42 protein-coding genes and 5 tRNA genes (1 of these 47 running past the window's edge) are annotated in these 57,671 nt (G+C 46.0%); 40 read left to right on the top strand and 7 right to left on the bottom strand.

The features are described 5' to 3' along the window. The 6 genes from lon to QUF61_RS08680 form a co-directional block, all read left to right on the top strand. Positions 1-1,033: the end of an endopeptidase La gene (lon, locus tag QUF61_RS08705; RefSeq protein ID WP_289681346.1), read on the top strand. The gene continues 1,454 nt to the left of window position 1, outside the view; the window shows 1,033 of its 2,487 coding nt (coding positions 1,455-2,487); the start codon falls outside the window, past its left edge; it ends in the stop codon at positions 1,031-1,033. Between the two features lie 210 nt (positions 1,034-1,243). Continuing rightward, positions 1,244-1,516 (top strand): HU family DNA-binding protein, encoded by a 273-nt coding sequence (locus tag QUF61_RS08700; RefSeq protein WP_103920832.1) that lies wholly within the window; start codon positions 1,244-1,246, stop codon positions 1,514-1,516. An 85-nt stretch (positions 1,517-1,601) separates the two neighbouring features. Next, positions 1,602-1,677: transfer RNA gene (locus tag QUF61_RS08695), tRNA-Val, on the top strand. Between the two features lie 14 nt (positions 1,678-1,691). Continuing rightward, positions 1,692-1,768: transfer RNA gene (locus QUF61_RS08690), tRNA-Asp, on the top strand. A 120-nt stretch (positions 1,769-1,888) separates the two neighbouring features. Continuing rightward, on the top strand, positions 1,889-3,784 hold the full coding sequence (locus QUF61_RS08685; RefSeq protein WP_289681345.1) for a SurA N-terminal domain-containing protein: 1,896 nt from the start codon (positions 1,889-1,891) through the stop codon (positions 3,782-3,784). 19 nt (positions 3,785-3,803) lie between these two features. Then, positions 3,804-4,124, top strand: a complete 321-nt coding sequence (locus QUF61_RS08680; protein ID WP_103920830.1) for a YbaB/EbfC family nucleoid-associated protein — start codon at positions 3,804-3,806, stop codon at positions 4,122-4,124. A gap of 60 nt (positions 4,125-4,184) precedes the next feature. Here QUF61_RS08680 and QUF61_RS08675 read toward each other — a convergent pair whose 3' ends face one another. From QUF61_RS08675 to QUF61_RS08665, 3 genes are all read right to left on the bottom strand, one after another. Then, positions 4,185-5,174 (bottom strand): glycosyltransferase family 2 protein, encoded by a 990-nt coding sequence (locus tag QUF61_RS08675; RefSeq protein ID WP_103920829.1) that lies wholly within the window; start codon positions 5,172-5,174, stop codon positions 4,185-4,187. Beyond that, the gene (locus tag QUF61_RS08670; RefSeq protein ID WP_289681344.1) at positions 5,167-7,053 is read right to left on the bottom strand and encodes a glycosyltransferase; all 1,887 of its coding nucleotides are present in this window, start codon (positions 7,051-7,053) and stop codon (positions 5,167-5,169) included. Before QUF61_RS08670 ends, QUF61_RS08675 begins: the two co-directional genes overlap by 8 nt. 172 nt (positions 7,054-7,225) lie before the next feature. After that, the gene (locus tag QUF61_RS08665) at positions 7,226-8,461 is read right to left on the bottom strand and encodes a lipopolysaccharide biosynthesis protein (protein WP_289681343.1); all 1,236 of its coding nucleotides are present in this window, start codon (positions 8,459-8,461) and stop codon (positions 7,226-7,228) included. Positions 8,462-8,575: 114 nt separating this feature from the next. Here QUF61_RS08665 and QUF61_RS08660 point away from each other — a divergent pair, with 114 nt between their 5' ends. The 10 genes from QUF61_RS08660 (at position 8,576) to QUF61_RS08615 (ending at position 19,844) form a co-directional block, all read left to right on the top strand. Then, positions 8,576-9,424 (top strand): PhnD/SsuA/transferrin family substrate-binding protein, encoded by an 849-nt coding sequence (locus tag QUF61_RS08660; RefSeq protein ID WP_289681342.1) that lies wholly within the window; start codon positions 8,576-8,578, stop codon positions 9,422-9,424. Next, positions 9,408-11,690 (top strand): ATP-binding protein, encoded by a 2,283-nt coding sequence (locus tag QUF61_RS08655; RefSeq protein WP_103920825.1) that lies wholly within the window; start codon positions 9,408-9,410, stop codon positions 11,688-11,690. Before QUF61_RS08660 ends, QUF61_RS08655 begins: the two co-directional genes overlap by 17 nt. Next, the gene (locus QUF61_RS08650; protein WP_286019419.1) at positions 11,687-13,030 is read left to right on the top strand and encodes a WecB/TagA/CpsF family glycosyltransferase; all 1,344 of its coding nucleotides are present in this window, start codon (positions 11,687-11,689) and stop codon (positions 13,028-13,030) included. Before QUF61_RS08655 ends, QUF61_RS08650 begins: the two co-directional genes overlap by 4 nt. Then, positions 13,002-13,739, top strand: coding sequence for a sugar transferase (locus QUF61_RS08645; RefSeq protein WP_103920823.1), 738 nt, complete (start codon positions 13,002-13,004; stop codon positions 13,737-13,739). Before QUF61_RS08650 ends, QUF61_RS08645 begins: the two co-directional genes overlap by 29 nt. After that, on the top strand, positions 13,739-15,166 hold the full coding sequence (locus QUF61_RS08640; protein ID WP_289681341.1) for a sugar phosphate nucleotidyltransferase: 1,428 nt from the start codon (positions 13,739-13,741) through the stop codon (positions 15,164-15,166). Before QUF61_RS08645 ends, QUF61_RS08640 begins: the two co-directional genes overlap by 1 nt. After that, a complete protein-coding gene (locus QUF61_RS08635; protein ID WP_289681340.1) occupies positions 15,163-16,362 on the top strand; it encodes a PP2C family protein-serine/threonine phosphatase in 1,200 nt (399 codons plus the stop codon). Before QUF61_RS08640 ends, QUF61_RS08635 begins: the two co-directional genes overlap by 4 nt. Before the next feature lie 84 nt (positions 16,363-16,446). After that, entirely contained in the window at positions 16,447-16,887 is a 441-nt protein-coding gene (locus QUF61_RS08630; protein WP_103920820.1) for an ATP-binding protein, read from the top strand. Further along, positions 16,884-17,231: an STAS domain-containing protein gene (locus QUF61_RS08625; protein WP_286019418.1), complete on the top strand. Its 348-nt coding sequence runs from the start codon at positions 16,884-16,886 to the stop codon at positions 17,229-17,231. Before QUF61_RS08630 ends, QUF61_RS08625 begins: the two co-directional genes overlap by 4 nt. Before the next feature lie 5 nt (positions 17,232-17,236). Next, positions 17,237-18,409, top strand: coding sequence for a polysaccharide biosynthesis/export family protein (locus QUF61_RS08620; RefSeq protein WP_289681339.1), 1,173 nt, complete (start codon positions 17,237-17,239; stop codon positions 18,407-18,409). 28 nt (positions 18,410-18,437) lie between these two features. Further along, the gene (locus QUF61_RS08615) at positions 18,438-19,844 is read left to right on the top strand and encodes a GumC family protein (protein ID WP_103920817.1); all 1,407 of its coding nucleotides are present in this window, start codon (positions 18,438-18,440) and stop codon (positions 19,842-19,844) included. A 76-nt stretch (positions 19,845-19,920) separates the two neighbouring features. On the opposite strand, the gene QUF61_RS08610 is transcribed toward QUF61_RS08615, so the two are convergent. Further along, positions 19,921-20,259 carry a hypothetical protein gene (locus QUF61_RS08610; RefSeq protein ID WP_289681338.1) on the bottom strand — a complete coding sequence of 113 codons (339 nt, stop codon included), beginning with the start codon at positions 20,257-20,259 and terminating at the stop codon, positions 19,921-19,923. Positions 20,260-20,691: 432 nt separating this feature from the next. Between QUF61_RS08610 and QUF61_RS08605 the strand changes: the two genes are divergently transcribed. From QUF61_RS08605 to QUF61_RS18205, 7 genes are all read left to right on the top strand, one after another. Further along, positions 20,692-23,154 carry a heavy metal translocating P-type ATPase gene (locus QUF61_RS08605; protein WP_289681337.1) on the top strand — a complete coding sequence of 821 codons (2,463 nt, stop codon included), beginning with the start codon at positions 20,692-20,694 and terminating at the stop codon, positions 23,152-23,154. A gap of 86 nt (positions 23,155-23,240) precedes the next feature. After that, positions 23,241-23,316, top strand: a tRNA-Gly gene (locus QUF61_RS08600). Between the two features lie 39 nt (positions 23,317-23,355). Beyond that, a tRNA-Cys gene (locus QUF61_RS08595) sits at positions 23,356-23,426 on the top strand. 41 nt (positions 23,427-23,467) lie between these two features. Beyond that, positions 23,468-23,554 (top strand) — tRNA-Leu (locus QUF61_RS08590). Between the two features lie 297 nt (positions 23,555-23,851). Then, positions 23,852-24,553: a hypothetical protein gene (locus QUF61_RS08585; protein WP_289681336.1), complete on the top strand. Its 702-nt coding sequence runs from the start codon at positions 23,852-23,854 to the stop codon at positions 24,551-24,553. A gap of 444 nt (positions 24,554-24,997) precedes the next feature. Then, positions 24,998-25,435: a DUF7669 domain-containing protein gene (locus tag QUF61_RS08580; protein ID WP_289681335.1), complete on the top strand. Its 438-nt coding sequence runs from the start codon at positions 24,998-25,000 to the stop codon at positions 25,433-25,435. Positions 25,436-25,438: 3 nt separating this feature from the next. Beyond that, the gene (locus QUF61_RS18205) at positions 25,439-25,735 is read left to right on the top strand and encodes an endonuclease NucS domain-containing protein (RefSeq protein ID WP_407080055.1); all 297 of its coding nucleotides are present in this window, start codon (positions 25,439-25,441) and stop codon (positions 25,733-25,735) included. A 134-nt stretch (positions 25,736-25,869) separates the two neighbouring features. Here QUF61_RS18205 and QUF61_RS08575 read toward each other — a convergent pair whose 3' ends face one another. Beyond that, positions 25,870-26,934, bottom strand: coding sequence for a CNNM domain-containing protein (locus QUF61_RS08575; protein WP_289681334.1), 1,065 nt, complete (start codon positions 26,932-26,934; stop codon positions 25,870-25,872). Positions 26,935-27,678: 744 nt separating this feature from the next. Between QUF61_RS08575 and QUF61_RS08570 the strand changes: the two genes are divergently transcribed. From QUF61_RS08570 to QUF61_RS08505, 14 genes are all read left to right on the top strand, one after another. After that, positions 27,679-31,341, top strand: coding sequence for a PAS domain S-box protein (locus QUF61_RS08570; RefSeq protein ID WP_103920813.1), 3,663 nt, complete (start codon positions 27,679-27,681; stop codon positions 31,339-31,341). A gap of 83 nt (positions 31,342-31,424) precedes the next feature. Further along, positions 31,425-32,591 (top strand): leucine-rich repeat domain-containing protein, encoded by a 1,167-nt coding sequence (locus QUF61_RS08565; RefSeq protein ID WP_103920811.1) that lies wholly within the window; start codon positions 31,425-31,427, stop codon positions 32,589-32,591. Between the two features lie 12 nt (positions 32,592-32,603). Beyond that, positions 32,604-33,674, top strand: coding sequence for a phospholipase A (locus tag QUF61_RS08560; protein ID WP_289681333.1), 1,071 nt, complete (start codon positions 32,604-32,606; stop codon positions 33,672-33,674). Between the two features lie 5 nt (positions 33,675-33,679). After that, the gene (locus tag QUF61_RS08555; RefSeq protein ID WP_289681332.1) at positions 33,680-34,381 is read left to right on the top strand and encodes a hypothetical protein; all 702 of its coding nucleotides are present in this window, start codon (positions 33,680-33,682) and stop codon (positions 34,379-34,381) included. Beyond that, a complete protein-coding gene (locus tag QUF61_RS08550; RefSeq protein WP_289681331.1) occupies positions 34,366-35,367 on the top strand; it encodes a type 1 periplasmic-binding domain-containing protein in 1,002 nt (333 codons plus the stop codon). Before QUF61_RS08555 ends, QUF61_RS08550 begins: the two co-directional genes overlap by 16 nt. Positions 35,368-35,557: 190 nt before the next feature. Beyond that, positions 35,558-40,096, top strand: a complete 4,539-nt coding sequence (locus QUF61_RS08545; protein ID WP_289681330.1) for an nSTAND1 domain-containing NTPase — start codon at positions 35,558-35,560, stop codon at positions 40,094-40,096. 10 nt (positions 40,097-40,106) lie between these two features. Further along, on the top strand, positions 40,107-41,132 hold the full coding sequence (locus QUF61_RS08540; RefSeq protein ID WP_289681329.1) for a GDP-D-glucose phosphorylase 1 family protein: 1,026 nt from the start codon (positions 40,107-40,109) through the stop codon (positions 41,130-41,132). A gap of 267 nt (positions 41,133-41,399) precedes the next feature. Beyond that, positions 41,400-43,661 (top strand): diguanylate cyclase domain-containing protein, encoded by a 2,262-nt coding sequence (locus QUF61_RS08535; RefSeq protein WP_289681328.1) that lies wholly within the window; start codon positions 41,400-41,402, stop codon positions 43,659-43,661. A gap of 23 nt (positions 43,662-43,684) precedes the next feature. After that, positions 43,685-44,629 (top strand): AAA family ATPase, encoded by a 945-nt coding sequence (locus tag QUF61_RS08530; RefSeq protein ID WP_103920805.1) that lies wholly within the window; start codon positions 43,685-43,687, stop codon positions 44,627-44,629. Positions 44,630-44,643: 14 nt separating this feature from the next. Next, positions 44,644-45,057 carry an alternative ribosome rescue aminoacyl-tRNA hydrolase ArfB gene (gene arfB, locus QUF61_RS08525; RefSeq protein ID WP_289681327.1) on the top strand — a complete coding sequence of 138 codons (414 nt, stop codon included), beginning with the start codon at positions 44,644-44,646 and terminating at the stop codon, positions 45,055-45,057. A gap of 150 nt (positions 45,058-45,207) precedes the next feature. Beyond that, entirely contained in the window at positions 45,208-45,945 is a 738-nt protein-coding gene (locus tag QUF61_RS08520) for a hypothetical protein (protein ID WP_289681326.1), read from the top strand. 11 nt (positions 45,946-45,956) lie between these two features. Then, complete coding sequence (locus QUF61_RS08515; RefSeq protein WP_289681325.1) at positions 45,957-46,313, top strand: hypothetical protein; 357 nt, start codon at positions 45,957-45,959, stop codon at positions 46,311-46,313. A gap of 194 nt (positions 46,314-46,507) precedes the next feature. Beyond that, entirely contained in the window at positions 46,508-46,693 is a 186-nt protein-coding gene (locus tag QUF61_RS08510; protein ID WP_289681324.1) for a wHTH domain-containing protein, read from the top strand. A gap of 45 nt (positions 46,694-46,738) precedes the next feature. Continuing rightward, positions 46,739-47,239, top strand: coding sequence for a hypothetical protein (locus QUF61_RS08505; RefSeq protein ID WP_289681323.1), 501 nt, complete (start codon positions 46,739-46,741; stop codon positions 47,237-47,239). Between the two features lie 233 nt (positions 47,240-47,472). Here QUF61_RS08505 and QUF61_RS08500 read toward each other — a convergent pair whose 3' ends face one another. Beyond that, positions 47,473-48,609 carry a hypothetical protein gene (locus QUF61_RS08500; RefSeq protein ID WP_289681322.1) on the bottom strand — a complete coding sequence of 379 codons (1,137 nt, stop codon included), beginning with the start codon at positions 48,607-48,609 and terminating at the stop codon, positions 47,473-47,475. An 88-nt stretch (positions 48,610-48,697) separates the two neighbouring features. Next, positions 48,698-49,276 carry a cytochrome c gene (locus tag QUF61_RS08495; RefSeq protein WP_103920798.1) on the bottom strand — a complete coding sequence of 193 codons (579 nt, stop codon included), beginning with the start codon at positions 49,274-49,276 and terminating at the stop codon, positions 48,698-48,700. Positions 49,277-49,645: 369 nt separating this feature from the next. On the opposite strand from QUF61_RS08495, the gene QUF61_RS08490 reads away from it, so the two are divergent. The 3 genes from QUF61_RS08490 (at position 49,646) to QUF61_RS08480 (ending at position 57,546) form a co-directional block, all read left to right on the top strand. After that, positions 49,646-50,314 carry a PspA/IM30 family protein gene (locus QUF61_RS08490; protein ID WP_289681321.1) on the top strand — a complete coding sequence of 223 codons (669 nt, stop codon included), beginning with the start codon at positions 49,646-49,648 and terminating at the stop codon, positions 50,312-50,314. Positions 50,315-50,976: 662 nt separating this feature from the next. Further along, on the top strand, positions 50,977-57,051 hold the full coding sequence (locus QUF61_RS08485) for a hypothetical protein (RefSeq protein ID WP_289681320.1): 6,075 nt from the start codon (positions 50,977-50,979) through the stop codon (positions 57,049-57,051). Between the two features lie 12 nt (positions 57,052-57,063). Beyond that, on the top strand, positions 57,064-57,546 hold the full coding sequence (locus QUF61_RS08480; RefSeq protein WP_103920795.1) for a P-loop NTPase fold protein: 483 nt from the start codon (positions 57,064-57,066) through the stop codon (positions 57,544-57,546). The last annotated feature ends 125 nt before the right edge of the window (positions 57,547-57,671 follow it).

Genomic DNA, 57,671 nt, shown 5'->3' with positions numbered 1-57,671 from the left:
TGAACCATTAATGGATCGTATGGAAATTATTCGTCTATCAGGTTATACCGAAGATGAAAAGCTGAATATTGCCAGCCGTTATCTGATTCCCAAACAATTAAAAGCCAATGGTTTAAAGACTGCCGAGTTAACCATAGGCGAAAGCGCAGTACGTGATATCGTTCGCTATTACACGCGTGAAGCAGGGGTTCGTAGCCTGGAGCGGGAAATCTCCAAAATCTGCCGCAAAGTGGTCAAAGAGATTTTATTTAAAGACGCGGCGGCTAAAAAAGCCAAAGCAACTAAAGCCGATAAAGCGGAAAAACATAAAAAACTACTGATTTCTTCACGTAATATTGAGAAGTTTTTAGGCGTTAAGCGTTTTCATTATGGTATTGCAGAAGAGAAAGACAGAGTCGGGCAGGTGACAGGGCTGGCCTGGACACAGGTTGGCGGTGATTTACTCACTATTGAAGCCAGCAATATGTCAGGTAAAGGTAAACTGACTTACACCGGTCAACTCGGTGATGTGATGCAGGAATCGATTCAGGCGGCAATGACCGTAGTGCGCGCGCGCGCAGAAGCGCTGGGCATTGATCCCGATTTTTATCAGAAACAGGATATACATATTCATGTGCCGGAAGGTGCAACACCCAAAGATGGCCCTAGCGCGGGTGTCAGCATGTGTACGGCACTGACTTCGGTGTTGACGAATATCCCTGTACGCGCAGATGTGGCAATGACCGGTGAAATTACTTTACGTGGCGAGGTATTGCCTATTGGCGGCCTGAAAGAAAAACTGCTGGCGGCCTTAAGAGGCGGCATACGCACCGTTTTAATCCCTGATGAAAATACTAAGGACTTATCGGAAATACCTGATAACATTAAGAAAAACCTGACCATTAAACCAGTAAAATGGATTGAGCAGGTATTGGAACATGCCTTGCAAAAGATGCCGGTTCCCAAGGATATTATCGCAGAACCCCCGGAAACACTGACAGACTCAGATAAAAAAACTGACAGAAAAAGTACTCAAAACGTACAAACCCATTGAGATATTGTCTTGAATCTGTAATGATACGCAAAGCGCTGGGAAATAAGTGCTCAAAGGGTTGCCATACGTGGCTTTGGCAGACTTTTAGTTGATTTTTTCAGCTGTTTTGATAAGGAACGGAAATGTTATAAGGCCAGAAACGCGACTTGTTCAGTTTCTGTTTTATTTCATTTCCATTCCTAAAAGCATATTAATTTAACTGGGGGTAAGATGAATAAATCAGAATTAGTACAGGCGGTTGCAGCATCTGCAGAAATTTCCAAGGTTGATGCCGGAAAAGCAGTAGATGCCGTACTGGAAGCAGTGACTAACGCATTGGTGAAAGATGATCCGGTGACACTGATTGGCTTTGGTACGTTTTCTGTGCGTGATCGCGCAGCGCGTACCGGACGTAATCCACGTACCGGTAAACCAATTGAAATTAAAGCAACCAAAGTACCGGCATTCAAGCCAGGTAAGGCATTAAAAGACGCTGTAAACTAATTAATTTTTTTCAGCGTGAAAACGCTGAAAAAAATTAGTTGCATTTTATAAAACAGCCAGTATAATGGCGACTCTTTACCACGGGGGGTGTTTAGCTCAGTTGGTAGAGCGTCGCCCTTACAAGGCGAATGTCGGGGGTTCAAGTCCCTCAACACCCACCAATAATTAGATTTCTGGAGCGGTAGTTCAGTTGGTTAGAATACCGGCCTGTCACGCCGGGGGTCGCGGGTTCGAGTCCCGTCCGCTCCGCCAGTATATAGGGAATGCATAGTTTTTATGCATTCCCTTTTTTTTGCGCAAACTTCTGGATACGGTATACTGTATCCGATTTAAAAACCGGTTTTAAATAAAGAATAATTGTAAGGATTGGGTATGCTACAAAATATTCGTGACAAGTCTCAAGGCTGGCTGGCTTGGGTTATTGTGATTTTCATTTCGATTCCTTTTGCACTGTGGGGTATACAAAGCTATCTAGGTGGCGGTGGCAGTGTTACCGTTGCCGAAGTTAATGGTGTCGAACTCGACAAAAATACTTATGAAAATGCAGTGCAGCAGCAGGTATACCGTTTTCAATCCATGATGCAAGGCAAGTTTGATATTACCAGCTTATTACCTAATCTGCGCCAGGAAACACTGGAGCAAATGATTAATGAGGCTGTGTTAACGCAAACGGTGGAAGCACAGGGATTTCGCATTGGCAATGCCTTATTACAGGCACAGATTCAAACTAATCCACAATTTCAGGATAATGGGCGTTTTTCAACGGATATGTATCATGCCAAAGTGCGCTCGCAACAAATGAGTACGCCTGAATATGAAAGCCGTATGCGTCAGCAAATGATGTTAAACCAGTTACGCGAAGGTATTTTAAGCGCAACCGCCTTAACTGAAACGGAACAGCAAACATTACAGACACTGAAGAACCAACAACGTCTGGTCAGTTATCTGCGTGTCCCCGAGTCTGTTGCCACAGCAACAGCCGTCAGTGATGAAGAAATTAAAGCCTATTATGATGCAAATTCAGCAGATTATGCGACACCAGAAAAGGTCAGTATTGATTATGTTTTGCTAAGTCGGGAAAAACTGGCAGAAACCATTAAAGAAGTTAAAGACGACGATTTGCAAGTTCGTTATGAAAGTCAGATAGATACTTATACCACCAAACCCGAGTGGCAGGCCCGTCATATTCTGATTAACATTGAAGATGGTGATGAGGCAGCAGCTTTGAAAAAAGCGGAATCCCTTATTGAGCGTTTGAACAAGGAAGAAGACTTCGCGGCACTGGCGGAAGAATTTTCAGCCGATACCGGTTCTGCAAAAAAAGGCGGCGACCTGGGGTGGTTTGAACCGGGCCAAATGGTTAAATCATTTGAAGATACGGTAAAAACCTTAAAATCAGGTGAAATCAGCAGTCCGGTTAAAAGTCAGTTTGGCTATCACATTATTAAGCTGCTTGATGCCAAACCGGAAACGACCAAACCTTTTGCCGAAGTCAAAGAAGAACTGCTTAAATCCCATAAAAAAGAAGAAGCGGATAGCTTGTTTTACGGCGTCAGTGAAGATATGGCTAATCTGGCTTTTGAACAACCCGATTCTTTAGCATCTATTGCCGAGTTGCAAGGCATTGCGCAACATAGCACAGAGCTGTTTGCTAAAAATGAACAGGGTGAAGGTATTTTAAGTACGGAAAGCATCCGCAAGGCTGCTTTTAGTGGGCAGGTCTTACAAGAAGGTCGCAACAGTGAGGTATTAGTCCTGGAAAATGGTGATCAACTGGTATTGCGTATCAAAGATCATGAAATTTCTCAGATACAAGCTTTGGAGCAAGTGAAAGCGCAAATCACAAAGCAGCTCAAACAAGAAAAAATCAAGCAAGCGACCGAGACTGTTGGCAAGGAAGTATTAACCGCTTTATCCAGTGGCGCGCAACAAGCCCTGTTGGCACAACATCAACTTAACTGGTCAGCCCCACAATGGGTCAATGCTGATGATTTAGCCCTGCCTTCTGCGGTACTTAAGGCAGCATTCAAGATGGGTACGCCAGCAGCACCAAATGCTTTATATCAGGGAATTGCCTTATCGGATACAGAATATGCCGTTATCGCCTTGTTGGAGCTGAAATCAGAGGCTGATGAGGAAACAACGCCAAAATTAAAACAGGATTTAGAACAACAGCAACGTGGCTTGGGTAGCACTGAATATCAGATGTTATTATCGGGTTTACGCCAAAACGCAGATATTAAAATCTATCAGCAAAACCTGAAATAAACGCATTGGAGAAAAACATATGAAAGGTGGTTTATCCGGTTTAATGAAGCAGGCTCAAGAAATTCAGTCAAACCTGCAACAAGCCCAGGAAGAATTACAAAATCTTGAAGTGATCGGTGAGTCAGGCGGCGGCATGGTTAAGGTCACCATGACCGGACGCCACGATGTGCGTCATGTAGAACTCGATCCAACCACGTTAACTGACAAAGAAATGCTGGAAGACTTGATCGCCGCAGCAATGAATGACGCGGTGCGTAAGGTTGAACAAAACAGCAAAGATAAAATGTCGGGTCTGACTGGTGGCTTAAACCTGCCTGACGGGTTTAAGATGCCTTTTTAAGATAGCGCCATTATTACTGGCGCTTATACCCTGCAAGCTGATGCTTGCAGGGGTGATACTTTATTTCAGTTTCCTGGACAAATTTACCCCCCATTGTTCCAGTGTTTGATAAAACTTCAGGGGGAGCAGGCGCAGCAGCCAGGCGGCAGCCAGTGTGCTCAGGGTGCGCCCCGGTTCCTGCCACAGCAATGCTTTGTAACAGGCCAGACTCTGCGACATTAGGCGTGTGGCGGTTTTGGCATTGCGCATCCGCACTGCGCGCCGCGCCAGATAACGCAATTGATAAGCGCGTGCGGGGGCTTCCCAGTCTTGTAAAAATGTTGGGGCGTAATCACGCATTTTATCTACCATGCGCTGCCATTGCTGATATTGTTTGTCCAGGTTGGCGGACAGACCGCCTGCATTCACGCGATAACGAATTAAAACCTGATTAATACCGGCAAATTGCCATTTTGTTAATAAGGCCATGCGCATCCAGCATTCAATATCTTCCGATTGGCGAAAACTTTCATCAAAATAAGCCATTTCATCATTACCGGGCTGGTATTGAAACGCAATAGCAGCAAATACGGCTTGGCGTATCATTGGCACCGAACCATTGCCGACAGGGTTACGGCAAAAGACTTCCTGCGGCGTAATATCCTGTAATTTGGGAGACATATACAACCCCAGACTGCGATCCTGTTCGTCAATAAATGCTGAAATGGCATAACTGATACCGACTTCGGGATTGTTGTCCAGATGTGCCACCTGCTTTGCCAGCTTTTCCGGCAGCCAGAGATCATCCGCATCCAGCAGGGCGATATATTCGCCTTGAGCCTGACGAATTCCGGTATTACGCGCCCCCGCCAGTCCCCGATTTTGTTGTTCTATAATACGGATGCGCGGATCATCAAACTGTTTGCAAATCGCCAAACTGTTATCCGTTGCGCCGTCAATCACCAACAATAATTCAAAATCAGTGAACGTTTGTTGTAACACGGATTGAATCGCCGAGGCCACATAGGATTCGACATTATAAATGGGCATGACCACAGAAACTTTAGGCATGAGTATTGATCTCCTGTTGCAGATAGTGTCGCCAACGTTTGACATAATTATCCCAGGCCGTTTGTGCCTGTATCCGGCCTTCGCTCCCCCAACTGCTTAAAGGCTGTTGTGGCAGCTTGAGCAGGGCTTGGTAAAGTGCTTCCGCATCATCAGCATTTACTACCAGACCGCAACCCTGCGCCTGTTCGGGCAGGCCATCCACATTACTAACCAGCACCGGTTTAGCGGCGGCTTTGGCTTCCAGGCAAACCAGGCCGAAGGGTTCAAAGCGGGAGGGTATTAGCACCACGTCACAACATGCCAGGAATTTTGGTACATCGCTGATAATCCCGCAATAAGTGACCTGTTCCAGCTTGTCGGCTTTGGCTTTTAGCTGGGTTTCCTGTTCTCCTGCCCCGGCTAATAATAAATGAAATTGCGAGGGCGGCAGGCGGGGCATGACTTCCAGCAGCAAATCAAAGCCTTTTTGCCAGTGAAAACGCCCATAAGCTGCCAATATCAACGGTTCTTGCGGGTTTTTTAGCGGGACTTGCAAAAACTCATGCAAATGCCGGGATTGGGGAATGGTATGTAGTTTATTAGGACTAAATAAAACTTGCTGTATCAGCCACCTGGCTTGTCCCTGAGAAATTGCAATCACCCGATGTACCAGATAATAATGTGCACGTAACATGGTACGAAAACGCCATACACAAGGCACAGTGCGTTCAAATGCCTGGGTATAATGATGTTCCTGGATAATAATCCTGGCGCGGGGGTTGCGCAGGCGTAAGACCACCAGGCCGGGTAAATTACGCCAGTTGCAAGCATAGTGCAGCATAATCAGTTGGGCTTGATAATGCTGCCGCCACCAGGATTGGGGATTGATACAAACAAATTCAAATTTAAAATCTTCAGCCAGGCTTGATTGCACCAGACTGTCCACCACTGATTTAATCCCGCCCATATCAGTGTCATTCAGTAAATGCAGCACCCGGGCTTTGGTGACGGGTCTGGATACGGGTAGATAGGAACGCAACCACCACTTCAGGCGTCTTAACGGCGTTTTGCGAGTACGGCGATCTGCCAGCAAAGAGCGTGCAATCCCTGGTCGTCCGGCGCGTACATTTAATTGCGCCAAATGCACCAGATGCCCTGCAATATAACGCGCTACCGAGTTTCTAAGTGCTCTGGGAACCACTCCGGCATTTAATTGTTGTTGTAAATCCCGGCTGTAAGGCAGTTCCTGTTGCGGAATCTGCTTAAGGCTGACGCGGTTGCTGGCACTTAATTGGTAATGCACGCAAGGCGTGGGATCAATAGCAATGGGATAACGCAGACCTATCCACGCCCACAGGGCTTGATCCTCGCCTTGCTGCTGCTGTTCCGGAAAGCCTCCAGATTGCTTTAATATCTGGCGTGGAATACAGACGCCAGAGGCCATTAAGGGTAAGTCTCCACGCCCGGCTACAGCAAAATAATCATGAATAAGGGTGGGTTTATCACCCAGTCCATAAATCCGTGCCGGGGTGAGTTGCGCGCCCTGTTGAAAAACATAAGCCGTTGCCCAGGCACCTGCCTGCGGGTAGGCTTGAATCAGGTTTTTGATACGCGCTAAAAAATCTTTTTCCCATCTATCATCAGCATCAATAAATGCGACATAAGCATAAGCAGCAGCTTGAATACCCCGATTTCTAGCAGCAGATACACCTGCGTTTGGCTGTTGAATCAGGCGCAGGCGCGGGTCTTGAATCGTCACCAGTTGTTCAATGCTGTTATCGGTAGAGCCGTCATCAATCACCAGTAATTCAAAATCAGGCTCTGTTTGTTCCAGCACGCTGCACACGCTGTCCCGAACCTCGGCGGCTTTATTGTATAAGGGCATGATAATAGAAAACATAACATGATTCCTGTTAAGGTAACTCGCAAGAAATACCCCCCGTAGCGCACAGGATTTTTATCCGTTTTCAAGGCGTGAAAACCGGCGCATAGTGGGCTATGTAACGGTTTTTACAACGCAGAAAACGGGTAAAAAGACCAGCGAAATGGGGGTATTATTCGCTGCGAGTTATCTAATGCAAATAATGACGCACCACCCAGACTGTATAAGCGGGTAATGCAATCAGGTGAATTAATAAAATACCCAGTGCCACGCCATTAATACCCCAGGGCAGGCTGATAAAAACAATTGCCAGAAACAGCAAAGAAAAAAAGCTGCTCCAATAAAAATCAATATGCGGTTTATTCAGCACCCGCATGACTTCTGCCGCACCTTCACCAAAGGGTCTGGGAATTGCCGATAAACACAGCAATAATAATACCGGCACGGCGACCTGCCATTTTTCCCCAAACACAATTGGCACATACCAGGGCGCTAATAAGCTCTGTAGCAGAATTAGAGGCACCATCACCCAGGCAATTATTTTTAAGGCATGAAGAAATTTTTTCCGTAATAAACCACGATCTTCAGCGCCTTCACACAAATGGGGAAACAGCGCGGTATTAAACGCACTGCTTAAAGATAAACTGATACCTAAACCAGCATTACGGGCAAAAGAATAAATACCCAGCGCTTCAATGCCGAGAAAACGCCCGATAATTAAATTATCCAGATTCAGGCGCAGGGTTTTCAGCAGTTCCACGCCTAATACATGTTTACCAAAATGTAAAATCTCACGCCAATGGGCAAAACCGCTGTGGGGATCAAAACGCCAGTATTGATTCATGCGGGTGCCGATAACCCAGATCGGCGCAACCAGCAGTTTCGGCAGCACCACTGCCCAAGCTCCCAGGCCTAGCACCGCCAGTAAGGCGGTTAATAAATTATCCACCGTCACCTGCACCCCGGCAACCAGAGCCGTGACTTTCAGACGGTTCTGACGCTGGATTAAAAATGCCTGCACCAGCGCCGAGGGCATAAATAAATAAACCACTGCCAGCAACATCACCATGGGGATTAAATCAGCTTGCTGATAAAACCAGGACAGGGGAAAAGCCAGCAGGCATTGCAATACAAACAAACTGCCGCAAACCATCCAGTTCAAACGATAAGCCGTATTACACACCGCTTCCAGTTCTGCTTCGGGAGCCTGGATGATTTTAGCCCCAATGCCATTTTGGTTAAATACCTTAACCAGTTCATTCACCGTGATAGCCAATGCTGCAATCCCGAATTCTTCCAGCGACAGAAAACGCGCCAGAATAATTGCGGTCAGCAGTCGTGACACACGCGCCATTAATTCGGACACGCCGATCCAACTGCTGTTGCGAATAAAACGATTGGCAAAAAAATGATGGAATATAGCCATACTGCCCTCAGTATAAAATCTAATGAACAGAAACGATACGGTCAAGCAAGTATGCTACCATCCCTCATAACAGTTTTCTGTTTCTATTGATTTATTATAAAAAGGCGTTGAATCATGTTTTATAAAAAACTCATTATTTTTTGCAGCCCGCTGTTGTTATTGTCTACATTTTCAGCGCAAGCAGATATTCAACTCAAATTTGGCGTATATACATCCGATCAACCCCTGACGATGGTTAAAAAGTTTCGCCCCTTATTAAGTGCGCTGGAAACCGGCTTAAGTCAGAAACTTTCCCAAATGGTCAAAATCAAAATGGTGGTTGCCAAAGATTATGATACCGGCATCAATGACCTGGTTTCCGGTAAAGTTGATTTTTCCCGTTTTGGCCCCGCTTCCTATATTAAAGCCAAACAGCTTGAACCTGGTATTAAGCTGCTGGCAATGGAAAGCAAAAAAGGGAAAAAGGTTTTTAAGGGGGTGATTTGCGTTGCCAGACACAGCGATATTCAAACACTGGCGCAATTAAAAGGCAAGCGTTTCGCTTTTGGTAATAAAAACTCAACCATAGGCCGTTATCTTGCGCAGAATCACCTGCTTGCCGCTGGTGTTCACGCAGCAGATTTCACTGATTATGCTTATCTGGGGCGACATGACAAGGTAGGTGCAGCGGTTGCCGCCGGGCAGTTTGATGGTGGTGCGTTAAAGGCGGGGACTTATAAGACCTTATTAAAAAAAGGTAAGGCATTGCGTATTATTGGTGAGTTTGAGAATGTCACCAAACCCTGGTTGGCAAGCAAACAACTTTCGCTGACAATGGTAGCGGCACTTACTGAAGTATTGTTGGAAATGAAGGATGTGCAGGCGCTGAAAGCTTTAAAAAAAGATGGCTTTTTAGTTGCCAGTGATGCGGATTATGCGCCTATTCGCCAGGCGATAGAGCAAAATCATGAATTTTTTCAGTAATAAAGCCCGGATTTTTTCATCCTGGCCCTTATGGCGTCAGGTGAGTTTATTATTTGTAGTTGTCACCTTAATTGTGATATTTATTGCCAGTTTTCTGGTACGTTATTTTGTTACTGATTATTTGATTGAAGACATTGAAAAACAAACTGAAAAAATATCCTTCTTATTAACTGCCGCGTCATTAAACGCCATCATTACCCAGGATATCCCCCTGCTGGAAACAGCCATGGAACAATCCAGCCAAAGTGACCCCGCTATTCTGCGCATTAAATACCGTAATCAGCAAGGCTTGCTTATCGCGCAATGGCAACCCCCGCATGATGCCGAAGATATTTCCAAACGGGAGTTTACCCGCCCAATCATTGTTGAAAAAGAACATTTTGGTTATTTATACATGGCCTGGGATATGCGTCCCATTGAACAAAAAGTACGTTTTATGGTGGGACGGGTACAGTTGTTTTCTGTACTGTTGGCAGTGGCATTAAGTACCATGATTATTTTGCTGATGCGCTGGCTGGTGGTGAGTCCAATCAATAAAATCAATCGCCGTGTCTTAAAAATTGCCAATAATGACTATACCCATCCATTATATCTGCCCAAACGCAGTGCAACTGAATTGGTGGCTCTGGCAGATTCAGTCAATCAATTTGCCCAGGTTTTACGTATACAGGCGCAGCGTCAACAGGAACTGCGTCTCGCCAAGGAGCAGGCCGAAACTGCAAATCGGGCCAAATCGCGTTTTCTGGCAACCATGAGTCATGAAATCCGCACGCCGATTAGTGCTTTACTGGGTACGCTGGAATTATTGACACAGACAACTTTGGATAATGAGCAACAGCATTTTTTACAGATTGCGGAGGATTCCAGCCGAAATTTATTAAGTATACTTAATGATATTCTTGATTTTTCCAAACTGGAATCTAGCAAGTTTGTACTAGAACAGATTGATTTCGACTTACCGGTATTAATTAATGCCGTATTAAATGTCCTGACAGCGGATGCCCGCAGCAAAAAAATTAATTTAATCGGTTCTATTGATACGGATGTGCCACTACGCATCAATAGTGATCCTAAACGCTTGCGGCAAATCCTGTTAAACCTGATGGGGAATGCGGTAAAGTTCACCCATCAGGGCGCGGTGACATTACATATCGGCAGCAGCCATCTGCCACCACAAACACCAGCATTAAGTATCCAGGTACAAGATACCGGCATTGGTATAGAGCCTGAAGCACAGGTACATATTTTTGAAAAATTTACCCAGGCTGATCCTTCCAATACCCGTAAATATGGTGGTACCGGTCTGGGTCTGGCAATTGTGCGCAGCCTGGTTAAAAAAATGGGCGGTGATATTAAGCTGCAAAGCACACCGGGAGAAGGCAGTACTTTTTCCTTTACCTTAGCCTACCAGCCAGCAGCACCGTTAGAGGAACCAAAACCCCAGGTCAATAATACCCGTATAACAACGCCACACTATCTGCATCAAGGTAATGCACAATTATTATTAGTCGAAGACAGCACCGCCAACCGTACTGTAATCGGTGCTATTTTAAGAAAACATGGCTATCAGGTGGACGAAGCGATTAATGGTCTGGAGGGGTTTAAAAAAGTTCAAAGTAATGCTTATGATTTGATTATTATGGATGTTGCCATGCCGGAAATGGATGGTTTTGAGGCCACGCAAAAAATTAAAACCTTGCCTGCTGACAAGGCATCAATTCCAATTATTGCCCTCACGGCCAATGCACTGCAAAGTGAACGGCAAGTTTGTCTGGATAAGGGCATGAGTGATTATTTAAGCAAACCGGTCAGCCGGAATGATTTACTGCTGATGTTACAACGCTGGCTGCCTCAGCAGGCGGAACCGGTGTTAATAAAATCATCTCCAACACCCGTTCAAACCAATAAAAAAACAACGTCTACCCCTTTTGCCCCTATTGATTTGGATGCCCTGGAAAAAATCGGGGATGATATAGGAAAGGACATGGTGGCCCAGATGGTTATGGTTTTTATCCAGGAATGTGAAGATCATGCGCAGGCATTATCTGCATTTTTTCAGAAAAATGAACTTGAGCCGATGAGAATCGAAGCCCATGCCATGAAAAGTGGCAGTAAATTATTTGGGGCGCTTTATTTGCATGAGAAATCAGCAGCACTGGAATATGCCTGTCAACAGGATGAAAAGGTTGAAACCTGTTTATCCCTGGTGTTGGCTGAAATTGAACCGACTGTTCAAGCCATGCGTCAAATACTGGATGATTTGTGAGAAATATTATGCAGCCATTACCTGGCCCTTTGGGCACTTCAAGAACATGGCGGCAGCGCCTGCGTTTGCCGTTATGGCGCTTGTGGTTTTATTTGCGTCCCTTATTCAGCAACCGCTGGCTGGATTTACTGCTTAGCCTTATGCTGTTAATTGTGCTGTCACCCTTATTGCTGTTCCTGTTTATCAGCGCTTATTGGCGCACTGGCAAACTATTTGAATTTCAGCTTTGCATGGGGCGTTTTCAACACCCCTTTAAGCGTTTATATTTTGCCGGTCATTTACCGGGCAAAAATCTGGCACGTTTATTTAATATTCTACGGGGTGATATGGCATTAGTGGGGCCGCGTCCACTCAGCATTGAAGAAGCCGCCAGCTTAACTTTTGAGGAACAATTTCGTTTCAGCGTGCGCCCCGGCTTGTTTTCAGTATATGGCTTGCGCACTAAAACAGGTATCGCTTATGAGCAGGAATCCACCCTGGATAAGGAACAAATTTATAGCGAAACCCTGCAAGGCAATCTGGGTTTAATGCTGCGTCATGGTTTAAGTTTTTTTCTGCGCAGTCACACGCCATTGCCCATGCCGCCCATATTAAACTTTTTTGGTATCCATATAATCAATACCGATATGGAAGAAGCCATTGCCTGGTTTGGAAAAGACCCCGAACAGCAACGTTTACTGGCTTTTGTTAATCCTGATTGCCTGAATATCAGCCACCAGGATGAAGCATACCGCCAGATTTTACAGCAGGCGGATCGGGTTTTGCCTGACGGTATCGGTATTCACATTGGTTGCCGAATGCTGGGCGTGTCATTACGTGCTAATGTCAATGGCACGGATTTATTCCCGCGCTTATGTCAGGCCAGTATCCCACGTCAGCAGTCATTATTTTTATTGGGTGGAAAACCGGGCGTTGCCGAAAAAGTGGCGCAAAATATGCGAAAGCAATTGCCAGATTTAAGGATTGCCGGTTATCAAGATGGTTATTTTAAGGCAGAAGCAAGCGGGCAAATTATTCAACAGATTAATGATTCGGGCGCAGATATTTTATTAGTGGCATTTGGTGTGCCCAAACAGGAAAAATGGTTACACCAGCATCGTCATCAACTACAAGCGAAAGTCTTGATGGGGGTTGGCGGTCTATTTGATTTTTATGCCGGTTGCATTCCTCGCGCACCACAATGGCTGCGGGAAATTGGCATGGAATGGAGTTGGCGCTTGTTACAGGAGCCGGGGCGCATGTGGCGACGTTATTTAATCGGTAACCCCTTATTTTTATATCGTGTCTGGCATCAAAAATGGGAACAACAACATGAGCCTCCAACAGACTCACAGTCATAAAATTCGAGAACAACTCATTCAGCGTTACAGCCAGGTTTATCAACTCGGCATACGTCAGCGCCTGCATTTTCATTTGCGGCGTTTATTATGGTTTGCCGTGGTGCAGGGCTTGTTCGTCTTTAAACGTTTATTCGATATAGCAGCGGCGGCAGTCGCATTATTATTATTATCACCTGTGTTATTGGCAACCATGACAGCGATTCGGCTGGAATCACCCGGCCCGGTATTTTTTCGCCAGACCCGGGTGGGGCGCTGGGGAAAATTATTCACCATGTGGAAATTTCGCTCCATGTATATAGACGCAGAAGCGCGTAAAGCCAAACTAATGGCAGATAATGAAATGCAGGGCGGGGTTTTATTTAAAATGAAATCCGATCCGCGTATTACCCGCACGGGACGTTTTATCCGCAAAGCCTCCATTGATGAATTACCCCAATTATGGAATGTCTTGTGCGGTGATATGTCACTGGTGGGGCCGCGACCGCCATTACCCGGCGAAGTGGATCAATATTCCCTGGCAGATCGCCGCCGTCTGGAGGTGATACCCGGTATTACCTGTATCTGGCAGGTATCGGGACGTTCTGATATTCCGTTTGAACAACAAGTCGAGCTGGATGTTGCTTATATTGAATCTCAATCATTCACTCAGGACATTAAAATCCTGTTAAAAACCATTCCTGCGGTATTACTGGGGCGAGGTGCGTATTAATGCAAGCTATTCTGATTGCCGATGGTTTGGGAGAAAGCTTAAAGCCACTGACTGAGCAGCAGCCTTTGGCCTTATTGCCCGTTGTGTCTAAGCCTTTGATTATTCATGCGCTGGAAGTGATAGCCAGAGCGGGCTTAAAAGACGTGCTGGTGGTTATCGGCAGCGAGCCGGAAGCCTTTAAACAGCAGTTGGGTGATGGTCAGCGCTGGGGCTTGAATCTGACTTATGCCTTAAGCCAGGGTGAAGAAAAGCTGGATACTTTAATACCGCGTTTGGCTCTGCTGGATACGGAAGCTTATGTGGTATTACGTGGTGATGTTTTGCAAAGCCCCGTATTAAAACAATTTTTACAGCAGGTTTCAGAAACGCTTTTATATGGCAGTATTGACGGGCAGGTGGCTTTTTGTTTTTGTCCACAACAAAGCATCAGCGCAGATGCGCTGGCCTGTTTGGGTAAAACTACACCACATGATGCCGCCTGTTATACGCTTAATGATGCCAGTTACAATACTATCAGTAATTTTCGCCACTACCATCAAGCCAATCTTGATGCAGCCAGCGGGCGTTTTATCGGGATTGATTTAGCAGGGCGGAAACTGGCTCTGGGTTTGACGGCAGGCCGCCGTACTCAGCTTGCCGTAAAAAGCCTGAAACAAGGTCAGGCATTTATTGGCGCAGAGTGCAAGCTTCACCCCAGCGTAGAACTGCTGGAAGATGTGGTGGTGAGTGATCATGTGATTGTGGAGCGTCAGGCAATTTTGCGCCACAGCGTGATTTTACCCAATACCTATATTGGCGAACTGGTTGAAGTCAATCAGGCGATAGTGCAGGGGAATCAATTAATTCGCGTTGATAGCGGCACTGTCACCCATATCACGGACAGTTTTTTACTGGCTGATCTGGATAATGCGGTGCTTAACACCCGTTTGGCAGATTGGCTGCATCGTATTTTGGGTGCATTATTACTAGTCTTGTCATTGCCCTTATGGCTGGCAGCATCTCTGCTTGCTGCATTAAAACAAGACCCGCGCCAGCCACGCTGTTATCAGGGTAATCGGCTGGCGGTTAATGAGTTGGGCATACAACAACGCCAACACTTTTTAACCTGGGAATGGAATCTGAATGCGCCGGTTTTGCGCCATTTGCCTAAATTATGGGCAGTTGTGCGCGGTGATTTACGCCTGGTTGGAGTATCGCCGCTAAGCCCGGAACAAGTCGGGCAACAAAACGAAGCCTGGGAAAAGGTGCGCGATCAAGCGCCGGTAGGATTGCTTGGCCCCACCCAACTGGACTTACCTCAAAATGCACCCTGGGAAGAAAAATTATTAAGTGATGCATTTTATACCAAACGGCGCAGTACCCGCAAAGATTTGGCATACTTATGGCAGGGATTCAAATGCTTATTCCATAGCAGCAGTTGGCGATGAAAATTTTAATAGCAGAAGACTCGGACAGTACTCGCTTATTTCTTAAAGTCTTATTAAAACAATATGGCTATGAGGTTATCAGCGCCCGTGACGGGCTACAGGCGTGGCAATTATTACAACAACACCCTGACCTGGCATTAGTCTTAACCGATTGGCTGATGCCCAATATGGATGGTTTGGCACTATGTAAAAAAATTCGGGCAGAAAATACACCCCACTATATTTATATTGTTGTTTTAACCCAGAAAGATCAAAAATCGGCATTAATTGAAGGCATGGAAGCCGGTGCTGATGATTTTTTATTAAAACCCGTGGATAAAAACGAATTGCGAGTGCGTTTGCAAGCGGGACAACGCGTGATCGATTTAGAACGCCGCCTGGCGGAGCGTAACCAAAATTTACTTGATGCCCAGTCTCAGATTCATCGCAGCTTAAAAGCTGCCGCACAAACCCAGCGCAGATTATTACCCGCCCCCAAGCAAATTCAAGACTATCAATTTGACTGGCGTTTTTATCCCTCGGAATTTGTCGCCGGGGATATGCTGAATTTTTTTTCCTTAACGCCGCGTCATATCGCTTTTTATCAACTGGATGTTTCCGGTCATGGCGTGCGCTCTGCCTTATTGTCTTTTGCCTTATATCATCGCATCATCAATCATCAGGAAAGCCCCGGGCTGTTGCTGGAATATCGGGAAGAGCAATGGCAGCCGCGTCCACCTGCCGATGTGGTCGATGATTTAAATCAGTTATTTCAATCCAAAGATAATAATGAAGATTTATACTTTACCCTGCTGTACGGGGTGATTGATACCCAGCAAAATGCGATTGCCTTTACCCAGGCGGGTCATCCCAAGCCGCTGCATGTGACTAGACAAGGCGAGGTTCAAAGCTGCGGTCAACACGGCTTTCCCGTGGGTATGCTGCCAGAATTTCATTACAATACACAGCATTTATCCCTGTTACCCGGAGAGCGCCTGATTATTTATTCAGATGGTGTCACGGAATGCTTAAATGAGGCGGGGGAAGAATTTGGCACGCTGCATTTAAGCGATTACTTAAAAAGCAGCCGTAAGCTGGATTTATCCCGTTTATTAGATGGTTTGGGAGCGCAGTTACGCAGTTGGCGGGGCAGCAATAATTTTGATGATGATGTAACCTTATTAGTGCTGGAAAACAGCGCTTTAATTAAAACCTAAGAAGTTGTTGGTAAACCATCATGAGAGTAAGGCGCAGTATACCCATCTTTATTACCCAACAGCCCAACCAGGTTGGCTCAGCTTATGCAGAAAATTGATTTAAGTATTCATGCTACAGCGGAAAATATTATTCCCCTGGCCACTTGTGTCGCTGGCTTGGCGACACTAACACCATTACCGCCGCAAGCTGTACAGGCAGTACATTTAGCCACGGTGGAAAGCCTCAATAATATTATTGTCCACGCTTATGTGGATAATGAACAAACAGAGCACACAATCCAGGTGCAGGTTGTGTTACAACAACATCGGCTTGAAATTCATTTTTATGATCAAGGCTGCTGTGTAGCTGATGAGATATGGCAAGCTCCAGCCATGAATATCACGCTTGAAAACTTAGATGAAGGCGGGCGGGGTATCACTATCATTCAACAATGTATTGATGAGATTGCTTATCAGCGGAAAGGAAAATACAACCATTTATGTTTTTATAAATATTATCCAGAGGACAACACAGGAACTGAATGATGAAATTTCACTATGAACAACATGGCAATATTGATCTGGTCGCCTTATCAGGGCAACTGGTCATGGCGAATGCCAGCGAAATACGCGAAGCCTTAAAACCCATCATTGAAGCGGGTCAAGGCAAATTAATCTTAAATCTGGCAGACGTTAATTTTATGGATTCCAGTGGCTTATCGGTATTGATTTCCGCCCTCAAAGCGATACGGGAAAAACAAGGTGAAGTGGTTTTAACTCAAATTACCGGCTCGGTACAGGCTTTAATTGAATTAACTCAGTTACATCAGGTATTCAAGCTGTTTGCTGATGATCCGGCGGCGCTTGCTTATTTTCAAAATCTACCTTAATCAGGATGAACAACATCTGTTATAAACAGAAAAAAAGCAAAAAACCGATAGCTGTCCTGGTTTTTCTTTTATGTCTGACAGGCTGCACACATTCCCCAACTATTCTGCCAGCAACCGACAGCCAGACAAAATCACTGGATTATTGTCCGCCACTGGCGCAGACCGCACCGCCTGCACCGCAGCAACTGCCCCGTTTCACCCTGTCCAGCGGCGACCGGATACGGGTAGATGTGCATGAAGGCACTGATTTCAGTGGTATTTTTGAAATTGATATGGATGGGCAATTACATATTCCCCATCTTCAGCCCCTGGCTACCCAGGGGTTGACGCTGAGCCAGTTACAACAAAAGCTGAGCCAGGCCCTGCTTGACGCGCAACTACTGCGCCCGGATTTGATTCAAATCAGCATCACGCCATTAAACTGGGCCGGGGTGCAGGTACAGGTCAGTGGCGCGGTGTTTCATCCTGGGCCGGTTACCATTAATGCCAAAGACCCGGAATTTCAAGCCCAGCGACCACTACAAAAAACGGGGCAACACGCCACCGGGCGTTTTCTAACCCAGGCCCTGGCTAATGCCGGTGGTGTACGTCCCGATGCGGATATACAACGTATTCGCCTGACCCGTGGCAATCAATCCTGGTGCATTAATCTGCAATATTTATATACCCATCAAACCAGCACTGACATTCCGCTGATTGCTGGAGATCATTTGGAAGTACCCAGCCAGCAATGCCTGCAAAATGAGTTATTAAAGACTTCAGCAATCACCCCGCCCGGCTTTCGGGTATTTATTTCCAATCTCAGTATACCCGCTGACGCCAATGCCAAAGCCGCGATAGGCAGCGACAGCAGCAGCCTGCCCTATGGCAGCCGCTTATTACAGGGGGTATTAGCCGGTAACTGCGTGGGTGGCACGCAAAGTACCAATGCCCGCCGCCAGATACTGCATTTAACCCATCACTTAAAAACCCGGCAGCCGCAGGTGCAGGAATACGCTTTGGGCCAATTATTGCAACAAGCTGATAACTTACAACACAATCCGTACTTAATGCCTAATGACGGGATTGCCTGTTATGACTCTGGAGTGACAAATATTCGTGATATTGCCCGCAGCTTCAGCGATATACTCACCCCGCTGACCTTATTGCGTCTGTTGCAAACCGGCTCTGGCAACTGATTCATAGCTCTTTTGAACTTCAAGTACAATGGAAACCCTTGAATATGCCAGACAGCATCGTCCCTTATGGCAGCGTTTATTATTATGGCGGGTTAACCGCCCACAACGCTGGCTGCGCTATCTCCTGCTGTTATTACTCTGCCTGGGTCTGATTTGGGCTGCCAGTCTGAGTTATATCCTGTTAACCCCGCGCAGCTACACCAGTGCCTGGACTTTAATTCTGCCCGGTACGGGAGCGGGGGCCAACGTCAACCTGAGTGGCGTGGGGCAAATCGCCAGCAGCAGCAGTTCAGCTTATGGCAGTCATGATCTCAGCCCTAAGGTGAACTATCAGCATATCGCGCTCAGCCCCCGTGTCCTGGGAAGCACTGCTGAATCACTCAAACTGACAATGGCTGAATTAGGCAAGCCTAAAATCAAACTCATTCCCCAAACCAGCCTGCTGCTGTTTAAGATCAGCGCGTCCACACCTGAATTTGCACAACAAAAAGCTCAAGCCTTTCACAGCGCATTTCAACAACAACTCGAACAACTGCGCAAGGAAGAACTGCACCTGCGCGACCATGCTGTAAAACAAATGTTGGCACAATTTAATCAACGCCTCAATCTCAGCCGTCAGGCTTTAGCCGATTTCCAAAGCCGTCATTACCTGATTTCAGAACAACAAAGTAGCGACTTAGCGCGTACATTACTCGACCTGCAAAAACAACAAGCAGATATTCAAATTCGTCAGGCTGCCGCAGAAGCGCGACTACACACCCTGATGAAACAACTGCATCTTAACCCCAGCCAGGTTGCCGATGCTTTATTACTGCGTAATGATCCCTTGTATACCCGTTACCAACAGCAATACGCCAAGGCTCAGGTTGAATACCGTCAGGCACAGGCAAAATGGGGGGCGCAGCACCCGCAATTAAAAAGTGCTCAAAAAGTTGCCCAGGCAAGTTGGCAGGGTTTATTACAACAAGCACGGCAACTGATTGGCAAGGTGAATAAAAAACAACTCACTGCTCTGGCATTACAGGAAAACAGCGTGCGCGCCCAGCTTTATCAACAAATGATAGAAACCGATGTTGACAGCAAAGCCCTGGCAGCGCAAAATCAGTATTTAACTCAGCAAATTAAAGATTTCCGCCAGCAACTCAGCGATACCGCCAGGCAGACCGCCGAACTCACGCGCCTCAAACGCGCCCACCAAATTGACAGCGCCGCATTCAGCTCGGCTTTAGCGAGAATTGATGCCGGAAAATCCGACACCCACGCCAGCTATCCCCTGATACAAATCCTTGACCCGCCTAATCTACCGGATCGCCCCAGCGCGCCCAAGAAAAAATTTGCCCTGCTCGGTGCCATTGTCGGTAGCTTATTTGTATTGATCGGCATGTTCTTATTATGGGTAAGAACGCCCGTTATTCACTTTCTTATTGATCAATAATAAAATCTGAGAGATATGTGTTCATATATTACCCATGAGACTGTCCGAAAACTCAGTTTTTCAAGAAACTGGTTTTTTAACTCATTGATAAGTAATGAGTTGATTTTGGTAATATCACTGGTTTTGCTATTTTCAGACAGCCTCCTAACACATGCCACCTATAGCCAGTACTACAGCATATTTTGGATAAAAATTGTAAACTAAAAATTAAGCAACCTGTTATAGCAACGGCAATAAGTAACAGCCCCAAAAAATAAACAATTGCCATAATCAAAAAAAGATAGGAAATAAATTTTTTTATATTATTATAACTTTTTGTATTTGTAAGAAATTTATTCATAATTACACCATAAATACTAAGCAAACAAGTATAATCCACAGCTTGTTTTAATGGAGGTACTGCTTGAAGCAGCATTATCTATTCATTTAAAGTAAATAAAAAATATAAAGAGTAAGAATAACTCATTTTTATTAGTCCAATTTATTGTAGATATTATTGTAAATAATTCACACACAACTAAATCCCTGTAATAAATAAGGTAGTACCCATAATATGATCTTGTCAATTTTTTATTTTTTTATTACAAAAAATTATATTTTATTGCATATTTGCTTACTTACTTGTACCCGTTCACTTCCCCTGGGGCGGGTGGCTTTCAGCCGCCCGTACCGACTGCAAGTCGGCGCTCCCAGGGAGAGACTGAATGCCTATAGATAATCTGGGTACACAAGATACTGAAAATTACTTTCACCTCATGGCGGGTTATTGATAACATGTGCTGGATTTGCATATTTTTTAAAAACCCACATTAAACATCACTCAGTTTATCCACTAAATTAAATCCCCATGTCTGAACAAACGTCTTGTTATCACTGCGGACTGCCAGTGCCCGAACATATTCATCTTGCCGTGCATATTGATGGCGAAGATCGCGCCATGTGTTGCGTAGGCTGTCAGGCGGTTGCCGAAGCCATTGTCAACAGCGGTCTGGATGATTTTTATCGCTTTCGCACCGATAACGCACCCACCGGACAGGAAGTGGTGCCTGAGTTTTTGCGTCAAACCCAGCATTATGACAACCCCGATATTCAGCGGCGTTTTGTGCGGCAACTGGAAGACGAGCATCGCCGGGAAGCCGCTTTAATTCTTGAAGGTATCACCTGCGCGGCCTGCGTCTGGCTCAATGAGCGGCATTTGCGCAGCTTGCCGGGAGTGGTGGAAGTGCGGGTGAACTACTCCACCCACCGCGCCCGCGTGGTATGGGATGAAAGAGAAATTCAACTCAGCCAGATATTACAGGCCATCAGCGCCATCGGTTATCTGGCGCATCCTTACGATCCCACACAGGCGCAGGCAATATTGGAAAAAGAACGCAAGCAACAATTGCGCCGCCTGGGATTTGCCGGTCTATTCGGGATGCAGGTGATGATGGTCTCCGTGGCTTTATATGCGGGTGATTTTTATGGCATGGAAAGCAGTTTCCGGCAGTTATTTCACTGGCTAAACCTGTTATTGACACTACCGGTGATGGGCTATTCCGCCGTACCTTTTTTTCGCTCCGCATGGCGCGACTTGTCTCATCGTCAGGCTGGTATGGATGTGCCGGTATCACTGGGCATCAGTCTGGCTTTCCTTGGCAGTCTTTGGACCACGGTTTCCGGTAGCGGTGGACATGTCTATTACGACTCGGTAGTGATGTTTGTGTTTTTCCTGCTGCTGGCGCGTTATTTTGAACTCATGGCACGGCAACGCAGCAGTCAGGCCGCAGAATCACTGGTACAAATGGTACCCGCCATTGCCACGCGGGTGCTGGATAATGGCAAGGAAGAAGCCGTACCAGTGGCGGAATTACAGCCCGGTGATAGAGTGCGGATTGTACCGGGCGACAACATCCCCACCGATGGCGAAGTGATTACGGGGCAATCCAGCGTGGATGAAGCGCTGCTCACCGGTGAAAGCCTGCCGCGTCCGCGTGGCGTGGGGGATAAATTAAGCGCCGGCACCATCAACATAGAAAGCCCACTGCTGATGCAGGTTACGGAAGTTGGGCAGGATACCTTGTTATCCCAGATTTTACGCCTGCTGGAGCGCGCCCAGAGCGAAAAACCTTATATCACCCAACTGGCAGATCGAGCCGCAGCGTATTTTGTACTCGCGGTGCTGGTATTGGCTGCGGTGGTGGCTTTGTACTGGTGGCAGATTTCACCTGAACTATGGCTGGCAATCACCCTGTCAGTATTGGTCGTTACCTGCCCCTGCGCGCTGTCGCTGGCAACGCCAACGGCAATTACTGCCGCTACTGGTACACTCAGCGGCTACGGCTTGCTAACCACGCGCGGACACGCCCTGGAAACCCTGGCGCGGGCCACGCATTTTGTATTTGATAAGACCGGTACCTTAACGGATGGCGCGCTGCACTTACAAAAAGTACATACGCCAGGCAAACGCAATGAAGCTGAATGCTTACAGATTGCTGCAGCACTGGAACAGCATTCCGAGCATCCGCTGGGTAAAGCCTTAATTGCAGCCGCCACCGATTTTGAACAGCGCGTTAATTTACAGGCGCAAGCGGTGGTCAACCAACCCGGCGCAGGTTTATCCGGCACGATTAATGGAGAAACCTGGTTTATCGGCACATCACGTTTTATTCAGGCGCAAACCACGATTCAAATCAGCGAGCAACAGCGGGAACAGCTCGAAATAGATGGTTACGCACTGGTCTGGCTGGCAAACCAACAAGCGATACAAGCCGTTTTTGCTTTAGGCGACAGTATTCGTCCCGGCAGCCCGGATTTAATTCAGGACTTGCAACAACAAGGTATCGAAGTACTATTATTAACTGGCGATCATCAACACAGTGCGCAGCGCGTTGCGCAGGCTGTGGGTATTAACAAGGTGGTTTATGATCTGTCTCCCGCAGGTAAACTGGAAGAAGTCAAAGCCTTGCAGGCACAGGGCGCAGTGGTGGCAATGGTGGGTGATGGCGTCAATGATGCGCCAGTGCTGGCACAGGCACAAATCTCCATCGCCATGGGCAGCGGCACTCAGGTTGCGCGCGCCACAGCCGATATGATTTTACTCAGTGAACAATTACCGCAACTGATACGTGGTGTTAAAACCGCGCAAAAAACCCTGCGTATTATCCGCCAAAACCTGAGCTGGGCAGTGGCTTATAACCTGCTGGCACTGCCCGCAGCGGCAATGGGATATATTCTGCCGTGGATGGCAGCCATCGGCATGTCTGCCAGTTCTTTGCTGGTGGTGGCAAATGCGCTACGGCTGGTTGATAAGCCGAAAAAAACGGAATAATAAAAAAATTAAAAAAATTGTTGACAGTTTTTTAAAACCTCTTATAATACGCACTCTCTTAAAGACAACACGTTCTTAAAGACAACGCGGGAATAGCTCAGCTGGTAGAGCACAACCTTGCCAAGGTTGGGGTCGCGAGTTCGAATCTCGTTTCCCGCTCCAATTTTTCATTGTCATTTTTCTTAAAAGCAAAATCATCAGGGCTGAGTGGCAGAGTGGTTATGCAGCGGCCTGCAAAGCCGTGGACGCCGGTTCGATTCCGACCTCAGCCTTACCCTTTTAATTGCTTTTTGATTCAGCTATACAACACCCTGCCCGGGTGGCGAAATTGGTAGACGCAAGGGACTTAAAATCCCTCGGTGGTAACACCGTGCCGGTTCAAGTCCGGCCCCGGGCACCAACAACTTTGAGCAATTTAGAGTTGATGTATTTTTGTTGATTGTAGCAAAATTGTAGCAAATATCTGTTCCATCTCACTTCCCTTTTCCGCCCCATCAGACCTTTTTGGCGTGGAACATCTAAATCTTTATTCTTTATCAGGAAAATGGTAACGTTCCCTTTAATTAGGTTACTATCCATCAAATATACAGGCCAGTTAAGAATTGAAGTTATGAACAATTACCTATCCCGTTTTCTATTAATGTTTAGCATAGTGTTATGGTCATCTAACGTAACCGCAAAAATATACGAATGCGTTATGAACGGCTTAACCGTGTATCAATTAACCCCATGTCAAACTGATATTCGAGAAAAAAGCAATGCCGCAGCATTGACACGCGATTTTGCAATTTTTGATGGCTGGGTATTCGGTGACACGATAAACGCTGTTAAACGCTTGGCGCGAAATAGGCAGTTGCCGATGTCTCCGGGTACGTCATCATACCTTTCCAGTTATAACGAAAAAATCTTAAATACAAAACCCAAAGAACGCAGATACAGTTATAAAACCAAATTGTTTGGCAAGTTCACCACCGTCGCACTTTTTTTTACTAAATTGTCGAAGCAGCTCTATAAGATTGAGGCAACACTCAACGTCATGAAGCTAAAGCCGGAAGAACGAAAGTATTTTTATGAGTCGTTATATTCCCAATTAACGGATAAATACGGAAAAGCAACAAATGTCAGAAAGAGCCAAAATAATAATGGAAGTGTTTTGGGATCAATTTCTGATTTATTAACCAGGAACATTACAGAAACCTTGATAGGATCTAACTTGGTTTGGGCAATAAGTGCCAATAGCCAGGTATCGTTAAATTATAAAAAAAACTACCAGGTCATGTCATCGTATAAGCTGGTATATACAAATAAGGCTTTTGCACGTCGCCATGACGCAGAAACCAGTCGGGCAATACGGAATAGAACTGATCGCGCAATATCACAAGATCGCAATCGGTTCTAATCTAACTTTGCTGGTTGGGGTATATGCAAGCCCAAATTTGGACAAATTTGGAACCCTCCATGTTTTGAACCAATCAAAAACATGGATGTCTGTAAATTTTCCCAGAACAATATCAAGATCAGCTAGATGGAAAGATTTTGAAATGGGAAGGGCCGACCGACCACTTTGCAGAAGAACGAATGATAAATGCTAATAAATCAACCGATCAAATTCATGTATTTCATCGTATCAGGCATCATACTGACTTTAGATATTTAGGGCTGGTACATGTAGAAAGTTATGAATTGTTCTCAAATAAACCAAGTCGTTTCATATTAAATGCTAAATAGTTCTAACATATCCATACACGCCGAGCAAGAAAGCATCACGCCTTTTGCAAAAATCTGCAAAAGGCACACCACTTTCTTTCCGGGTGATGGCAATATTATATTTTAGAGGAATATCATGGCAATTTATGAAAAATCAACTCGTCTGCTCATGAAAGATATGGTGGATGATTTTGCCATGAAAAAAGGAGACAGAATTACAAAGAATCAAGCAATTGCATGGTTCAATGATAAATACCCAAAAATAAAGCAAGGTACAATAACAGCTCATTTAGTCAGAATGTCAACAAATGCAAAGAGCCGCTTTCACTACAGTGCCAAACCTATAGAAGATGATTTGTTCTATCAAATAGATGGAAGTACTTATAGATTATATGACGCACAAAATGACCCTTATCCTTTAGTAAAAGTTGAGGTTATATCAGAAGATAATAGTAAAAATGAATCTGATGTCAAAGAGGATAACGCTGAGTTTGCTTATGAAAAAGATCTACAAAACTTCCTCTCAAAGAATCTAGCCCTCATTGAGCCAGGGTTAAGATTGTTTGAAGAATAAGGTATCACAGGAATTGAATATCCCGTAGGTGGTAGATATATTGATATCTTAGCATTAGACAAAAATAACAATTATGTAGTAATAGAATTAAAAGTATCTCGTGGATATGATCGTGTAATTGGTCAATTATTGAGGTATGTTTCTTGGATTAAAAAACACCAAGCGGAAGAAGGGCAAGATGTTCGGGGTATTATCATCGCTCGTGAAATATCTGAAGATCTTTCACTTGCTTGTGATGGGCTGAATAATGTAGAACTTTTTGAGTATCAATTGTCTATTACATTGAATAAAGTTGAATAAAAATATAACAATCAAAATTCACACGAAAAATTTGGAGACAAAAAATTTGGAGACCCCCATATTTTGAACCAATCAAAAACATGGATGTCTGTAAATTTATTTTTCTGTAAATTTCATTTTATTCTATTTCATCCTCACTCCTTAGTATCTTGCCCATGCATTTTGATCCCCATTGCAAGCGCCCGTTTATGCCATAAACGGCGGGCAAGTTTGCGCATATCAGGCACCTGATCGGCTTCGTCAACAATCTCTACGCCCAACAATGTTTCCAGTAAATCTTCTAAGGTAATAATGCCTGAAAGTCCACCAAAACGATCCATTGCCAACATAATCTGAGCGCGTTTATCGAGAAATTCATCAAATGCTTTGGAAAGTGGATATTGATAATCAAGCACTGCAATATCACGCCGATAAGTTGGTAAGGGCGTATCGCCATTACCCCGGGCGCGCGCCAGGAGCAAATCGTCTTTGAGAACAAAACCAATCACCTGGTCGGGGTGTTCATCGTAAATCGGGATACGTGAAAAACGCATATCACTGTAATTGTCAAAATAATCAGCGACGGTCAAGGTAGAAGCTACAGAAAATACTACAGGTCTTGGCGTCATGACATCGCTGACCCGGGTTTCATGCAGTAAAAATAAATTACGGATAATGCGCGACTCATGCTCCTCCAGTTTCCCCTCCTGTTTGCCAATTTCTACCATAGCGGCAAATTCACTGCGGCTGAAACCATTGAGTGCCTCATCCCTGGAAAGTAAGCGGGTGATCTTTTTCGATAGCATCACAAAGGGGTAGAGCATAAAAATCAGAGCCACGAGGAAACGTGCTGTTATTGGAGCCAATTGACGCCAATAATGCGCCCCCAGGCTCTTGGGAATAATTTCTGAAAAAATGAGGATAAGCAAGGTGAGAATGGCTGAGATGATTCCGACATAGGTATTACCAAAAATCTTAGCCGCTTGTGCGCCAGCGCCAGCGGCACCGATGGTGTGGGCAATCGTGTTGAGGGTTAAAATGGCGGCTAGGGGCTTATTAATATCTGCTTTGAGTTTATGTAATAAAATACCTGCCGGATTGTCCTCTTGTTCCAGGATGGCGATGTAAGGGCCGCTCACGCTGAGGATTACCGCTTCAGCGATAGAGCAGATAAAAGAGAAAAGCAGGGCGATGAGGACATAGACGATAAGTAGTGTCATGGAGCACATTATATCGTGCTTTAAGCGTTTGTAGACATAGATGCAGCAATTCTCAATTTAAGACTGTTTTATTACAATGCACCTGCTTGAACGAAATTTGGAGACCCCCATGTTTTGAACCAATCAAAAGCATGGATGTCTGTAAATTTTTATCCATAATTTCCCTAATTCCCCTTCATTCCACTATAACTATTCTCTGAAAAATACTACTCCCAGCAAATTAACCTTCAATGTAATCAGCGGGGCAATCCGTATGCTTATCCTTAGGAGCGAGAATTTTATAACTTCAGAAACTGGGCTGGTCTTCACTCAAACCCTTATTTAGGAGTGAGAATTTTATAACTTCAGAAACTTGGCTGGTCTTTTTCTCCATTTTCTGCGTTGTGCCTGTTTGGACTTAGGCAGTTACATAGCTTGCTATGCGCCGGTTTTCACACCTTGAAAATGAATAAAAATCCTGCGCCCAGTTCCTGCACTTATTTCATCCTCACTCCTTAGTTAATTTTTCTTGTGTTTTACCACCTTAGTCTGAAAAAAAATTTCATATAAAATTATCAGCTTATTTGCCTTAATGAAAATTATGGCATCGAGATTGCTGTCTAATTAAACAGCGTTCTTAACGCTGCATTGAGATTAACTATAATATGCAGTTGTGATATGAGACGCTAAAACATCCTGTATCATACTCAGGTTAGTGGTAGGATATTATTTTATTAGCTTGTTCAAGAACGCGTTGTGGTTTCTATGTCCAATACCCCGCATCATTCTCGTTTTTTTTGGCGAACCTCTGCCATGTTTGCCATTCTGGATTTTCATATCCGTTTTAAGGAAGTTAATTCAGCGTGGGAAAAAAGTCTAGGCTTATCTACCGGCATGTTGCTGGCAAAATCGCTGATTGATTTTGTACATCCCGATGATCGCCCATCAACGCAATACTATCTGGAGCAGTTGCGCGAAGGTTCTGTTTCCACCAGTTTTTCCAATCGCTTTCGTCACCAGAATGGTGAGTATCGCCATTTATTATGGGAGATTACTTCCGCCGCCTCTCAGGAAGATGCTTTTTATGTGGTGGCAATGGATATCAGTGGACGTGAGCGCCCCAGCATTGCTGAGGAAATGATTAATGTACTGGATGAGGGCGTGGTGCTGCAATATGCCAACGGTACGATTGGTGCCTGTAATCCCAGCGCTGAACGTATTTTGGGCCTGTCTTCTGAGCAGATGATCGGCTGGACACTGGTGGATCCCGACTGGAATATTATTCGTGAGGATGGTAAACCTTTCCCCAGTGAAACCCATCCTGCCATTTGTACGCTGCGCACTGGACAGCCCTCTACCGGCACGGTGTTAGGGGTGGAAAAACCCGATGGGCATTTATTATGGTTGAACGTGAACGCACACCCTCTGTGGCGCGATGAAATGACACCTTATGCGGTGGTTATTTCCTTTTCGGACATCACCACTTATAAGCAAACCGAAATGGCTTTGCGCAATGATGCCAGCAGCACTAACCCGCAAACGGTTACAGAAGATCTCAGCCAGATTGAGTTTTGGGATTGGGATCTGGAAGCTAATTCACTGAGTCTGCCACCGCAGTGGAAGCGGATGCTGGGTTATGATGAAGAAGCTTTAATGAATGTGATTGATACCTGGTATCAACGGATTCATCCAGTGGATTACAAGCGGGTGGTGGCTGATATTGAAAACCATCTGGAAGGCATGACGGATCAGTTTGAAAACACCCATCGTCTACAACATAAGGATGGCAGTTACCGCTGGACACGCTGCCGGGGTCGGGCATTGCGTGATACTGCCGGTAAGCCGGTGCATATTATCGGTATGCATGTGGATATTACCAGCGTGCAGCAAGCCGAAGATCAATATCAACTCAGTGAAACCCGTTATCAGCAGTTAATGGAGACGACGGTTGATGCGGTATTTTTGGCTGATGATGAAACCGATAAGATTATTGATGCCAATCGCGCTGCCATGCAGATGTATGGTTATAATCTCCAGGAATTTTTGCATCTGCATCGTCATGACTTGTCGGCACAGGTGGAAAAAACCACACGTAAACGCCCGGGCCGCCATACCCGCCGTCGCCACCATAAGCGTCAGGATGAAACGGTGTTTCCGGTTGAAGTGACCACCAGTCCTTTTGTATTGCAGGGCAAAAATATGCTGTTGCTGGTCGTGCGTGAAACCACGGAGCGCCAACAGTTAGAAACCTCTTTATGGGAAAGCCAGTCCAAATACCGTCAATTATTTGAAGCCTCTTCCAGTGCCACCATTGTCTTTGATGCGAACACCCAACAGGTGTTTGATGTCAATAATATCGCGGTGACCATGTATGGTTACACCAAAGAGGAATGGCTGCATCTGTCAACCAATGACTTATCTGCGGAACCCTCTAAATCACGCACAGCGCTATATACCGGTACCCGGCATCAGGTTATCAGTCTGCGCTGGCATAAAAAACGCGATGGCACGGTATTTCCAGTGGAAATTTCCGTGGGCAGCAGCTATTTGTTCCAGGGGCGATCTTTGGTGTGCGCCACCTTACGCGATATTACCGAGCGCCGCGCCCAGGAAGAAGCCCTGCGCAGTGAGCGCGATTTTGTGAAAACCCTGGTAGAGGGTTCACCCACCTTTTTCCTGGCAATTGAGCCTGATGGCAACATCCGCATGTTAAATCGTGCATTGCAAAAGGTGTTGGGTTATGAAACCGACAGTTTATTAGGACAGAATTTTTTAGAGGCGCTGGTGCCGGAAGATGAACGCCAGCATATGAACCTGGAACTGGATTTATTAAGCACTTCCATGCGCCCGGCATTGGTGGAAAGCCAGATTTACACTAAAGACAATGAGATACGTCTGGTGGAATGGCACAGTCGCGCTGTGGTCAAGGCTGACGGCAGCCTGGATTATTTATTTGGCGTGGGCATAGATATCACTGAACGTGAAAAAAACCAAGCCGATCTGACGCTATTCAAGTCGATCATTGATGCCTCCGAAGAATCCGTTGCTATTGCCAGAGAGAACGGCGATCTGGTGTACATTAATCCGGCTTATACTGAATTATTTGGTTGCACTTTGGAGCAACCCTTGCAAAATGAACATTGTTTCCCGCCAGAGTCCAAAGAAATCATTAACCGGGAAATCAGACCCCAGTTGCAACAAGGTCAGGGTTGGAGTGGAGAATTAAACGCCCTTGATGTCCATAAAAAACGTTTCCATATCTGGCAGCGCACCGATGCCGTGCGCGATAAAAAAGGCCACATTCTTTATCAGTTCAGCTTGATGCACGACATCAGTGAGCGTAAAAAAATATGGGAAAATATGCGTGCGCAGTGGGAGGAGTATCAACAGATACTCGATACCGTACCAATGATGATCTGGCATCGTAATCCTGAAAATCATTTATTGCTGGCTAATAAACCGGCAGTGGATGTGTTTGGCAAGGAGGATGATTACAAAGCGTTTTATTCTGATAATCAAGGGGTTTTACTTAGTGGTGAAAGCAAATACGAAACCCTGGATTTACGTGTTGATGCCATGGGTGGAAAACGGCGCTTGCAGGTGGGGCGTATTCCTTATCGCAATATCAGTGGCAAAATTACCGGTCTGGTGGTGTTTGCAATGGATATTACTGATTGTGCACCACATAGTTTTGCTGACAGCTACCATCTGGCCAATACACCGGTGCGCAAACTGATTGAACATTTGCCCCTGTTACTCAACGCAGTTAATGATAAGGGACAGATTATTGCCTGGAATGCGGCCTCAGAACAAATCAGTGGTTATACGGCACGGGAGATTTTAAGCAACCCTGCCATTATTCAACGGCTGTATCCTGAGCCTGCGAAGTTTGAAAGCCTGACCAGTGGCTCGCGGGAACACCAATGGCAGGCAAAATTACACTGTAAAGACGGCACGCAACGCCGTATTCAGTGGCGCAATATAGGGCTGCATTATCCGATTCCGGGCTGGACGCATTGGCAATTAGGGCAGGTTGTGGAGACGGGTGATTTATCGCAGAACGAAAGCATGTTACATAATGAAATGCAAATGACCCGGGATATTTTTAACGTGACCCGCATCGCCATGTCTGTCACCGATGATCGTGGACGTTTTGTGCAATTAAACTATGCGTATGCAGACTTATATGGGTATCATGTTGAGGATTTAGTGGGTAAACCTTTTACCATGGTGCTACCGGAAACGCGCCATGATGAAGTTATCAGGGAATACTTCAGTTTATTAATCAGCAGTGATCAGCCGCGTTTTATCACGACCGATGAACAACATCGTGATGGTTCCACGTTCCATCTAGCTTCTATCAGTCACCGGGTATTAATGGAAAACAGCAAACGTTTCCTGGTCACTTTTAGTATTCCGGTTGAGTAAGCAGGAGGCTGCCCAAGAAAATATAAGGTTTAAACTATAAACAATCGGGGTACGTAACATCAGTAACTAATGAAGGAAACTGCGTGAGCGATCTGGCAAAAAACCTGGAAAATCGTCGTTTATATCAACTGGTGACGGAAGCGGCGAAAACGGGCAGCAATGTCCTCGATCTCAGTAATAAACAATTGCACAGTCTGCCTGCTGAACTGGGGCAGTTGCGTAACCTGAAATGGTTGGAACTGAGCTATAACAAACTCACCGGTTTGCCGCCTAAAGTATTTTGGTTGCATAAACTGGCAGGATTGAGTGTCAGTCATAATCAACTGGTGATGTTAACCGGTGATTTGTCAAGGCTGGAGTCTTTACAGCGTTTGGATTTGGGCTTTAATCAGTTGCGCACATTGCCCGCAGAACTGGTTACCCTAACCTCATTGCAACGCCTGCATCTTGAGGCTAATCGCCTGCGTCAATTACCACGCAACCTTGGACGACTGGTTTCCCTGCAATTGCTGGACTTATCCAGCAATATGTTTTTAGAGTTGCCCAATGACGTGAATGAGCTAAGCGCCTTATTACAACTCAATCTCAGCACTAACCAGCTTAAAAAATGTGACTTGCATGGTTTGCCTGTGCTTGAACGCTTAAATCTCAGTCGCAATCCGCTGGACAGCGTTGTCTTATCTCACATGCCACACCTTGAGCGTTTAAATCTCAGTGGTGCGCAACTGAAAAAACTGCAACTCAGCGCACTGCCTAAACTCAAACGCCTGAGTTTGATCAGCAACCATCTCAAACAATGCCCGGAAAGCTTATATCAGTTGCGTAACTTGCGTTGGCTGGATTTAAGTCATAATCAACTGTCCCGAATTCCAACAGATTTTACCCAATTCCAACAATTACAAACCCTGAATCTTAGCCATAATCAACTTGAAAGCATACTTGATGAGTGCGCCGCACTAAGTGATCTTGAAGTTTTAGATCTCAGTTATAATCAACTGAAAACTGTACCGGAATTTATTTTTCATCTACCCCGCTTGCAACGCCTGGATCTCAGCGGGAATCAGATTAAACAATGGCCGGAGCAACATGAAGGCTGTTTGCAATTACAACGCCTGGAGCTTAGTGGTAATCCGCTCAATACATTGCCTGAACACTTGTTCAAGTTACCCGACTTAATCCGCTTGAATTTGCACGATGTTCCCGTTAAGTTTCTGCAATTGGGTAAGCAACGCATATTAATAAGAAAATAAGGATGCTTTATAATGTATAAAAGACCCGCAACAAGCTTGATCACTGCTTTATGTTGTTTATATCTGGTTTATGCTCCCCCTACACAAGCGGAGGAGTCGCAACAGGTGCTAAACACTTGTATTTTAGATGCCATGACCACGGCCAGTGATAATACAACCATCGGTTTTCTAAAAAAACAATGTCAGAAACATCTGGCAAAACTGGGGGCTGCATCCAATTTATCAAGCACAGCAATAAGCAAACAAGCACAGGCCAGCAGCAAACAAACAGATACCAGCACATCACCCGTTGTAAAGCGCATTATTGCGGAAAAAAATTCTGAAGATGCCTCTTTTATCATCACCCCGTATAAACCCAATTATTTATTGCTGGGTGCTTATAATTTTGCAGAAGTTCATCACGCGCCTTTTCGAGAAATGTATAACGACGATAGTATTGAACTGGATAAAATTGAAGCAAAATTTCAGCTCAGCTTTAAATTTCCTGTTGTTAAAAACCTGTTTGGCAATAATGGTGATCTGTATGCTGCTTATACCAATCGCTCTTTCTGGCAAGTCTATAACAAAACCTTATCGTCCCCGTTTCGGGAAACCAATCATGAGCCGGAAGCCTGGTTACGCTTTTATACCGGCTGGAAAATATTTGGGTTGAACAATGCCTTTAATGATATAGGCATTAATCATCAGTCTAATGGTCGGGGTGGCAACCTATCCCGCAGTTGGAACCGTATTTATCTGCGCTCGGTATTTGCAAAAGGCAATCTGGGTTTTGCCATACAACCCTGGTATCGTTTGCCGGAAACAGAAGAAAAAGACGACAATCCCGATATTCATCAATACATGGGGCATTTTGAATTGACCAGTGTGTACAAATGGCAGCAACATCAGTTCAGTTTAATGTTGCGGAATAACCTACGTTCCAAAAATAATCATGGTGCAACACAACTGGACTGGAGTTTTCCGGTATATGGACGTTTGCGCGGTTATGTACAATGGTTTAACGGTTATGGGGAAAGCCTGATTGACTATAATCGCCGGGTAAATAGCATTGGTCTGGGTATTAAACTGACGGACTGGTTATAACGCATTTGAACCATCGATTAGTTTATTTTCTGCTGGGTTTTTGCATGATGCTGGGTTGGAGCAACAGCCCAGCGTTTTCCTTATATGTATTTTACCCTTCCGATATTCGTCCTAAAAATCTGGAAATACATCTCTCCCGGCATTGCCAAAATATGCAAATAACGGCATTTTCCAAGGTTCGGGACTTTAAGCGTTCGCTCAAAAAAAAACCACCTGACAGCATTTTGACGTTACCAGCGCTGATTAAACAAATCAGCGGTTATTCACTCACTATTCAAGGGAGTCACAAAGGTGCGACCGATGAAGCTTATCTACTGGTCTCACGCCCTCCCCCTGTCGATAAAGGTGCGCTGCCCAGTTTGGAAGTGGGGGTCGTGGATCTGCTTGGGCGTCGCCCCATGCAGATGCTGATTAATCGTTTGCTTGGGGTCAAGGTCAGGATTAAACGTGTTACCAAGGTGGAAGATATTCTGCCATTACTGACTTTTCGTTATGTGAAGGCCGTTTTTATCTCACAAAAGGATTATCAGTTTCTTAAGCGTCGCTCCCAGCAGCCGCTGGTTTCCATCCCTACCCGCGTGCGCCTGAGGCTTCCTGGTGTGGCCTTGCGTGATAAAAAGCTGCATAAGGAAGTTAGTGAGTGCTTCAGAAAACTAGATTCAGGCAGCAATGCATTACTGGGAGTTGATAAATGGCTCCTTCACTGACCTTACGTACTGGCAATCACATTAAAATCACAGGACTGCTAGTGTTGATGTTCTGTAGCCTGCTCTTATGGCTGAACGGCTCGCTGGCTGTCGCTCAGGAAACGGTACTGATTCTGCGGGCAGAAGGAGAAAATTTTGAGCGCACATTACAGGGTTTGCGAGATGATTTGGGTGAAGAGCTTAATTTTATCGATACGGTGGTATCCAGGCAAACAACGGCGGAAACTATTGCCGCCCACATCAGCACAAATCGTCCTGAGGCAATCGTACTGTTAGGTAATCGGGCGCTGGGACTCTATAAAACTTACCAACAGGCCAGACCCGAACAACATTTTCCACCAACCCTGGTACTGTCCGCTTTATACATTGACAGGTTTCTCTCCAAGGTGATGAACATCACCGGAATACGTTATGAAATTCCCGCAGTCACCAGTCTGGTGCAATTACGCAGTTTAACCGGACAACCAACGCAGAGAATCGGTGTTTTGTACCGTGAATGGATGGCTGCCTTATACCAAAATAACCATAAACTTGCAACCGAAGAAGGATTTCAACTCATTGGTGTACAACTACCTAATCAAGTCACTTTTCAACAACTTAATTATCACCTGCGGCGTTTACTCAAAAATGATATTGATGCCCTGTGGGTGGTCAATGACAATACGCTGCTGAGCCAGCGTTTTCTGCAAAATGCCTGGCTGCCCGCCTTAAAACGCTTTAATAAACCGGTTATTGTGGGGTTTGACAAGCTCAGCCGCTCCGAGATTGGCTTTGGCACCTATTCGGTCAGCCCCGATCATTACGATCTGGGTCTGCAAGGCGCTGACATGCTGATGGACATTAAAGCCGCTGGCTGGCAAATCAAAAATAAGCTTATTGCCGAACCCTTATCAACCCATAAATGCTTAAATCTGAATTTAACGCAGCAAAAAGAGATTCCAATTTTGCTTGAACATTTAGATAAACTGGATCGGGTAATTGATTAATGGGCATGACATAGCGCAAAATTTAGCATGGTTTTGTTGCTTATTCGTGGTATTTTGTTAGTTAATCTGAAGCCGACGAAGGATTTTTTAGAAAATCAGTCAAATTCAGTACACACCATTAATAACTTAGCACTGAATGAAGCTTACGCCGAACTCAGGTTAATTATATTGCCACAAGCCTTATTCTGCCATGTCTGTACTTACAATTTTTGTTTCTTCCCCTGGTGATGTCAATGAAGAGCGCGTGATTACTGCAAGGGTTATCAAACGCTTATCCGAATACTTCGCTGACAGGGTAAAACTTGAACCCCTGTTCTGGGAACATGAGCCTATGCTCATGACCGAAACATTTCAAACCCAAATCAAGCCCCCTTCTGAAACCGATATTTTTCTGGGCATTTTGTGGGCACGAATTGGTACACGTTTACCCGCTAACATCACCCGTCCCGATGGCAGTCGCTACGAGTCCGGCACTGAATATGAATTTGAAGATGCCTGGGCGGGGTTTGAGCAGTATGGAAAACCGGAAATCCTGATTTACCGTAAAATGGCAGCAGCGCATATTAATCCTGATATGCCGGATTACCAGGCACGACTGGCACAAAAACAAGCACTGGACGTATTTAACCGCAAATGGTTTCAGGATGAAGAAGGCTCATTTGTCGCCGCCTTTAATCCTTTTAATAACCTGGCGGAATTTGAAGAGCGCCTGGAAGATCATCTACGCAAATTAATTGAGCGACGTTATCCTTCCACCGACACCGATACCCATCTGCACGCCATCACCTGGCGTCAAGGCTCACCTTTTCGTGGCCTGGACTATTTTACCGAACAACATACATCGGTATTTTTTGGTCGTACCCGCATGGTCAGTGAAATCCTCGAAATGCTGCGCAATAATGCCTTGCATAAACAGGCATTTTTGCTGATTTCAGGCATGAGTGGCAGCGGTAAATCCTCTCTGCTGCGCTCCGGGGTTTTGCCAATGCTGACCCAGCCCGGGGTGATTGAAGGGGTTGCCGCCTGGAAACAGATTTTACTCAATCTTGCAGAAATTCAGCATGAACCGTTGCTGGCTTTAGCCGCCGCGATTGAACAAAACCTGGAGCTGTCCTGCGCCCGCGCCCATTCCCAACCCTATGCCAAGCGCACAACACCACCTTTACTGGTATTACTCAACAATATACTCCGGGCAGAACAACTGGACACACATCTGGCACAAGAACTGGAACAGTGTATGTGTGAGCGCCTGAATCAAATTGCGTACAGCATGGGTGCGCAGGCAGGCCAGGTGCGCGTCATCATCAGTTTGGATCAATTAGATGCCTTATTTTCCCTGCCACAACTCAAACCCGAAGCCTTACACAGTTTTTTTCAGGCCCTGGCCTGGTTAAGCCAAACCGGATTGGTCTGGGTGCTGGCAACCTTGCGTTCGGATTTTTATCCACGTATTGCCGAATACCCCATCCTGGCAAAGCTGGTGGCGGGTAATGGACAATATTTACTGACCGTGCCCACCGTAGGCGAACTCAGCCAGATGATTCGCTTACCGGCTTATGCTGCTGGCTTGCAATTTGAATCCAACGAAGAAACAGGGACGCGGCTGGATGAGGAATTGCTGCAAAGCATGGTGAAAAACCCCGAAAACCTGGCTTTGCTGGAATTCACGCTGGATGCTTTATATGAACAGCGCAGTGCAACGGGTTATCTGACTTTTGCCGCTTATGAATTACTGGGGGGGCTGGAAGGTGCGCTGGCACAACGTGCGGAAATGGTTTACCACAATGTCAGCGTTGAAGCACAAATGGCAATGCCAACCTTGATGCGTACCTTGATCAGTCTGGACAATGATAATAATATGCCGATTACCGGGCGACGTTTTTTATATCAGGAATCGGATGCCGAGCAACCACGCTATTCAGCCATGCAGGAATTGCTGGAAGCCTTTATCAAAGCCCGTCTGGTGGTCACTGATCGCGCCGAAGACGGAATTTCTATTGCCAGGATTACTCACGATTCGCTACTCCAGCACTGGCCACGCCTGCAAAACTGGGTCACGGAAAATTATCATCTGTTACAAATGCGAGTGCGCATCAAAACCGCAGCACGTTTATGGATAGAAGAAAAGCATAACCCTGAATTATTGCTGCCAGAAGGTAAGCCTTTAAGCCAGGGGGAAGAACTGCTCAGACAATGGCCGGAAAGCATTGATCCCTTTATTCATGAGTATATTGAATGCTCTTTGCGCGCAGTCACTGAGCATCACCGGGCATTAGAGCAGCAGACAGTGGCGAAGCTGAGGCTAAGTCGCCGTCTGGCTGAAGCCTTTGCCATGCTGGCAATTCTCGCTGTACTCAGCGGTTTATATGCTTATCAACAAAGCCATAAAGCCGAACAACATGCTTTGCTGGCTCAGCAACAGGCGGTGCTGGCGGAGCAGGATAAAAACCACGCCCTGCGTACCCAATCCATGTTTTTAAGCGCGCTGGCGCAACAGGAAGCCAAGGACGGACAAATTGCAACAGCCTTGTCCCTGAGTTTGGAAGCTTTGCCACGCTTAATTGGTGATTCAGATAAACAACGGCCTTATGCCGTGGCGGCTGAAATCAGTTTGCGTAAATCCGTCAGCGATTTACGCGAACGCCATATTTTACGCGGACATAATGCCGGTATCTGGAATCTGGATTTCAGCGCGGATGGCAAATGGTTAGCCAGTGCAGGCGATGATAACCAGGTGCGCTTGTGGAATACCGGCAATGGGCAACTGAAAACCGTGTTCAACGGTCATCAAAATCAGGTCTGGGATGTAGTATTCAGCCCGGATCAGGAGCGCCTGCTCACCGCTTCGTTAGACAGCACTGCGCGTTTATGGAACGTGCATAGCGGTGCTTTATTGGTGAATTTAGCTGGACACAGCGGCGAATTATATCATGCCAATTTCAGTCCCGATGGTAACCGCATTGCCAGTGCTGCGCAGGATGGCACCATCCATATCTGGGACGGCCAAAGCGGCATGTTAGATAAGGTTTTACGCGGTCATCAGGGCGCGGTATTTAATGCTGTATTCAGCCCGGTTGCCGGTATTGATCTGCTGGCCAGCGCCTCCAGAGACGGTACAGTACGGATATGGGATTTGACAACAGGAAAAACGCGCTTAATTCTGAGCGAACATGAAGAGCAGGTCAACCAAGTCTTGTTTTCACCACAAGGCGAACATTTACTGAGCATTTCTGATGATGGTGTGGCTTTGCTGTGGGATGTCAACACGGGCGAGCGCCTGCAACGCATGGATAAACACCAGGCGGCGATTAATGCTGCCCGCTTCAGTCCTGATGGACGCTGGGTTGCCACCGCCAGCCAGGATAAAACCGCAATCTTGTGGAATGATAAAGGCGAAGCCAAGCATCGCTTACGCGCACATCAAGGTGCAGTCACCAGTCTGGCTTTCAGTCCTGATAGTATGCAATTAGCAACCGCTTCCCGCGATGGTAAACTGCGCTTATGGAAAACGCGTTCAGGTCGCTTACAGGCAACATTGGTGGGACATGAATCAGCTATTCATAAGGTTGAGTTCAGCCCCGATGGGCAACTATTGGCAAGTGCTTCCAAAGATCAAACCCTGCGTTTATGGCAAACCCGGCCCACTACCATCACCGCGCAGCTCAGTGCCAATACGGATTTACAACAACTGCACTTCAGCCCTGACAGTCAATATGCACTGGGTATTTTTGCAAATACCCTGAAAGTATGGAATACGCACATGGGGCATTTGATCAAACGTATCCAAACCCCCACAACCACGCTGACCGCCAGCTTCTCACCGAATGCCGAGCGTTTGCTCAGTGGTCATCAGGATCATCATGCACGTTTGTGGCATGTCAAAACCGGACAATTTGAAGTCTTAAGAGGGCATCATGACGAAGTACATTTCACCGCCTTCAGTCCCGATGGAAAAACCCTGTTAACGGCTTCACTGGACAATGAAATACGTTTATGGAACCGCTATGGCCGTCTGAAAATGATTCTTGGTGGACATAGCAATGCGCCCATACAGGCAGCAAGTTTCAGCCCTGACAGTCAGTTATTTGCCAGCACTGCAAGAAATCAGGGGATCGATATCTGGAGCAGTCAGGGTTTGTTCTTACGCAAACTGGCGATTGCTGGTTTTATTAAACAACTATTGTTTTCCCCTTCTGGAGAAACCTTGCTCAGCGTGGGTAAAAATGTCAAAGGACAGGGCATAGCAAGCCTGTGGTCAGTGACGGATGGTCATTTACTACAAACATTGGAAGGCCATGAAGGTGAGGTTTATAAAGCGGCATTTAGCACCGATGGCAACACCATTGCCACGGCTTCCTGGGATGGTTCGATTCGTTTATGGGAGAGTGCAAGCGGATCACTACAACAACAGTTTGATGGACATCGCGGCTGGGTCACCGATATTCGTTTTTGCGCTCAGGATAAACGTCTGCTCAGCTTATCCCGGGATGGCAGCGTGCGTTTATGGAGTCGCAAAAGTGGCGAGGAACTCGGCTGGGTAAACCGGAATATGCACCACAGCGGACTTGCCCGCTTCAGTGATAACTGTGAATATTTAATGACTGATTATCACCAGCATGTCTATTTATGGAAAGTGCTGCCAGAACTGAAGCAAGTTATATTTCATGCGCGCAATATTCTGCCCGAGCCACTGACACCCGCGCAACGCAAGCGATTTTTTATCGAGTAAGGAATGCTCAATGTCTCCCTTTTTATCCTTGGATAATTTCCATACCACTTTCAGCAACGGCCTGCACAGGCTGCTGGAACACGGTTTAGGTGCATATATCCTGGTATTAGCTAACGCCAGCTTCAGGCGTGAAAATTTTCTAGCCTTGTATCCGGCACTGGAACGTGGTTTTGAGACCCAGTGCCAAGCCTTGGCAACCACCTCACACACACATTTGCCCGCTGATGATGTTGCCGTGTTCGAGCAATTACAAACACTGGGCTTGGCGCAAGTGGAAACGGTTAAGTTTCGCCATCCGGGGCCGTGGGAAATACAATACAATCCTCTGCGCGCCATGCGCCCGCCACGAAATGCCCATGCCGTGGTGAAACAATTATTTCAGCCATTTGATAACCATGCGTTTCATTTTAATAAACCGTTTTTACGCAAGGAAAGCATTTGGGACGGAATATTAAACGGGCATCAGCTGGATGTTTTATATAATAAGTTCCCTTTTGTTGATTTACATGGTTTACTGATACCTGAACGGAAAAAACAATGGCCACAATATTTAAATGCAGAAATGCATCGCTATATCTGGCAGTTGTGTACTGAGTTGCCATTGCCGGGTCTGGGTTTTGGCTACAATGCCCTGGGCGCTTATTCCTCAGTGAATCATTTACATTTCCAGTCTTTTCTGCGTGAGCAGGCCTTGCCGGTGGAATCACAGCAGTGGTTGCATAACGGTGGCAACAAACCTTATCCCAGTGAATGCCAGGTGTTTGACAAGCTTGAATCAGCCTATCGCTACATCAACACTTTGCATGAGGCAAACTGCTGTTACAACTTGCTATATCGCCCCGGTCGTCTCTATTGCCTGCCCCGCCGCTTCCAGGGCAGTTACCAGCATGCGCCCTGGACTGGTGGCTTTGCCTGGTATGAGATGTGTGGCGGCATGACAGTGTTTGCACAGCAGCAGTTTGAGGATTTGACAGAAGCAGACATTATCAGTGAGTTTCACAAATTAAACCTGAATTCAATTTACGTGTACAATTAACCTAAGGAGTGAGGATAAAATAAATACAGAAACTGGGCGCAGGATTTTTATTCATTTTCAAAGTGTGAAAACAGGCGCATAGCAAGCTATGTAACTGTTTTCGGAACGCAGAAAATGGAGAAAAAGACCAGCCAGGTTGCTGAAGTTATAAAATTCTCGCTCCTAAGTTCAACATAAAAATGATGCTTCTCGTCACAAGAATTGCATGGTTTTAGATTTTTAGTCTTTAAGGGTATTTTTGGCAAACCAAAAAACAGGTAATCATTTATGGCTAAAGCCCTGTATTTTATTTTTTTATTCAGCCTTTTTTTCTCAGCCTCTTTAGGTGCACAAGTATCTGCTTCTTCTGCCGAGCAAAAGCATTTAACTTTTGGCGTACTGGAGTCGCCACCTCTGGTGCAACGTACGCCAGAAGATTTTCTGCAAGGTTTTTATATCGACCTATTACGGGAATATGCCAAGCTGCATAATCACAGTATTGATTTTGCCGTGACACGTTCCACATCCATGTTAGAGAAACTGGAAACAGGACAGTTTGATTTATTAATTGGCTTTAATCCCGAACAATATCCCCAGACACAATGGGTTTTTTCTAAAGAAAGCCTGGTCACACATTGGGCGGAAGTGTTCACCCATATTTCACGCTCAGGAAAAATTTATTCACTGCCTGATCTGGACAAGCGGAGCATTGGTCTGGTACAACAAACAAACGCTTCAACAAACTTAAAAAATTTATGTAACAGCTTCCAGATACGCTGTAATATCAAACAGTATCCCTCAAATGAGGCATTGCTCAAAGCCTTGGAGCAAGGTATTGTTGCCGCCATTGTGCTGGATACACTGGAAGCCCAGACTTATCAAAATCAACAGATATTACATAGCACGGGTATTGTTTTTGCGCCTCGCAACAAATATTTAATGGGACTGAAAGGTCGTTCAGAAGCCTTACTGCAAAACCTGGATATACAATTAGCCGCGTGGAAAACTCAAGCGGATTCCCATTATGAAACAGCCCGGCAAACCTGGTTGCAAACACCTCAAGCAGCACCGGTTTCACCCTTATCAGCCACGCCACTCAGCGCCATTAAGCAACCACTACTAACCGACAGGGTACGCTGGGGTTTGATGATTGCCGGTTTTTTTATTCTGCTTGGCACGTTATTACTATGGCGAAATTCCAAACAGGGGATGCGGATGCTGCGCTTAGAGCGCGATGTATTACAGCGTAATGAATCGCGTTTTCGTAACTTATTGGAAAATATCCCCTATGGTTTACAGGATATTGACTTAAATGGTCAGATTCTGTTTGCCAACAGCAGTTATTATAAGCAAATTACTATTTTTGAAGCGATCAAAGAAGCTGAAGAACAAAGGCGGGTGCAACAATACCTGAAAGTCTTAAGCATTGAACAACCAGAGCATCCTGATCCCATTTATACCACTTTGAAATGCCGAAGAAAATCTGGTTGTGCCGTGCGTATGGAATGGAGTTATAAATATGATGAGCAAGATCAGCTCACTGGTTTTTTTGTATTGGTTACTGATGTCACAGGCGTGGGAGAAACCAAAAAGCGTATCCGGGATTATCATATACAACTGAAAAAAGTGGCTGATGAGCGCAAAGCCGATCTCATGGATGCGTATAATGATTTATTGATTACGGCGGCAGTGTTTGAAAATACCTCGGAAGCAATCATGGTCATTGACCTGGAAGCCTGTCTTACCTCCATCAATCCTGCATTTGAAAGCATGACCGGATTTAATAAAGAACAGACTCTGGGCCAGCCGCTGAGTATGATGGCATCTAAAAAACATGATGCCAGTATTTATCCGCGTTTATGGGAAAAACTGCTGAATCAGCAATGCTGGCAAGGAGAAGTCTGGAACCAGCGTGCGAACGGTTCGATTTATCCGGGTTGGTTATCAATTAACGTGGTGCTTAACAGTGATGAAGAAGTGACGCAATATGTCGCTTTGCTCAGTGATATTACCAAACGTAAACAATATGAAAAGCAAATCTGGCGGCAGGCAAATTATGACGCGCTGACGCAATTGCCCAACCGCAATCTGTTCCATCGCCGACTGGAGCAGGCCATCAGCCGGGTGCGTCAGGACAAGCATCAGGCGGCGTTGATGTTTATTGACCTGGATCATTTCAAAGAAGTTAATGATACCTTAGGTCATGATGCCGGAGATGAATTGCTAAAGGCAGCCACACGCCGTATTGTTGATGCCGTGCGGAAAAATGATACGGTTGCCCGTATGGGTGGTGATGAATTTACAGTGATTCTACCCATTGTTGAAAAGCCTGATATTGCCATACAAATTGCCAAAAAAATCCTTGAAGGTCTGAATCAAAGTTTTACCTTAAACCAGGGAGAGGTGAATATTTCCGGTTCGATTGGCATAGTGATTTGCCCAAAAGATGGTGAAGATCTGACAACCCTGTTAAAAAATGCTGATATTGCCATGTATAAAATTAAAGAGCATGGACGCAATGGTTATTATCTTTATCAAAAAGAAAGTTAGTACATCTTAAAAAAATAAACAATATGAAACAAACAGAAGTCACCCAGCTTTATCAAAATCTGCTCAGCCATATTTCCACAGTCATGCAGGGCCAGGAAAATGCAATTCGAAAACTGCTGGCAGCTTTTGCCACGGGTGGACATATTTTACTGGAAGACCTGCCCGGCACGGGTAAAACGACCCTGGCAAAAGCCTTGTCACAATCGCTGGATGCCAGTTTTCACCGGATTCAATTTACCCCGGATCTATTACCTTCCGATATTCTTGGGGTATCCATTTTTGACCAACGCGAACAAAATTTTAAGTTTCATCAGGGGCCGGTTTTTACTGAAATCTTGCTTGCCGATGAAATCAATCGTGCCTCTCCACGCACACAATCGGCATTGCTGGAAGCGATGGCTGAGCGCCAGGTCAGTATTGACGGGCAAAGCTACGCGCTGCACGATACCTTTTTTGTCATTGCCACGCAAAACCCGGTAGAGTTTCACGGCACCTATCCCTTGCCCGAAGCGCAAATGGATCGTTTTGCCATGTCTTTCAGTCTCGGTTATGTCAGCCATGAAGAAGAAGTCAACATTCTGTCCCGACAACAGGGGCAAGTCACCGATCAATTTAACCTGCAAGCCTGTATTTCCCGCACGGAAATTCAACAATTACGCCAGCAGGTATTGCAAATCCGTATCAGCACCGAACTTAAACACTATATTGTCGAATTGATTCGCGCCACCCGTATTGCCACAGGTGTGGAATTGGGTGCCAGCCCCCGCGCTGCACTGGCGATTATGAAACTTGCGCAAGCCTTAGCCTTATTTGATGGTCTGGAATACGTGACCCCGGATCAGATTCAGGAAATCGCCACACCAGTGATTGCCCATCGCCTGAAAATAGACTCACAGGCACGTTTTTCCGGGCGGAATGCAGAAGATATTGTGCAAGAAATATTACAGCAAGTTGCGGTGCCGGTTTAACGAGAAAAAATCTCATGCTGAAAATCTCCCGACAAGTTTCCATCCCGGACGATGAAATTGAACTTTCCGCAATACGCGCTCAGGGCGCTGGCGGGCAAAACGTCAATAAAGTCTCTTCGGCAATACATTTACGTTTTGATATCAAGGCATCCTCACTACCGGAATTTTATCAACAGCGTTTATTAAATCTGAACGATCACCGTATCAGCAAAGCCGGTGTGATTGTGATTAAAGCGCAGCAATACCGCACCCAGGAAAAAAACAGAGAAGACGCACTGGCACGCTTGGCAACCTTAATCAAAGACGCCATCACCATACCCAAAGCCAGACGCCCCAGCAAACCCAGTAAAGGCGCACAGAAGCGCCGTCTGGAAGGCAAAACCCGGCGGGGTAAAGTGAAAGCGTTACGCGGTAAGGTTTTGGATTAGAACAAGGATTTAAGGCAAGTATTCACTCTCCCATAGGAATAACATCCAGACTGTTGAAATAGACTGTGGCAGAAACGGAGTGGCAGATAAACCCTATTAGACTATGATACAATCATTTGCCTTGCAGAACGGGTTAAGGCCGCGCTTGCCATGAATAAATCATCTCCACAAACAATTACGAATAACCTCATAGAAAAGATCTCTAGCTACAATCTGGATAATTTGCCTAGTGAGTTTGAGCTAAAGTCACTTCTTCGTGATGCTGATAAGCTTAAAAAAGTGAGTCCTGCTGAAGGGTGGATGCTCTTAGGCATGATTCATTCTTTATCTGATTATAGTGAAGAGTCTATTTATGCTTTTGAAAATGCATTAGCACTGTCAACCAATCAATTTAATTTAGTCTTAAAAAATTATATCGGCTCTTTGGAGTATCTTGGAAAGTTTGAGGATATTTGTGACTTACTCAAGAAGTATATATCTGATGATAATCATGACTTGATAAGTTCTGCTATAACGATATTTGCCAGGTATGGACTTATTGACGATGCCCTGAGTTATCAGCGTAAGTTAAAAAAACTCAATATTAAAATTCCTCTTGAAGCGCAGCTTAACTATCTTGTTGCGCTTTGCTCACAATTAAATATTGATTATAGTCACTTGCATGAAATATATTTATTCGCATTATCCTCTATGCATAAAGCAGGAGTAATGCCCAATAAAATGGAGTTCATGGAAGCAGATGACGCATTAATAATTATATTTTATGTGAATACCAGTGCTGAAAACATATCAAATATTGAGTGGTCTATCGTTGACAAATTAGCTGAATCAAATACATCTCCAGCTATCTTGAAAAAAATTGTGCCTATTCTTAAATCACAAAGTTAAATTATTTTATTATGCCCTGCACACCTGTTGAGATACTAAAAGTCGCTGAAAAGTTAAGTCAGAGCAGCGATGAAGCTGAGTTGCGAGCAAGTATAAGCAGAAGCTACTATTGTGCATATCACTCATGCCTGAATGATCGTGGAATAACAGATACCAATGCGTGGGTAGGCGGACGTGGCGGTATTCACCAAAAATTGATTGATGAATATATGCATGATGGTAACAAGGCTATTGGCTATATGCTAGATAATCTGAAAGTAAAACGAACAATAGCTGATTATAAGTTGACCGAGAGTCTTGAGAAAAATGATGCACAAGCCATGTTGCGCTCTGTACATAGACTCCTGGAAAAAATCCATTCTTCCTGAGTTTCTCTCTATTTCAGGAAATATGCTATCGCTTGGATAACACCCCTTCAAGGGCTGTTATCCCTTGAAAAGACCTTAGATTTCAGCTTTTTTATCCGATTCTGCAATTTCCAGATGATGAGGTAAAATCTGTACGCCAAGCAGCAATGGGGCCGTGGGCAAAACACCATCAGAATGAAACCTGGCAAGTTTTGTTGTCCAGAGATTTAGATAAAGTTGCTCCCTGGCTGGACAGTCGTGCTGAAATCACCCAGGAATGGGTGCAGCAAGCAGCCAAAGAACTTGAACTCAGCGAAGAAGCCGTGCAGCACGAATACGAAGCACTGGCAGAAGAATTACCCTTGCGCTTGAGCTGGCGCAATCAGGAGCAACAGGCATGACAGCCTATTATTGAATTCAAGCATTTTCATTAAAGGAAGCATAATATGCCAAAACAACAATCCAAAAACCGTTTCGGTGCTTTGCCGCCGCAATATCATTTCGTATTAAACCCTTTTCCCGACACGCGTTGCAGCACTTGCCCAAACTGTGGCGCAAAAACCGGGCAGCGCAAGCTGCCACTGCTGATCCATATCGACCCTGACACCCTGATTGCGATTAATTACACCAATCGCTACTGCAAACGCTGCAATCTGCTGATTGGTCACAGGTTTGATATTGAACGCCTGCTGGCGGAAACTTTCCGTGAGGGCAAACCGGAGATTATCGGCAACGATTACCTGATTTTCGCAACGCTTGAGAAAAAAACGTGGCGGGAGAGTACGCAGCAGCCCAAACCTCCAGCAGAATTGAGAGAAAAAGCCAGTGACTTCAAGAGTTACCAGGAACTGCAAATGTCAATGGGGGGTTGGTTTCATAAAGACCAGGAACCACCGGCCAGGAAGCCGCCACCATCAACGGAATGGGTGGGTAAGGCGGATAAGTAAAACACCATCCGCCATTTGGCCTGCCAAACTGAACGCAGTACAAGCATGAACAAAAAAGCCATAAAAACCACAGGAAAAAGGTGCGATACACATAAGCAACTCAAAAATCATACACTCAAACTTATCCGATCATTTTATGGTGATGGCACATGCCCGAATAATGCCGTCGGCTATGCCTGTTCCGGGGATGCCTGACAAGGCTTCCCCGGAACATTGAAACGATATTTAGAGGCTTAAAAGAACCCTGAACGCCAGCTAAAGAACAAGCTGTAATCATGATCTGCCTGCACGCCATTACGATCTTGATAAATAGGTTTGGAAAATTCTAAACTGATATTGTTGGCGGTTGCCACCATCCAGTTGATACCAATAGACAGCTCAACTTTCTCACCACCATAATTTTCCGGGTTTGCACCTAAGCCGGGGCCGTATATCTTGGGATCTATACCCTGAATCGTATCCTGGGTTTCTCCGCGCAGGCGCACGGAACCAGCAAGCCTGGGTTGCCATTCATAAGTCAGCCATGCCGTTACTTCATGTTTATTGCCATAACGCCAGCCCTGACTGTTTTTACTTTCCAGTGGTAGTGTCGCGAGATATTGCGCACCCCAGCCCCATTGCTTTTGTTTACCCCAATAAGCCACGCCAAGCAGCGCGTCCCAAGTGCCGGAGCCAAGCTGCATACCATAAGCCAAACGGGCTTTTTTCCGGGTATTTGCAGGTGTTAATTGTACATCCTCTTCTTTAATACTGCCGGTGGGTGCGCTTAATACCGTATCAATGATGACATTGTGTTTATTGCCTTTGCTATTATAGGCTCGAAATATTGAACCAAACTTAATGTCCCCCAGCCCTTTTGAACTCACCGTTTTGGTGCCTAAACTGTTGCTGCCCATGCCACCGGCAAAGGTTTCCATGGTGGTTTTTTTACTGACCAATGGTGCCAGCGCAACCAGTGCTATCTTGTCATTGATAGAGAAATTTGCATAAGGGAATATGACATCGGCTTTTGCTTTTTTAGGAACAACGCGCAAAGTCGGGGGTTGCCCTGGATTGCCAAAAAAACGATTAGGGGCGCTGGTCACCACAGTTGCTGCTGAAACAGCATCACGCCCTTGTAATAAGCCCTTGAATTCATAATGCTGATAGTTAATACCGGCAACACCCTGGCCTTTTTCCGGAAAAGCATAAATGCCAAATAGCCCTGAAGGCACGGGAATAGGGACTTGTTTCCTCACTTTGCGCATTTTTTTTATCCGATTGGATAATTCACGTCGCTGCTCATAAGTATCATCATCCTGCGCAACAGCAAACGTCGGCATTGCACTGGATAGTAGTGTTGTTGTTAATAGGGTTATACCCAATTTCATAACATTCTCCCTGGGGTGTGATAGTTGATCTGGGTTGTTTATTTATTGAAATCGCAATAAATGAACAACTTGATCAATTCGTATTTTTTTATTTTAATAGATCAGAAGCGCCTAACTGCTTGCCGCGAAAAACATCATGACATGCCACACAGCCTGAAGTAATAGGAGCCAACAGCGCGGCAGCCTGCGCCATATCATCGCCATCTGCCGCTTTTGCCAGTTTAATGGCATTACCTTCTACGGTATCGTTAAAGCCTTCAAGTAACGCCAGGCGTTCATCTGTAATATTTTCCATTCCCATATAGGGCAGCAGGCCACCGACGGGAATACGGTGATTGGCAAGGCGTCTGGCACTGTCGGCAACCATTTCCGAGCTGTTGGTCATGATGCCCATCACAATACCCTGATAATCCTGTAAGACTTCCAGCATCACCTGACGTAAAGTGGCTTTATCACTGTAGCGGTTATGCATTGCCAGGATTGCCATGATCGCCATTTTGGTATCCGTGGATAAGCCCTGCACTTTCTTTTTCAATTCAGGTTTCATCATATCCATTTGTTTTTGCAGTATGGCTTTCAGGTTATCCATGCTGGGTTCGGCATGGCTATTTGCCATAAAAATAAAACTGCCAAAAAACAACGCCATTGTGATGGTAATAAATTTCATAAAGTTTTTGCATTGAGGTAGCACGCTTCCACTCCTATATAAGGGTTCTCTAAAGGCTTGTTTTATGAAGAATATTTTATTAAATATCCGGCTTACAGGCCATAAAATTTCAGGCAAGCTGGGCTTGTGAAACTTGATAAACATACGCACAATTTGATAAGTATGCGGTTACAGTTTGTAACAAAATGTAAAAAGATGTTAAAAAAACATCTGGCAAGTAACTGAATTCATAATAATAACATTTATTTTCTTGACTAAAAGGCAATCACCTGTAAAACTGTAAATGAACAGTGTTTATTTAGATTGGCTTTTAATTGCAAAACAGACTACATTAAACTTGACTGTCATATAAAAAGAGGAGACACCGTCATGAGCATTTTTCAACGTATGAACGACATTATTAATGCCAGCATCAATGATCTGCTGGATCGCGTGGAAGATCCTGAACGCATGATCAAACAAATTATCCGTGAAATGGAGGACAACATCGCCCAGGCCAAAGAAGGCGTGATCGATGCCATTGCCAGTGAAAAGCAATTGGAAAAAGAACTGGAACGCCATCGTAAACAGGCGGACAGTTGGCATGATAAGGCGCGTCAGGCACTGGCGAATGATAAGGAAGAATTAGCACGTTCGGCGCTGGCACAGAAAAAAGAAATTGATCGCATTATTGAAAATCTGGAACCTTCCTGGGAATCTGCGGCACAAACCAGTCAACGCCTGAAAAAACAGTTAAAGGCTTTGGAACAGCGTCTGGATGAAGCCAAACGCAAACGCACCACCTTACAGGCACGACAACGCGCAGCTCAGGCACGGACACAGATGAGCCAGACCATGGACACATTTCAAAATGGTCTGGATGCTCAGCATAAGTTTGATCGCATGGAAGATAAGGTGTCAGAAATGGAAGCACGCAGTGAAGCCATTGATGAACTGGAAGATGACAACACCCCCCTGGAAAAGGAATTTCTGGAAATGGAAATCGACCAGGATATCGAAGCAGAACTGGCAGCGATGAAAAAGGATTTGGACAAGTAAACTGAGTTCGATTTAGGCTTCATTCATCGCTTATAGCGATAAAAGTCGCCTAAATCTCATGCTGAATTCTTGATAGTGTGTGCTGGATTTTAGGTATTTTGGAGAAAAAACTTAGATCGAACTCAGATTGAATGAGCTAAGGAGTGAGGATGAAATAAATGCAGAAACTGGGTGCAGGATTTTTATTCATTTTCAAGGCGTGAAAACAGGCGCATAGCAAGCTATGTAACTGCCTAAGTCCAAACAGGCATAACGTAGAAAATGGAGAAAAAGACCAGCCAAGTTGCTGAAGTTATAAAATTCTCACTCCTAAGTTTGGTTTAGCGTCATTCAGCGCTTATGGCGCTGAAAACTGCCTCCATCTCATGCCAGGTTTTAGCTTGTACGTACTGGATTTTTATACCTTGTTCCCAACATCTGCGTTGGGAATACATGCCCTGGAAGCGCCGCTTCCAGTATTTGCCAAGCAGAGCCTGCAAGGTAAGCATTCCCAAGTAAAACTTGGGAATGAGGGGAGAATTTAATCTTCTGAAAAACTGAATTCCCCGACAGCCCCCCAATCTCACGTAGGGATACCCCCTTGAAGTGGTGTTATCCCTTAAATAAACCCAAGACCTTCCAGGTTTAACGAACCTGGAAGGTCTTATCAGAGGTTTTTTAATATGGACATCATCATCGCCACCATTATCAGCGGAATTTTTCTGTTTATTGCTTATATCCTGACCTTGATTCAGACACCGAAAACACTACGCTGGCTTAATATTCTGTGGGTTATCTGTGGCGCGTTGGCCATATTCACTGATAGCAATGATTTCATAGAATTTTGTGCTGTTATGGGTTTATTTCTGGTGCCATTAACCCTGATTGTTACGCTGGTAAAACGCCTGAACAAAACTTCATTACCCTCAAACCTGTCTTCGCACCTGCGCCCCTTGTTGTTATTACGCCAGACCTTAAGCAAACAATATCAACAAGGTGATATTGATGACAAGGAATACCAAACTTTAAGTAATGCCTTAAATCCTTTACTGGATGAGGCTGTCAGTGCGATGCCGGGAACTTCGGCGCAACGTGAAAGAGAGATTGCCGCAGCCTGGCTATTATTAGAAGCACACTTAAAACAAGAGGCCAAACAACAAGCGCATAAACCCAGCATTCCCACGCCAGCGCGTGGGAATGAGAAACCGACCAGTATTCCTGAAAAAACAGCAGATAAAACACACAGTCTGGAAATTGACGACGCTGCTTTTGAATTACCGGAAATAGCCACACCCAGCGCAGTCGTATCAAGCAAACACAAAGCAGAAAAACCGGCTTATTCACCTTATGCCAGTGACACCCCGATTCCTTCCGTACCCGCGCATCAACACACAGTTAAGCAGAAAAAACCTGAGGTTTCCACCCAGATTCATCAAGTACACAAAGCGCATACGCCTGCGCATGACGTTCCTACACAGGCACATAATATTCCCACACCAGCGTATGGGAATGAAGTTAAGCAGCCCAGCCGCTGGCAGCAGCTACAAAACCAAAGCCAACGCTGGCTGCTCAACATTCTGCTCCCCTTCTTATGGCAAAACATTGGCTGGTTTATTGGTGGTTTTTGCCTGGTTTCCGGCTCCATTTTCCTGGTAACTTACACCAGCGGTTATAACAAAGCCCTGGCGGTGCTGGGCGTTTTGCTGTTTTACACGGCGCTGATGTTCTGGGGCGGCTATCAGATTCAGCGCCATTACCCCAAAAAATATCAGACCAGCCAGACGCTGTTAATTTTAGGCATATTGCTGATTCCGCTGAACTTCGCCACCGCCACCCGCCTGATATTGCTGGCTGATGGTTTTATGCAAGGTACGCTGGCACTGGTTTTATCGGCGCTGACGCTGTTCAGTTTGGGTTTTGCCGCGCGTCTGGCTTCTGGTTTAATGCAGCGCAGTTTGAATCGAACCCATGCGCCGCTGTTTATTCTGCTCTCCACCTTACAGTTTGGCTTGCCTGTGTTATTACTGCTGCCGCATTGGAGCAGCCTGATGGCGGCGCATGTGGTGTTGCTGGCAGTGCTGGCCTATGCCTTGTGGTCTTTCAGCACGGGCTGGCTATACGCCTTGTATGAAGAGAAAAAACAACTGGCCTGGTATGTGGTCGGCACGCTGGTGTACAGCAGTGTTATCAGCTTCGTGCATTTGACCTGGAGTGCCACGCAAAACCTGCCCAATGGTTATTTTGGGCCGTTTTTAATGGCCTTATGCGCCCTGTTGCTGTATGCCGATTTACAAATCAAAGCCCATATTGATAAAAAAATCTGGCTCAACAGCCTGAATTTTGTGTTGTACGCCCTGCCGGTGGTGGCTTTGTTGCTGGCGTTGTTACCCGATGCGCAGATAGCCAGCGCTTTGCTGCCGTTAAGCCTGGTGTTATTGCTGGCGTGTCTGTTTTACGCGACCTTGCTCTGGCACAGTCTCAGCCTGCCGCCACTGGCGTTGTTGCTGACCAGTTTCAGTGCTTTATACGCCATCTGGGTATTGCGTTTTACCCCCGCCGACACCCATTTTTTACTCAGCCTGCCGGGGCTTGCCACCATATTGGGCTTATACCGGGTGGCACTGAAGCGTCAGGCTGAAAGCGTGGCGCGCCAGATTCAGCATTTTTTACTGGGTTTGATTCCGATGTTGGTGTTATGGAGTTTGTGGCAGGCCAGCCCCGGCTGGAGTTCCATGTTGACACCGCTCAGCGCGGTGCTGGCTTTAATGCTGGTGCTGCGCATTCCGCTGACTTCGCTGAGTACCCTGCAAAAAACAAGTGCGGCATGGCGCTGGAAATGTTATCTACCGCTGGTCTTTATGGTGCTAACCCTGGCTTATACCCCGGTGTGGACAGCCTTATGGAGTCAGCAATTCAGCGCGGCTTTGCTGTTATTGTCCACGCTGTGGGTACTGTGGGCCATCAAAATACGCGATCTGGCGCAAACCATCTGCCACAGCGAAGTGCTGGTAAATACCAGCCTGCTGAGTCTCTCCGCTGCCACTTTATTAGCTTTTTATCATCTGGACGGAGGCTTTACTGCCAATTTGTTGATGTCCGGTGGCGCACTGTTGCTGTTGTTAAGTTTGAGTTTCCGCAGTCGTTTTCTGCTGGTGAGCGCATTATTGGCATGGGCTGTCAGCGCAGTGTTGTTTATTCAGTTTTATAACATCGTCACCACCGGGCAATCCGGTTTTATCCTGGCAATATTACTGTTTATGCTGCTGTGGTGGCTGGAACGCCGCCAGGAAAGCCAGATTATGGCAGTGGATCTGGACAATAAAGATACGGAAAACTGGCGCTTATCCCTGTTGTGGCTGCTGCCACTGCGCGCCAGTGATTACAGCAGCAAAACTGAAATGGTACTGCCCGTCCTGCAATGGTCTTTTGTGCTGTTATGGCTGTTCGGCACGGCTAAATTAATCGGCAGCTTATTTTTTGCGGGCAATGCTTTTACCACCCCGGCTGAGTTATGGCTCATACTCTCACTGCCCGCGCAGTGGTTCCCTGTTTTGGCCTTAGCCATGCTGGTGACGCTGATACAAGCCGGGCGCAGTCGTTATTTATCCCCACTTATTCCGCTGGCAACGCTGTTTGCTGTGGTTTTATTATGCAGCCTCAGCGCCCCCTTATTGGATATTTCCCTGCTGCGTCTGGCTGTTATCAGTATTGCCCTGTGGCTGGTTGGTACTGTACTTGCGCATCAAGGCACCTGGCTGTGGAATACTTTGGGCTGGCGCGGCGGTTATGACCGGCTGGATAGCAAAGTCAGTGGCGGTGCGTTTGCCACCGAGCTATATCTGCACTGGAGTGTTGCGCTGTTATTATTATTTGCCCTGCTCAGCAGTTTTGCCTTCCCTGAATTAGGTATCAGCAATATCCTGTTAGTGTTGAATATCCTGTTTTTCGCCGTAACGGGGCAGCGTTATCAATTATCCACTCATGCTTATCTGGTGGTCACAGGTATCAGCGTTTTATGCTTTAACCTGTTTATGCCCGGCCTGCTCAGCAGTCATCACTGGTTATTCGCGGAAGCCGCATTTTTCTGGATGCTACTGAGTTTTTCACTCATTGTCATATCGCTGTTGCTGCGCCGCTGGCAGCAGGATAATGCCTACATTGCACCACTGCATGATATGGCTTGGCTGCTCTATATTCTGAGTTTTGGTCTGCTGCTATGGCAACCGGTATTCTCAGGTTTTCAATTCAAAGCCGTGGTCTTGCCCTGGATGAGCGCCACCCTGGCGCTGGCTGCAATCACCTTGCTACCCCTGCTGGCACCGCAAAAAAATAAACTTGCCAGTCATCTGCGTGGCTTGTGGATGCCGCTATTTTTGAGTCTTGCCCTGCTGCTGGCGCTGAACTCTTATCCTTTGTTTCATCTGGAAGTCTTTATGGTTTGGGGGTTTATACTCTGGGCCAACCAACATTTTGTACTACCCCACTGGAACAGTGCTTATCCCAGTCTAGCGATTAATCCACTGCTCAGCGTACAACTGGGTTTTCTGTTTGTACTGGGTGCGTTTATCGGGCAGTGGTGGGAAACTGTACTGCCAGTCCTGCCGCTGCCGGACAATACGCCGCCCATGCTGGAGGCCAGCTTAACGCCCTTGCTGGCGCTGTTAGCCATATTGCAGGATACGCAACTGCTGCTGTTTGCCGGGCTAACGCTTTATTCCCTGTTCATGTTAACAAGCCCGCGCACACGTTTTCCCGGCCTCAATAACTGGACTGCGGTATTGATAACACTGCTGGGCTTGAGTGTTTTATTACATATTTTCCCGATACAGGGCAGCCTGCCCAAAGCCCTTATCATAGGCGCGATACTCTGGCTCAATACCTTGTTATATCTGGGCTACCGGCAGACAGACCACATCCCCGCATGGCTGCGCAGCCAGCAAAAACTGCTGCGCCGACTGGCTGCAACTCTGCTCAGCGCTTGCTGGCTGATGGTGTTTATCCCGCTGCTGATTAAACTGGCGGATCTGACCTATGAAGGCATGTGGTCGGTCGAGCCTTATACCCCTTTGTTGCCAACACCTTCATTTCTGGTGACTGGCTTTACTCTATTACTGTTATTTTCATTCCTGCACTGGTTATGGCAGCGTCCCAACTGGCTGAATGCGCAATTAATCCATTTAACGGTATTGACGCTGTTACTGCTGGCGCTGGCTCCCTTATTGGGCTTATCGCTGCTGCTGATAGGCTGGGCGGGGTTGTTGTGGCTGCTGTTTTATCATTTTGCAATTGGAATGCAACTATCTGATAACGCTACTAACAATCCCTCCCCCCCACAGGGGGAGGCTAGGAGGGGGGCGATCAAAAGTGCCAGCCTTTTCTCCCATGAATCCTGGCAATGGCTCAACAAAACCGCATTATTTAATCTCTATATGGGATTTATCCTGGCCCTGGCTGGCTGGGTGGTTGTGGAACGCCCGCTGTGGGAAACCCTGCTCAGCCTGCTGGCACTGATTGCCTTAAGCAGCGTCATACACTGGACTTTACCCCGTAGCGCCAGCGTACTGCGCTGGGGCTGGTCTGTCACCAGCGTCGGTTTATTATTATTCGCCCTGCATTGGATCTGGTTTTTATTCCTGCCATTCAGCGTCAGTGAAACTGCACTGCTGCCCTGGTTCGCGCTGGAAATGGTCTTGTTATTATGGCTGTTGCGCTGGCTGAAACCCTTGCAACAAAACTTGCCGGGATTTTTCACAAGCTGGGTGCTGGGCTTACTGGTATTGGAGTGGCTGCTGCATTTCTGGTGGTATTATCAGGCACTTGCAGGCAGCTATCCAGCGTCTGTATTGTTTGGTATTTTCGACACGGTGGCAGCATTATCCGCTTTAGGCTTATTAGTACTTTATTGGCTGGACAAATACCCATTAAGCACCGAACAAGGTGTCTATCGTCTGCTGGGGCTGGCACTGCTTGCAGCCTTGTATCTGCGCCTGCAATGGCTGGGTTTAGCACCTTTAGGCGTTATCGACACCAGTGCCTGCCTGATACTTGCTGCCATCTTGATATTATGGGCAAAAAAACCAGCACATCCCGCTGCTGTATCACATTTTGCCCTGCTGCTGCCCGCGCTGGCGATACTCAGCGCACCGCTGCAACTGGCCTCGGAACACGCCAGTATCGCCTGGATCAGTGCCGCCACGCTCTATTTGCTGCTGTCACGTAGCAGTGGTAAACGCCATTCCCTGCCCTTGTATCTGGGGCTGCTGGCACTGAATCTAGGTTTATATTTATGGATACCAGCCTGGGTGGATAAAACCCAATTGCTGCAACTGTATATCGTACCGGCTGCAATTACCGTGCTGCTGATGCTGCAACTACACTGGCTGGAGCTGAAACCCAGCACCACCCACAACATGCGCCTTGCCGCGCTCAGCGCCTTATACGCTGCGGCAACGCTGGATGTCTTCCTGCAACCGGGGTTGGGTATTTTTATGCTGACACTGGGTTTAAGCTTCGGTGGCATTCTCATCGGCATACTCTGGCAACAACGCGCTTTTCTCTACAGCGGCGTGGCATTTTTGCTGCTCAATGTCTGTGGGCAGTTATTGCAGCATTATCCCGAAGAAACCCTGGGCAAGGCGATTATCTTAATGGCAGCAGGCGGTTTAATCATCGGCAGTATGATAGGCTTCAGCCTGCAACGGGAATGGGTGTTGGAAAAAATAAGCCGGATGCAGGCGAATTTAAGACAATGGGAATAATGGGAATAAGGCATGCAATATCTCAACGACCACTGGACGGATGAAATTGATTTACTGGGTAGAACCGATTTTGCCAAGGCCATCCGTCAGTTATTACTGGGCGCAGACACCCCGTTTGCCATGTCCATTAACGGTCGTTGGGGTTCCGACAAAACCTCCATGCTGCGCGCTTTGATGACGGCAATGGACGGCATTCCCGTTGCCAGTTTATCAGGGCTGTTTGAAAACCCGGAAGATCGGGGTGACGGGCAGTTGCCGGATGATTTAAAAGTCCTGGATGAGAAAGGAAAATGGATCGTTCAAGATGAAGTATTAAAACAACAACTCAAAAACACCAAAACCGTCTGGTTTAACCCCTGGCAATACCAGAATGAAGACAATCCCATCATCCCCCTGCTGCACGAAATCCGCGAGCAGGTGCGCCAGCATTATACATTCACGCACCAGACCAAAAAAGAAGCCATGCATTCCAAGCCAGGATTTAGAGTCCTTTAAAAAAGGCAAAAAAAAGCCCCTTCAAGTTCTACCTTGAAGAGGCTTTTTCCTCTGAATTAATCCCTGGCAATGACCTACTTTCACATGGGAGCCCCCACACTATCATCGGCGCTAAGCGGTTTCAC

It is taken from the genome of Candidatus Venteria ishoeyi (assembly GCF_030378065.1).
Lineage (GTDB): Bacteria > Pseudomonadota > Gammaproteobacteria > Beggiatoales > Beggiatoaceae > Venteria > Venteria ishoeyi.
Note: the sequence above shows the minus strand (reverse complement) of the source record. Positions and strands in the feature narration are given on the sequence as shown.

Excerpts from the sequence above, each read along its gene's own strand:
- QUF61_RS08700 (WP_103920832.1), top strand. The coding sequence starts at position 1,244 with ATGAATAAATCAGAATTAGTACAGGCGGTTGCAGCATCTGCAGAAATT.
- QUF61_RS08685 (WP_289681345.1), top strand. The coding sequence starts at position 1,889 with ATGCTACAAAATATTCGTGACAAGTCTCAAGGCTGGCTGGCTTGGGTT.
- QUF61_RS08680 (WP_103920830.1), top strand. The coding sequence starts at position 3,804 with ATGAAAGGTGGTTTATCCGGTTTAATGAAGCAGGCTCAAGAAATTCAG.
- QUF61_RS08675 (WP_103920829.1), bottom strand. The coding sequence starts at position 5,174 with ATGCCTAAAGTTTCTGTGGTCATGCCCATTTATAATGTCGAATCCTAT.
- QUF61_RS08670 (WP_289681344.1), bottom strand. The coding sequence starts at position 7,053 with ATGTTTTCTATTATCATGCCCTTATACAATAAAGCCGCCGAGGTTCGG.
- QUF61_RS08665 (WP_289681343.1), bottom strand. The coding sequence starts at position 8,461 with ATGGCTATATTCCATCATTTTTTTGCCAATCGTTTTATTCGCAACAGC.
- QUF61_RS08660 (WP_289681342.1), top strand. The coding sequence starts at position 8,576 with ATGTTTTATAAAAAACTCATTATTTTTTGCAGCCCGCTGTTGTTATTG.
- QUF61_RS08655 (WP_103920825.1), top strand. The coding sequence starts at position 9,408 with ATGAATTTTTTCAGTAATAAAGCCCGGATTTTTTCATCCTGGCCCTTA.
- QUF61_RS08645 (WP_103920823.1), top strand. The coding sequence starts at position 13,002 with ATGAGCCTCCAACAGACTCACAGTCATAAAATTCGAGAACAACTCATT.
- QUF61_RS08640 (WP_289681341.1), top strand. The coding sequence starts at position 13,739 with ATGCAAGCTATTCTGATTGCCGATGGTTTGGGAGAAAGCTTAAAGCCA.
- QUF61_RS08635 (WP_289681340.1), top strand. The coding sequence starts at position 15,163 with ATGAAAATTTTAATAGCAGAAGACTCGGACAGTACTCGCTTATTTCTT.
- QUF61_RS08630 (WP_103920820.1), top strand. The coding sequence starts at position 16,447 with ATGCAGAAAATTGATTTAAGTATTCATGCTACAGCGGAAAATATTATT.
- QUF61_RS08625 (WP_286019418.1), top strand. The coding sequence starts at position 16,884 with ATGATGAAATTTCACTATGAACAACATGGCAATATTGATCTGGTCGCC.
- QUF61_RS08620 (WP_289681339.1), top strand. The coding sequence starts at position 17,237 with ATGAACAACATCTGTTATAAACAGAAAAAAAGCAAAAAACCGATAGCT.
- QUF61_RS08615 (WP_103920817.1), top strand. The coding sequence starts at position 18,438 with ATGGAAACCCTTGAATATGCCAGACAGCATCGTCCCTTATGGCAGCGT.
- QUF61_RS08610 (WP_289681338.1), bottom strand. The coding sequence starts at position 20,259 with ATGCTGCTTCAAGCAGTACCTCCATTAAAACAAGCTGTGGATTATACT.
- QUF61_RS08605 (WP_289681337.1), top strand. The coding sequence starts at position 20,692 with ATGTCTGAACAAACGTCTTGTTATCACTGCGGACTGCCAGTGCCCGAA.
- QUF61_RS08585 (WP_289681336.1), top strand. The coding sequence starts at position 23,852 with ATGAACGGCTTAACCGTGTATCAATTAACCCCATGTCAAACTGATATT.
- QUF61_RS08580 (WP_289681335.1), top strand. The coding sequence starts at position 24,998 with ATGGCAATTTATGAAAAATCAACTCGTCTGCTCATGAAAGATATGGTG.
- QUF61_RS08575 (WP_289681334.1), bottom strand. The coding sequence starts at position 26,934 with ATGACACTACTTATCGTCTATGTCCTCATCGCCCTGCTTTTCTCTTTT.
- QUF61_RS08570 (WP_103920813.1), top strand. The coding sequence starts at position 27,679 with ATGTCCAATACCCCGCATCATTCTCGTTTTTTTTGGCGAACCTCTGCC.
- QUF61_RS08560 (WP_289681333.1), top strand. The coding sequence starts at position 32,604 with ATGTATAAAAGACCCGCAACAAGCTTGATCACTGCTTTATGTTGTTTA.
- QUF61_RS08550 (WP_289681331.1), top strand. The coding sequence starts at position 34,366 with ATGGCTCCTTCACTGACCTTACGTACTGGCAATCACATTAAAATCACA.
- QUF61_RS08545 (WP_289681330.1), top strand. The coding sequence starts at position 35,558 with ATGTCTGTACTTACAATTTTTGTTTCTTCCCCTGGTGATGTCAATGAA.
- QUF61_RS08540 (WP_289681329.1), top strand. The coding sequence starts at position 40,107 with ATGTCTCCCTTTTTATCCTTGGATAATTTCCATACCACTTTCAGCAAC.
- QUF61_RS08535 (WP_289681328.1), top strand. The coding sequence starts at position 41,400 with ATGGCTAAAGCCCTGTATTTTATTTTTTTATTCAGCCTTTTTTTCTCA.
- QUF61_RS08530 (WP_103920805.1), top strand. The coding sequence starts at position 43,685 with ATGAAACAAACAGAAGTCACCCAGCTTTATCAAAATCTGCTCAGCCAT.
- arfB (WP_289681327.1), top strand. The coding sequence starts at position 44,644 with ATGCTGAAAATCTCCCGACAAGTTTCCATCCCGGACGATGAAATTGAA.
- QUF61_RS08520 (WP_289681326.1), top strand. The coding sequence starts at position 45,208 with ATGAATAAATCATCTCCACAAACAATTACGAATAACCTCATAGAAAAG.
- QUF61_RS08515 (WP_289681325.1), top strand. The coding sequence starts at position 45,957 with ATGCCCTGCACACCTGTTGAGATACTAAAAGTCGCTGAAAAGTTAAGT.
- QUF61_RS08505 (WP_289681323.1), top strand. The coding sequence starts at position 46,739 with ATGCCAAAACAACAATCCAAAAACCGTTTCGGTGCTTTGCCGCCGCAA.
- QUF61_RS08500 (WP_289681322.1), bottom strand. The coding sequence starts at position 48,609 with ATGAAATTGGGTATAACCCTATTAACAACAACACTACTATCCAGTGCA.
- QUF61_RS08495 (WP_103920798.1), bottom strand. The coding sequence starts at position 49,276 with ATGAAATTTATTACCATCACAATGGCGTTGTTTTTTGGCAGTTTTATT.
- QUF61_RS08490 (WP_289681321.1), top strand. The coding sequence starts at position 49,646 with ATGAGCATTTTTCAACGTATGAACGACATTATTAATGCCAGCATCAAT.
- QUF61_RS08485 (WP_289681320.1), top strand. The coding sequence starts at position 50,977 with ATGGACATCATCATCGCCACCATTATCAGCGGAATTTTTCTGTTTATT.
- QUF61_RS08480 (WP_103920795.1), top strand. The coding sequence starts at position 57,064 with ATGCAATATCTCAACGACCACTGGACGGATGAAATTGATTTACTGGGT.